Genomic DNA, 57,671 nt, shown 5'->3' on the forward strand with positions numbered 1-57,671 from the left:
ACATCCCTAATAGCTTAGCCTCTCTCTCCTCAGAGTGTATTGGTTGTATTCTCCCTACGTACCGCGCTTTATGCGCGGTATCTAGAATGGTTGAGATATTTTTTATTTTAAAAGCCCTGGATAACGTCCATAAAGCACTGTCGTAGGTTGAAAAAATTTAAGATCCAATCAAATATTTTAGAACCCAAAGCATATTAATTAATACAAAACAAAGAGTTAATCTGTATAATCCAATTCCCGGAACTGGGCGGAATATTAAATGAATCACTTCATTCTTAATCCATAATTTAATCTGTTGGCTTACTTTAAAAGATACAATGAACTCACCACATAAAATCGCAGAAAAATACCTTACGGTAATGAAAAAATCACTTACTGGTTCTTTAGACACTTCGCAACCAGATCACTGGCAATTTAATATTGCTTCTGCCAAGGCCTTTAGGTCATTTATGACGAATGGCCAAGTTAGAACCCTAATTGGTCCTAAACGATTAGATAATATAGAGCAATCAATAAAACATATAACGAGCAACCATGTAGTTGGTGATATTGTTGAGGCAGGATGCTGGCGAGGTGGTGCTTTATTGTATTTGAAAGCCTGTCTAAATGTCTATGATGATCAGAATGTGATCCCCAGGAAGGTTTGGGGTGCTGATTTATTTCCTGAATCAAGTTCCTTAGTGACTTCTTATGGTAAATTAATTCGTCTTAAAAGTTTATTAAAAATCCGAGCACTTTTGCCTAAAAAATCCCAACAACGCCTGGCGAATTATGTAATGGAAGCCTTTCCTAATGAACAATATGACAAAACTACTTTAAATAAGATTTTTGCGCTTGCCAATTCATTAACCTACATTAAAAAAGAATCCTTAATTTCAACCTCTCATCAGGATCTTCTTGAAGCATTCAAACGATATGATCTCCATGATGATTCAATAAAATTAATACCAGGCTGGTTTAAAGACACCTTACCGCAAATGCAAGAGCAAATTGAACAGATTGCCCTTTTGCGAATTGACGCTGATTTTTATCAATCAACGTTGGATGTACTTAACGCTTTATACCCAAAACTTTCGCAAAATGGTATTTGTATTATTGATGATTATGGTGGCTTTACTGAATGTCAAAGGGCGGTGGATGAGTATCGCAAACATCATCAAATTACTGAACCCCTGGAATCAGTTGACGGCACTTGCTATTACTGGGTCGTGCAGAATCGCATCCAACAATGAAGTTAATACTTGGCCTGGTCCAAGCTCAACAAAGTCCAAATATCCTAAAGCCAAACAATATTCAATGCTTTGATGCCAAAACACTGGGTTCACTAACTGTTGACTCAGTAGTTTAGGCATCTCGATTGAACAATCCACATGTGCCCGCGCTGTTGCATTTAATATGATGGGATATCGCGGTGGATTTAACTTAAATTCCTTGAGATAAGCATAAAATGTTTCAGCAGCCCCATGCATCAGGGGTGAATGAAATGCGCCGCTTACCTTTAAGGGAATAAAGCGACCTTCAACGAATAACTTGGAACTTGCATCAATTGATTCCTTTGTTCCTGAAATCACGGTTTGTAATGGGGAATTATAATTAGCAATCACCAAAGGCAACCGATTTTTTTCAATAATCTCTTCAATTTTAGCCGCACTGATTCCTACAATTGCCGCCATGCCCCCTTCTTTAGCTTCATTCATCAATTCTGCGCGCCGTTTAACGATTCTCAATCCCGTAGCAAAATCAAAAACTCCACCCACATACAACGCCGCATACTCGCCTAAACTATGCCCCAATACCATATCCACTTTTAAATTGGCTTTTCTCTCAAGCCAAGCCATAATCGAAATACAGTAAATGAGCGGTTGAGTGTAGCGCGTTTGATTCATTACCTCACTGAATACTGCTTGCTCAATGTCATAACCCAGGATCTGATTTGCCTCAGCAACCATCTCAGGAAATAATTTAAATAACTCTTTTCCCATTCCGTTGTATTGTGATCCTTGACCTGGAAATAATAATACACTCATAACTCACCTAAAATTTAATAAACCTTTTGTTTTTCGGCTACGAAACTGAATAAACTCATTGCGATCTTCTATATTCAGATAAATATTCATTTTTTTCACTTCCGCAAAACTTTGCCCCAAGTCATGATGATAACGATGCCCTGGATAGACTAGTACTTCGTTAGGAATTACTTTTTTCAGATAATTCAGCGAATCAAACATCATTCCTGCATCTCCACCTTTGCTGTGGCAAAAACCACACCCTTCATTAAACAAAGTATCCCCTGTAAATAAGGCATTATCGATTTGATAGCAAAGACCACCAAAAGTATGGCCTGGAGTTTGATGAATGATAATGCTGGGAATATGTTCCAGAGTAAGGAGGTTTTGAAAAGGATAGATCGCGTTGAGGTTGTGGCACTCGAATCCATAATACTCTATTTCAGCACTACCCATATAAACAGGGCATTCATAATATTTGGCAAAATAATTCGCCAAATGTGAGTGATCCAGATGGTGATGGGTTAACAAAATAGCGATGACCCTTAATTCATTGCGGGTTACAAAATCCTGAAACGTTCTTTTTTCCCATGAAGGATCGATAAAAATACAGGTTTTATTCTCCGTATCAACAACCACCGGACAATAATTTATAAACTTGAATCGCTGGGTTTTAATGACTTCGATGTACATCATGAACTCGTATAAATTTAAAATCCGGTTGATACGCCATTTGATAATGGTACTTATCAAAACAAATCATCTGATTTTTTTTGATTTCTAAAACAATAGGTTTTGCCATAACGAACTGAGATACTACCTCCACATCCGTCTGCAGGGTAAACGCTGGATTTTTATCAAAATAAAGTACCGGAGATACCAGCAGCTCACCGGTGATCTTATGTGCATCGAACAAAGTAAAATAATAGGTTAGGTGTGCTTCATCTCTGAGTTTCTGTAAAACCATACGATTTCGCACACACCAAGCTTCTAGTCCCTTTGCTCCCCCAAATAGTAGAAGCTCAGCCGCAGACAATTTGAAATGAACCTTTACAATAAAATTCTCCTGACAACGCTCAAGCAATGCATGACTCTCCCATAACAGGAGACGTGCATCCTGTTCTGCACAAAACGTGACATAAGAAGTTGCGGCATCGAAGTAATCAGCAAAGTGCCCCTGAGTTGCCTCCCCTGCTGGAAGATCGCTAACGATGATTTGCTTCTCCAAACACAATTCGGCTTCACATGTTCCGAGCTCAAAATGAGCCTTGTCCAAAATCTTAATCATCGCGAACCCCAATCGCCTTCTCCATATTTTGGCTACGCATTTGAATATTCCATACGCCACCCGTTACCATTTGATATTCATTGTTTAACAAGGGCTTAATTTTAAAATGTGCTTTTTCCAATTCATGCCAAGGTAACGCTGGGAAAAAATGATGTTCCACGTGATAACCAAAATTTAAAAATAAATAATGTTGTAGCCATCGTGGAAACCAGGTACTTCGCGTCGTTAGTGTATGTTCTTTTAGGGTAGGTCGATGCTGCGTGGGTTCTAAACCTAAATGCTGCGGCGTAGATAAAGTTTCCCAGAGGACTCCATAAATCAAAATCGCGGGCGCTAGATTTTTAAACGTTAAAAAGCTTGGGAAACACCATTTTAAAAGTACATAAGCAAAAAACAAAAAGAGTACAGAAAACACACATTGCCGGAACATCACTTGGGATAGTTTTTTTTGTTTTAGCAGTTTAAGAGGATAAGTCCAATAAACCAAATGTAAGAAAAATACATTTAAGGGAATAAAGGTTCTCCAACCCACATGGAAGATCCAAGGGAGCTTCTTACTTATTTTTGCCTGTTTCAATAATTCAAATACCGGATCTTTATCAATATGCCCGGTCCATTTATGGTGCTCTTCATGAATGATTTTCCATGGATAAAATGGCATACAACAAAAAATACTCATGTAATGACCAAGAACTACATTGAGCCAGGATTTACTCGATAGGGTATTATGACCGCACTCGTGAAGTAAAATAAAATTATGCAGAAATAAAATCGCCAAGCACAGTTCTCCCAGGCAATAGAACAGCATGCTGTTTTTTCCGAGCAAAATAACTGCAGCATAAAGCAACACGATATCAGCAATTAGAAAGCTGAGACTCTTGGTAAGTCGGCGCTTAAAATTCAGTGATTTTCTCACTTCAGTGTATTCTTCATTACTTAACATAAAAGTTCTTCCTTTTTCTTTGCAACAGAATGAATGAGTTGTGATATAGAAACATTTTCAAGTAATACCGTGGGTGAAATGTTAATTTTTAACTCGCATTTAATTTGCTCGGCCAAATGGATTGCTGCCAATGAATCAAAACCATAATGAACCAGTGATTGATTTAAATCCAAGGTTGTTGCTGCACAATGTACATGTCTTGCTAGTAGTGTCAATAACTCATCTGAATTTGCAGTTTGTACTGGCATCAACTCCCTTTCTTTTGGAGAGTCCGCCACTTTTTGTACCAAAGTATGATGACGAGGTCGTTTTTTTAATTGTGCCACAAAAATCGATTGATCGATTTCAGTAGGCGTCGCAGACACATCCACTGCAAAACCGATTTCTTGCAGTAGTTTTTGCCAAGTTTCGGTATTGAGTAATGCGCTGGCAGGAATACGATATTCATCTTTATTGGTATGCCATTGCTTAAATAAGCCAAAGGTAAATGCCAAAAATAAACTATTTGCAGTCGCCTCATTGATAATCAGTACGCCATCATCACGAAGCAATGGAATAATACTCAGTAGACATTGACGAATATCATCTGTTGTATGCAATACATTACTTGCAATAATGAGATCAAATTGTTTACTCATCACAGGCTTGTTAATATCTAAAATGCAGGTGTCCACCTCAGTATACTGAGCGAAGTTCTCTCTAGCCCGCGCGACAAATTGGGGATTAATATCACTAAAGGTGTAATGAATCTTATCGGCACATTGGGTGAGTATTGCTTCCGTTGTAGCCCCTGTACCTCCCCCCAATTCAAGAATATCAACTCGAGAGGGAGAGGCAGCACTCATGTCCTTAACTAATGACGCAATGGTTTGATTGTAATAATGCGCCAAAAGATTCTTTTGATAAATCGCACGTACTAAATCATCGCGCCCAAAAGGAAACATCACCTGCTGAATGGTTTTTTTCCCTGTCACTATCTCAGTAAAATGCGTTGCACACACCTGGAGTAATTGAACAAACGATTTGATTTGCGGGTACTTTCTCATTAATTGCAATTGATCATGCAATAGTTCAGCATGAGACTTAATTTGATATGGATTCTGTTGAACATGATTTCGTTCAAAATCTTTTAATATATTGATTAATGCTAAATAGTACTGTTCATAATCTTTCTGTACTCCTGGCATTAAATTATTTTGACTCCAAACGACCCCTTGAGTTAGCAAGTAATGTTTCATTAAGTGAAAACAAAAATACTCTAACTCAGATAAACCTTGATTAAAAAGAAGTAAATCTTCGCTTGCTTGAGTTAGAGAATCGGTACAAATTGGCATCATTGTTTTTACTGATTCTGAAACATTGAAAAAACTCAGATTAGACTGGGGCAAAAAAGCTGCCAATTGCAAGGAGTAATGACCTTGTTCTGCCGTAATCGGGGCAATACCCGAGGAGATCATCAGTTGATTTGCAGCCTCATCTTCTTGTTGCCAAAAACCCCAATGAACAAGTTTCGTTTTCTCGGAATGTAACGCCCTAATTAATGCATCCGCATAATAACAGGTTGCAGAGTAAGCGCCTCTGTTTTTATTTTGTGTATAAACCTGTACTGAAGAGGTAATCACAACGTGTTTCACCTCGCTGCGCTGACATGCTTTGATTAAATGATAAGTACCCAATACCTTAACACTCATCTGGGACAAATATTCTTCGTAACTTAATGAAGTTACTGGGGCTTCTGCATAACTAGCACCTAAATGATAAAGACAGTCGATCGTTCCATAACGTTGAATTACATCTGCAAGCAAAGATTCAACTTCATCCGCCACAGTACAATCGACCGTTCGCCAATGAAGTACGCCTTCCGTTCGTGATGGGGTAGACCGACTGGCAATAATAAGGGCGCGCGGATTACATTCAATAAACTTAGGAACTAAATACCGCCCTACTTGACCATCCCCCCCAATGAGCACGATAACTTGATTAGCAGGTTCTGAATGATTTAAAGAAGCTTTCACTGCTTTTAGCTGCCGATGCCATACTCCATCAGCAGCTAAAACCAAGGGATAAGCCTGACCTTGGTTTGACAAAGTAAGAGCCTGAGCACTAATCATATTGTCCGCAAGATCAATGCATTCAATCAACCAAAATGGATGTTCCTTTTTTAAGGATTGGGCTAATCCATGCAGACTTGCTGCATAGGGATTAATCGTCGATTGTTTTATTCCATAAGCATTATTGCTGAACACATAAAGTGCTAGTGATTTTTCGCGATAAGCCAGTTCTTCCAGTTTTTTAATTAAATCTAAAAAGCCTGCCATCCCCACGCGTTGGGAGTTGACCAGAGATGCAGCGTTTATTTGTTCATCACACATCCCGGCAAAATAATAAATCAATTCACAAGAATGTTCTTGCAGCCATTGCATACCTTGCGTCACTGAATCCGGCTCATCAACAAAGATAAAGCAAAACATCCCTTTATAAGATATTTGCTGTAGTGTTTCTTTTACTGATCGTTCTTGCCTTCGTCTTAAAAAAAGAGCTAAATGCTGATAACGATTTAACTCCAGAGATTCGACTGTTTTTTTCCGCCAAATTGGCTCATAAGCGTCAATCTCTTTATTTATCAGTTTTAATTTCTCTGGCTCGGTAAACCAACAATATTGTGCTGCAAAAGGATAAACAGGCAATACCAATGGAATGGCATTAATTCCTTCATAAACACGCTGCCAATCAATTAATTCGCCGTCCTGATAGGCAAGAAGTCTACTTAAATAATCTCTCAATTGATGAGGAGTATGCTGTAACTCAAGAAGAGGCTGTTCCCCAGAGTAATTATCATGTGACGAATTAGATGATTTAACACCCCGTTTTAATTGTTCACGCAAATCGTCAAGGTCTTCCACAATCAATAGCTTACGGCATGCAAAATCAGCTCGCCCTACGTTTAAGGAATAACTTAATTGGGTCATGCACAAGCTATTTGGTGCAGCGCTTAAATAATCCAGTAGTTGTTCCGAGATTTTTATAAGTGCCTTATTTGTCTTGGCGGACAATTTAATCGGCACATAAGGCAATTGGGGTAATTGGGGTGTGGAACGCTCATGACGCGTCAAAATACAATGACCATTACTGCCACCAAAACCAAAACTATTAATTGCAATCGTTACTAACCGAGCCGGTTCGGCTTGTTTTGCAATATGAAATGGACTTTCCGCATGTCGAAGGAAGGGATTCACTTCCTGAAAATTTGCCTGCGGTGGAATTACTTGATGCTTTAACATCAACAATCCTTTAATTACCCCCGCAAGTCCTGCAACAGGCTCGGTATGACCTATATTACTTTTTACCGAACCGATATAAAGCGGTTTTAAACGTTGTGCAAATAATTCATGTAAGACCGAGAATTCAATGGGATCCCCTAAACGCGTCGCGGTCGCATGTGCTTCAAAATAATCGATTTCATCAATCGACACCCCACTTTGATATACCTGTGATAATAATTGTTTTTGGGCCACCGGATTCGGAGCAGTTAATGATTGTGATTGCCCCCCATGATTGACTTGAATCGCTTTTATGGTCGCTTCAATACGTAACTTTTGAGCGGCAGCCAAAGTATCTCCAACCAACCACAGTCCCGCTAAACCTTCGCCTTTAACATAGCCATCCGCTTGAGCATCAAAAGGACGGCAACAATTCGTTGGCGAAAGAACATTTAACTGGGTCGTCAATTCAAGTGTTTTTATATCGCAAAGCAAACTCACACCCAGGACCAGTGCCGATTCACACTCACCTTGCTTAATGGCAGCAACGGCGCGATTCAACGCAGTAAAACTACTCGAACAGGCAGTATCAACGGTTTCACTGGGGCCATGGAAATCAAAAAAATGTGAAATTCGGTTTGCAGCAAAAGTCTTTGCACACCCGGTAATTTGGTAAAGGCTGTTTATCTGACTTCGATCCAATAGACGTGCATAATCATCGAATTGAATCGCAACAAATACCCCGATATTTTTTCCTTTCAATGTGGAGGGTGAAACTCCCGCCTGCTCGAATACATGCCAGGAAAGTTCTAATAGCTTGCGCTGCTGGGGATCCATATATTTTGCTTGTTCTAAACCCAGTTCAAAGAAAGCGAAATCAAAATCCGCATAATGGTCAATAAACCCCATCTTACGTGACTCATCGCCCTCATTCTCAAATCGCATCTTTAAAGGCATCTGCGTACAATCGTGACCTGCCAATAAAGCCTGCCAGTATTCTTCTGGCGTAGGGCATTGAGCAAAAGAACAATAATAACCACAAATAACTACACCAGCTGACGTCGAATCCAATCGCTTGGGCAAAGCATCAGGGGTACTCTTGTTATTTTCCTGCAAATATTCGTGTAGTTTCTTTACAGTATGAAATTCAAAAAATTGATTAGGAGTAATGTGTATATGATAATGCGTGGTGATTGCTTCGGCTAATTCACTAAGTGTCAATGAATTAAATCCCAATTGATAAAAGGTATTCTCTTCTTTAATTTGCTGAGAAGGAATTCCTATAATGGATTCGATTAATTCATATAAGGAATACTCTTTATTAAGCGTCATGCATTCAGGCAATTTCTTAAACGGAACATTAAAACATTCCTGAGTTAAATACTTATGAAATTGCTGGGGATTTCCCTGAAATGGAATGTACTCGCCGGCCGCCAAAGTAAGTAACTGGCGGCAAATACCCCTTAAGTCATCGGTCTTTAACGGATCTAACCCTTGAGTGCTTTTACTCCATGTTAACCAATTTAATTCATCAGCTGACGACGGTGTTTCCGTCATCACAAAGGGCAAATAGACACACACATGTTCTTGGCAATAATCAGTAAATGCAATCAAAGACGCATTATATACTGCATAGTCATCTTGAGTACTAAATCCAGCTAATGCAGACAAAGAAGAAATACTGATTAATTTTGGGGGATGGTTTTGTTGAATAAATTGACTTAAATGATGATGTAATTTTTTTCGTTGTACCGCTTCATTTTTACTTTTTCCAGGCATCACTCCTAAACAATTAATGATGAGATCATAAGAAAAAGAAGAAGGGAATGGACTAGAAAAATCATGTTGGATGTACTGAATTTCGCCTCGTAAAGCAGCAAGCATCTGTTGTCGTTTCGCATCAAGAGCACTACGTCCAATGACATCAAATCGATAAATTCCAGCAGCAATTAACGTATGGCAAAATTGATATCCAATAGTGCCCAAACCACCCAATACGACAACGCGTATTTCAGGATGAAGTCGTTGCGGTTGAGTCGGTGTGGTTACTAAATTTAAAGTAAGCGCTTGGCGCATCGGATTATAAGCCACCAGGCGATGATCAAGCTGATGGGCTTCGTTATTTACTATACGCACTACCTCAGAAGCAGGCAAACGAGATAAATCAGGAATCAAAATATTCTTTTGATAATGTTTTACTTGATTCGGCAAAGACATCATCAATGCATGCGACTCCATCCAATGACTCCGACTTTGATGGATCAATATAAATTGAACCTCAGGATTCATCGCAATACATTGAGTTAACAAGGCAATAAGTTGTTCTGATGCATTGCTTGTTTCCCCACAAACAATCACCGCTTTTTTTAATCGTGTTTTTGCTGTAGCTCGTTTGAAATACATTGGTTGAGCGCCATTATCCAGTTGATAGAGTTCTTCAAAAATGGAACCGGGCTCCAAGGTACAAGATACACTATCCATTCGATAACAATGATGCGTCATTATTTCTGAATGCGCCAACCAATAATTTTGTTTGTTGTATTGGGTTTTGGGCCGTGCACATAGATTGTGTGACCAGTTTTGTAAAATTAAATGTGCATTACTACCACCCGCGCCAAAACTACTCAGTCCAGCAAAATGAAGCGTTTGTTGTGGTAAGTACTGCGTCGCTATTTGAATTGGAACATCGTCAATATTTAATCCCGGATTTAATGGCAATGCATTGATGGAGGGTGCTAATGCCTGCGCTTGAAATTGCGCAATCAATTTCACAATCCCGGCCATTCCGGCAGCCGCTTCCAAATGTCCGAAATTACTTTTTATAGACCCCACATACAATGGTTTTTGCACGGAACGCGTGGCAAATACCTGCTTTAATGCAGCAAGTTCAATCGGATCACCTAAAGAAGTTCCTGTTCCATGTGCCTCGATGTAATCGATTTGCTCCGGTTTAAGCCCCGCTTTGGTTAACGCGTGTTGCATTACTTTTGCTTGTGCAACAGCATTAGGTACAGTAAATCCACTACCCATTCCCCCATGATTTAATGCTAAACCTTTAATCAGTGCATAGATTGAATCCCCGTCCGCAAGGGCTTTTTTTGCCTTCTTCAAAAGGAGGACTACAACGCCCTCGCCAGGAACATAGCCGTCCGCTTGTTCATGAAATGGAGCGCTTTTGCCCGTAGGCGATAAGAATTTATTTTGCGTCAATGACGCTAATTTATAAGGATGTGAACAGAGGTTCACGCCCCCCACCAACATCGCATCCACTTCATCATTCGCTAAATAACGACACGCTAATTCAATGGCAGTAAGCGAGGAGGAACACATGGAATCTAGAGAGAAACTAGGGCCTGTCAAATTCAATGCATAGGAAACACGATTCGCAATACTTGCCCCTGAAGATTGCGGGCATTTAACTTCCGTATCCTGTTGATACTGCTCCACCCCATAGTTTTGATAAAGATGAAACATGGAGGCCGCAACTACCCCCATATTTTTCTCGTGCAACTGAGCATAACCCGCATCTTCTAAACAATGCCAAGCATTCGCTAAAAACAATCGCTCTTGAGGATCAATTAACGCTGCATCCCGAGGTGATATATTAAAAAATAAAGGATCAAAACTGGTAATATCATCTAAATATCCGCCCCAAAGATAGGGGATATAATGCCAATTTCGCTGTACTGTTTTAATGGAGTTTTTGCCAGCAGCTAAATTACTCCAAAGCGCCTCCAGATTGCTTGCATCGGGTAATTGAAATGATATTCCGACAATCGCAATGTCATGCTCATTGATCTCTGGCTCGTCAAGCTGGGTGTGGAATTTATCAAGCGGAGATTCTTGTGACTTTAATAAGCGATGTTGGAGCAAGGTGGAATTGGCAATCACCACATGGGGTACATTGGCAGCAAATGCACGCTCCAACAATGCAAAAGCATGCGAGGTTTCCAAAGGCAAGGTTCCATATTCCTCTTGCAGTTTTTGCAATTGATACGGGTTGATTTCCATCCCGCCTTCTAACCAATAAGGCCAACTGATGCTAATAAATCGAGAAGGCTGTTTTCCTGCAAGGCGTAATTGTTCTTGTTCGCACGCATAAGCATTTAAAGCAGCATTGGCTGCAGCATAAATGCATTGTCCAAGGTTGCCAATCTCTGCTGATAAAGAAGAATAAATACAATAAAAATCAATGGGCTTATGTTGTAGTGCATGATGAATTATTGTCAAGCCCCCTAATTTGGCACGCAGCGTTTTTTCAATGTCCTCGGAGCTAATATTCATCAGCAACCGATCATGCTTTTCACCCGCTAAATAAAACAAACCATCAATAGGAAAATCATGGGTCGCGAAAAAATGTTGTACTGCATTCGGATCAGATACATCCAATGGGTAATAGCTTACATTCTCATCAGATACGATCTGTTTACTTCGCCCAATGACATGAATCTTCGCTTGATATTGCGTGCGCAGATAACTCGCGAGCAACCGGCCTAAGCCTCCATGACCACCCACAATTAAATAGCTTCCTCCCGTTTTAAAACATGTGCGAGGCAGCGCTTGATTCAATTGGGATTTGATGTAACTTGCGGCATAAACCGCGTCTTGATGGAGGAAAAGACACCCTTCTCTGCTTGGCAAACCTTTAGCATTCTCTTTGACACATTCATCACTTACAAAAATCGAGAATTGATGCTGAGGGTATTCTTTAGCAAGACATGAAAAGAAAGCAGAAAGAGAATGGATTAAAATTGATTGCTTCGGGGACAAACCAATAACAATAGGGGGTAATTTACTTTGGGCACCAGATAAAAGCTTAGCAAATGTTTCTACTAAATGATGCAAAACAGTGTGCAAATCAAGCCCGGTTTGATGATAACGACCATCATATATGATCCAATCCTCTTTAGGTTGTTCTTGATAAAATTCCAGTGCTTGCTCATAGTTTAAGTCATTAATTATCAATACCTGCTTATTGTCAAAACCCCCTTTTATTTTTGTTTTTGTAGGAACATAAATCGCATAATTAGCTTTTTTTAATTGTTTCTGTAACTGCTCCGTCTGCTCTACGCTGCCGACTTCCCGCGGCTTGACCGCGGGATCCAACGATGTTGTCTCCTTCATGGACATACTCATCTTTGATTGAGCTTTAGTTATGGAAGAAAAGTCACGCGAATTAATATATGCAGTTAATTTGTCCACGGTATTTTGTTCAAACAATAAAGTGGGATAAAGCTCTAAATCAAATTGCTGTTCTAATACATCGACCAAAGCAATTAGACTGCTGGAATCAAACCCTAAATCAAAAAAAGAAACGTGAGACTCTAAAAAATCAGGTGCATCCGGTAAATGATTCCTTATCAATGCTTCAATTTTTTTCTGCGTATCAGCATGAACGGTTGGCAACACGTTCACCGATTTTGTCACTTCTTGCAGCCCGAATTGCTGACGCTGAAATCGCTTATTTGTTAATCCTTCAAGAGCGACGACTAAATCACCTGCAGGTGTAAATAATTGAATGCGACACTTGATTAACGACTCATGATGCGTTGGCATTTTTTCAGCTTTGACCAACAATGTTGAAGTCGTTACCCGCCCAAAGACGCTCACCTTATCAATTCCCAAAGGTAAATAACTGATGTCGGGACCTGCATGCACCACTTCATCAAAATGCAATGAAGCTATAGCAAAAGCAGCACCATCCAACAAAGCAGGATGTAAATAAAAAGATGATAAATAAGATTGGGCTTTGCTACCTAAAGTCAACTCCATAGCAATTTGGGGTGCATTGATGCCGGTGCTACCACTAACCTGCATAAATTCACCATGCTCAATAAATGAGGCACGCGCCAAATTGTATATGGTGCTCATCGAATGGATTTGTTCGTTTTCTTTGGGCGTTTGAATCAATACGGGTAAATCCGGTCTTTGAAATCCTATCGCTGATTTGAAATGGACAATATTCTTATTCTGTTCTTGATGAGAGATTTCTATAGTATGACGTTGGGAATCATAAGCAACACATAAAATAATCGTTTCACCTGCTTGCACTTTAGCCGCATGTGGATAGGTTACTTGGGTAAGCTCGAAAGACTCAAACTGAAAACAGCGTGCAATAATATCTAAATAGGCAATGCCAGGTAGCACCCGGATCCCGTCGATTCGGTGATCCGCAACCAGATAATTATCCGCATTTAATTTAATTTTAAATTCGTTCAACATCAAAAAATTCATCCATTATTTCGGAATATGGTTCTTCCCGTTTTGAAACGGCACGTTTTATTGATTGTGGCTTGGGCATCCTACTCGAAAGGATGACATGAGCATTTGTTCCCCCAAAACCAAAAGCACTCACTCCAAAATAATGGGTGCGAGCCGCATCTAAAAATTTTGGTTCATCGAGCAAACACAAGGGAGAATGAGCAAAATCATAACGAGGATTTGGCGTTATTTTTTCAGGCTGAGGCAGCAAACAATGATGGTAACTGCATAAAGCCGCTTTAATAAATCCGGCCATGCCTGCAGCACTTAACGTGTGACCAATATGTGCTTTCACACCACCCACAACACATTTTTTATTGGACGAGTGTCCTAAAACATGAGTTAAGGCCTGTAACTCCATAGGATCACCCAATTCGGTGCCAGTAGCATGCATTTCAACATAGTCCAGCTGTTGGGCTGTCAAACCTGCATTGTCTAATGCTTTTTGAATCACTTTTTGCTGGGCTTTAGGATTTGGGGTCGTATACCCCATCGTATTTCCATCATTATTGACCGCTATACCCTCAATCACACAATAGATCTTATTTCCATCCGCGATCGCTTGTTCCAAGGGTTTTAAAACCACAAAACCACCGCCTTCACTGAGAACGATGCCATTAGCACGCACATCAAAAGGACGACATCTAAAATCCGGTGATAATGCTTTAGCCGCATCCATCAAAGCAAAAGGCCGAGTATTTACTAATCCATCAATACCACCGACTAAAGCCAGTTCAATATCCCCTGCCCTCAGCGCAGAAACAGCATGATGCAGAGCAACCAAAGAAGAAGAGCACGCCGTATCAACAACTTCTGCAGTGCCACTTAAATCAAAAAAATGATTGATATGGGCTGCAATAAAATTTTGTCCCTGACCAATAATGGTAAACTGGTTAATCTCTTGCTGCGCACTAAAATCTGCACGCGCGCCTACGAAGACACCTGCATTCATCCCTTTAATGGTTTCCTTAGTAAAACCAGCATCAACAATTGCATCCTGACTTAACGCCAATGCACGCGTAACCAAGGGATTAATCTGCTGTTGATGCGTGCTAGAAAACCCAAAATCAAGCGCCGTTGCAAATGCATCTTCCTGAATAAATCCGCCATGAAAATCAGCATATTCTGTTCGATCAACCCGCTCTTTAGGAATGGGGGTAATTGATATTTTAGCGTGCAGTAAATTATCCCAAAATTGCTGCACATTATGGGCACCAGGGAACTGGCATCCGATACCAATTACTGCAATTTTTTTTGTATCCTTTGGTTGCTCTGCGACGATAACAACAGGTTTGTTCGATGTTTCGGGTGCAGATCCATTAACCTGCTGCACATAAGATGCTAAACGAGCAAGTGTATTGTGTTCAAAAATCACTTCGGCAGCAAGCATCAAGCCCATCACCGCTTCGATCTTTTTTAATATAGCCATTAATAGAACCGAATCGACCCCATATTCGGCAAAACTCCGATCCAACTTAATCTCATTTTCAGTGACACCAACTACCTCCATAAGGATCTGCTTTAACGCGTCCAATACATTGCTTTGAGTCGATAAGCCCTGCTCTGGTAAAGGGGTATTTAGAGAAAGTTCATTTTTACTCGGCATAATGACTGAAGAGGTCGTTGTTTGAGCTAATAAGGTTGTAAGTAACGCAAGTGCTTCATTGGTTTTATAACTTCCAAGTTGGCTTCGTTGATAACTACTACTTCGCTCCGCATTTTTACTAAACTCACTCCATGCAGGCCAGACAATACTCAATACTTTTCCAGGATGGGCTTGGGCAAATGCGTTTAAATAATGATTGCTCAACGCATAATCAACGACCCCCATCGCAAGTTCTGGGAGAACACTTGAGACCGAAGAAAAAAGAACGAATCGTTCAAACCCATAAGAATTTACTATGGGCCATAACGCCTCAAGCCCTGCTTTTTTAGGATGAAACATTTGAGTGAACTCATTTTTGGTAAGCTCAGTAAGTAACTTGGTTTGTTTTGGAGTGACGCCTGCACAATGGAAAATCCAACCAAAACGATCGTTCTCATTCATAACCACTTTCAAAAAAGCAGCCAATAACTCCTCTTGAGCTAAATCACCAATATAGTAATAAACCGCACAACCTTGTTTTTTTAATTGATGAATCAATTGAACGGTTTTTCCTGCCTTACAAGATGAGTGCAGATAATGCTCCCATAACGTTTCTTGGGGTAATGGGGTTATGCCCGTTAAAATTAATTTACGGACGCCACCTGCAACGAGCCATTTTGCAACTTCCGCACCGATACCACTGGTACCGCCCGTAATTAAGTAGACCTTTTCCGATTCGATTGAAACTGCAGTTGATTTTTTATAGTTACGCTCTTGGAGTATCTGGATGAATCGTTGTCCTTGCGCATAACGAATCTTGTCATAATTAAGAGTTAATTGACTTAACTCGTGTTGAATAAGCTCATATGTAAGAGACTGTTGCTCCATCACTAATGTCGCTGTTTTTAAGCCTATGGTTTGCCCATTCATGCACCTCAGAAAATAAGCGATCACATCCAAATTAGGTGATTGCATTTCACTAATCTGAAGAATCGTTCCTTTTTTGGCAACAAGAACAACCTGTTGTAAAAAGCTCAAATGGTCAATTAGCTCTAACTCATTATCACAGCAATCAAGCAAAGTAAAATCATCATCCAATAACCCAATAATTTGTTTTAGCGTTACCTCACGCCCCTCTTGAGCGAAGTGCCATCCGTTTTGTGAGGTATAAATGAGGTGGATAACATTTTGAGGCAAAAGTTTTCTTATCTCTGCCTCATTACGTTGAGTGCTTAACACCATCCATTTACGGGATGCAGGAGATTTATTATCAGTAGATAGTTCTTGTTGCTGCCACACATACTCATAAAATCGGTCTGAAGTCATGCTGTTCTCAACTTCATGAGCATAGCGTCGGTTTTGAAATACCGTTCGTGGCAATGGGTTAACTTTAGGCTTAACGGCATGTTCATAACTTTGTAAAATGACATGCGCATTACTGCCACCGGCACCAAAGCTCGACACACCGGCATAATAACACTGGTTTTTTGGATGAACCGACCAGCTCGTCTGGCTTTGACATAAAATGAATGATTCGGGCAGTTGAATATTAGGATTCAGAGTGCTCGCGTGCAGACTTGCATATAACTTTTTTTGTTGCATTTGGGCAATTACTTTGACGACCCCTGCAAGCCCCGCTGCAGCTTCCATATGCCCATAATTTGATTTTAAGGAACCAATAAAGCATGGTGTATCGCGTTCGGTAAATACTTTGTTTAAACCTTTTATTTCAATCGGATCCCCTAATTGCGTTCCAGTCCCATGGCACTCCACATAACTGATGTCTTCGGGTTCTAATCCTGCATTTACGATTGCTTTTTTAATTACTTCTGCTTGGGCATTTACATTAGGAACGGTATAACCTGAACTGGTACCATTATGAGCGATGCTACTGCCCTTAATCACGGCATGGATACGGTCCCCGTCACGGATTGCTGCGTGTAGCGGTTTGATTAAAATACTCACTACCCCTTCACTGGGAACATAGCCATCGGCGTGTTCTCCAAAACTGGCACAATGCCCTTGAAGCGACAACATATTTCGATGTAAGAGTTCTTGATATTTATAATCATGACTAATGAGATTGACTCCCCCTACCAAAGCCATGGATGCATCATTGGCCGTAATGGCTTGTATTGCCAAATGTAATGCAGTTAATGAAGAGGAACACATACTATCAAGCGTTAAACTTGGGCCCGTAAAATTAAGCACACTGGAAATTCGATTTGCAATACTCGCAGCAGTTGAATTCGCTAAAACCTTTTTTTGTTCTTTTAAACTTTTTTCAAAACCCGTTAATTGATAAAAATTATTCATGGCCCCAATGAACACCCCAACTGATTGAGGTTGGGTACCCACACGAATTCCCGCATCTTCGAAGCAATGCCAGGCGTTCTGCAGCATCATTCGTTCCTGCGGACACATTATCAATGCATCGTTAGGTGCAATATTAAAAAATAACGCATCAAAATCATTGGCATTTTCGAGCAAGGCTCCAAAACCATAACTCCGGTTATCAATTGCCTGGATGCAATTTTTCTCGTTCTCCAAAACCTCGATGAATGAGGAGAAATCCGAAGCTTGAGGGAAATTTAAGGCCATCCCAATAATTGCCATATCCGTCGCCGAAGAAATTGGGTACGACGGACGTTCTGGAGGTGGTTCTTGGACTTTTTGGAGGATATGGTTGCTGAAATGCGCTATTAGTTCATCAAACGTTGTATGTTCAAATAAAAGCGTTTTTGGTTGACTACCAAAATGTACTTCCAGATCAAAAATAATGTCCATAGCCAATAAAGAATCTAAGCCCAATTTACTGAATTGGCCCACATTCTTTAGTTCATCAGCAGCCATATTTAAGCGATGGGAAAAAATAGAATAGACTAACTCTTGAGTCGATTCTTTTTTTGGATTAACCCCTGCTCTATTTAGGCCACGAGAGCCCACAACATTTTTGACAACCTGTGCCGTGAGTTCATCAATGACCACACAGAGTGCTCCATGTTCGTCAAAAATTTGAATATGAAAACTAAGCGAACCTACTTTTTGCGTACACACTAACGCATGGCTTGTTATTTTTTTGAGAAGCACCACTTTTTTTGCGCGCACCGGTAACGAAAGCGGTTGTTGTTGATACAAAGTAAAATAGCCAACGGTTTGTAATGCAGCGTCCAAGAGATATGGATTAAACAGAAACTCACTAAAATTCCCATCAAATTGAATATGCGCAAAAACTCGGTCCTCAGCGGCAAAAAGCTGCTTGATGTTTTTTAAATCAGGCCCATATTGGATCCCTGCGTGTTCAAAACAGTGATAAAATTCGGTGCAGTCAATTGCATTGGAAATACGTTTAAATTCATGCAAATCAAAAGGAACTAATTCCTTTTCAGGCTCTGCACATTCGGCTCTAAAAAACGAATCTCCATTATGAAGCAGTTCAATGGCGCTGTGCGTTTTATTTATATTAATCTTCAGTAATGGATTATGTGCAGGTAACGCTTTGAGCCACTGCACATTCACACAATGAAACGGCAAGTCTTTAAGGAAATATTGAGATAAAGCAAGACTCACTACCCCTGGCAAAATGGCCTGATGATTTACCTGATGCTGACTGAAATAAGTCTGCTCCGCTGATAATGTGTATTCTAGGGCGTTCTGCCAATAACAATGAATTTTTTTAAACGGATATACAGGAAAATGAGCCCGATTCCGATTTGTAAATTGTTGGATGACCACATGAGCATTGGTACCAGAAAATCCAAATGAACTGACTGCGACAAGGGATTTATTTTTAGGCCATGGGCTTAATTCTTTGACCGGATAAAAGGAGGTACTGGCAAAATCAATCTGTGGATTTTCACGTTCACAATGAAGCGTTGCTGGAATCTGTTGAAAATAACTGCATAAAACACTTTTGATAAAACCAGAAACTCCTGCGGCATGAACTGTATGACCAATATTGGATTTGATGCTTCCTAAGCCACAAGATTTTGCAGCGTTCGTTTCTTGTGTTGCAAATAATCGCTGCAACGCATGGACTTCAATAGGATCTCCCAGCTCTGTACCTGTCCCATGCGTTTCAATGTAGGCGAGATCTTTAGTGGATAAACCATAGGAAGTATATACCTGTTGCATCAGCGCGGTCTGTGCTAAACCATTAGGTGCGGTAATGCCATTTGATTGTCCATCTTGATTCACCCCACTGGCTTTGATCACAGCATAAATGGGATCCTGATCTTTAAGTGCTTGCGTTAAAGGCTTTAAATAAACACAGCCCACTGCTTCGCCCGGGATAAACCCATTGGCTTTATCACTAAATGTTTGACATGCATGATCCGGAGACAGCATTTTGGCATGATGTGCTTGCTGGAGAAAATGATCACTGCTCATAATGAATACTCCGCCTGCAAGAGCACTCGAGCATTCACCATTTTTAATCGCCTGGCAGGCTTGATGGATGGCTACTAAAGAGGAAGAGCATGCTGTATCTATAGTAATCGCAGGCCCCGTTAGATTAAAGGTATAAGCAACGCGTCCCGCAATGACTGATGGAGCATTTCCCCAAAAACTTTGGGCTATGGGTTTTTGTTGACTGTGGGTCAAATAATTATTTTGGCTTGCCCCCACAAAAACCCCGCAGAATTTATCAGGAAGTTCCATGGGTGAATAACCTGCATCCATTAAAGCGACAGCAGCCGTTTGTAAAAATAAACGCTGTTGCGGATCCATCGCCTGTGCTTCAATTTTTGGTATATGAAAATAGTCTGGGTCAAAAGCAAAAACATCAGCCAACCACCCGGCATGATTAGGCTCACGCACATCGTGTTCTCCTCGTTTTTCCAAGGAGGTAATTGCATTAAATCCCTCACATAAAGAAGTCCATAACTCTTGCACCGTTTCAGCTTGCGGAAATTGACCGGCCATACCGATTACAGCAATATCTAAAGGCTCTCTAAACGTTTTGGTATTTGGGGTGGGGCGCGTCAGCTCAACACCTTCCATAATAATTTGCCAATTCCCCTGCGCATCAAAGATCGTAGCATCTTGGTCTTTAGCATATAAAAAAGCACTGGATTGATTGGGATCATGAAATAAAACGCGCTTTATCTTTTTAGGTAATCCAGGACGAGGATTTTGCGCAAAAGAAGGATCGTTGAGGTAAATCAAAGAATGCAACATACTACCTAAAACCGCAGGATAACTGGCCTTTGGACTTAAGGCTGCAGAAAAGGAATCATCACAATGATATTGTTCAATAATCCTATAACAATCACCCAAGTAGTGTAATGAATCGTTCTGATAAAAATTATTCTTTATTAACTTATCAGGATGATTCCATATTTTGCTCAGGTCACTGGGCAACTCGAATTGATAAGTAGTTTGTAATACTAATTCTTTACTACCATCATCATGTAATTGCTCAATGAAGCAATCATGATTTATCGGATCGATTTCTAGAAATAAATTAATCGCTTGTTCTTTTTCAGCAATTAATAATTTCTTTAATTCAACCTCAGTTAATTGCACGATTGGTGCAGTAGCTAAAGGCCTCAAAGCGGAGTAAATCATCATGAGTAAATTATCGAGCGGGAACACATAGTGACCATCAATCTGATGTGCTAACCAGTACAAATTACTTTGAGGACTATACGTATATTTGCGCCGTTGCTTAATCATTAATTAACTCTCCTGCAAATAAATCTACAGGTTGACGTTCAGTAACAATGGGCTCTTCCTCCTTTAACTGAGAATGAACAAATGTTACCAATCGCTGCAAACTAGGATAATCAAAAATGACTGCCGTGCGTAATGATAAATTAAATGCCTTATTGATATTGGTTACCAAACTAACCCCGGTAATTGAATCAAGTCCCATTTCAGCCAAAGGACGGTCCAATTCAAGAACCTGTTCTTTAGGTAAATGCAGTGCCGCACGAATAAATTCTGCAATTTGCTGCCTAATCCTCTCCTCTCCCCCGTGGGGAGAATGTGCCAAAAGGGCGGATGAGAGGCTCTCCTGAACCTCTTTACCAAGATGCTTCATGCGGCAACAAAATACCTTTTGCGCTTTTTCTTGCTCCCGCAAATGCGGTTCTAAAATCCCGAAACCTGCTGCAGTTAATTTTCGCAGCCAAAGCTCCTGACTTAACAAAGGAGAAGCATTTAATCGCTCAGCGCCGCTCGCCTGCCACCAACCATCGAATAAGCCAAAAATAAAGTTCAAATACGCTTGTTCTTGCACTGCCTCATTAAGTAAAAATATCCCTTGCGACTTAAGAATACGTTGCAATTCTTTAAGTGTATGCTCTAAATCATCTGCCAAATGGATGACGTTCGAAGCAAGCACTACATCAAAAGAGTCATCAGCCAATTCTGCTAAATGATTGATATCCAGATAGTCGCAGTGCAAATTAAAACGCGCTTGCTCTTGTAGTTTTTTACCTTGATTTAGGAAAAATGAAGAAACATCCGTGTAGTAATAATCAAGCTGCGCATAGCCATTAAGCACATCCATCAACGTTTCTGTTGTTGCACCTACCCCCGCACCTAACTCCAGAATCTTTACGGGTTGCGAGCTGTTCTTAAGATACTCGACAACATGTCGTGCGATGTATTGATTACACGTTTTTGACTCAGGACTTTGGGCATAAAGAGCAAACAATAATTTCAGACCATCTTCTGAAAAAACGATTTCTGCGGGCGCCTTATTTCCCTCAAGAATCAGCTGGTAGTTCATATAACAAAGATAAGCCAAACGATAATACGCTTCATAAGCAGAGTGTTGTTGGCAACAACGTTCTAGCATTTGAGGCAATGATTCGGTCGTGGCTGAAACTTCAGGTAATCCGTTTAAATAGGTAACCAGTCTGCTGTACTTAAGCACAACATTGTTGCGCAAAATGTGCTTTTTCCGCAAATCAGATACCAAACAATAAACGAATTGGTTCACACCTTCTAATCCTGCTTTAATGGGCAGAACTGATAGAGTCTGTGGACTTTGGGGCACACTTTTATTTTGAATTGCAAACTGGACATACGGGCTATTTAAACCAAGTTGCATCGCCTCAAACGCTTGTTGTGTCGTCAAAGGAATAAAACCTAAATCACGTGCTCGTTCGAGGTAAAAGGAATTCGTGACTGCCCCAACCTCTTGCCAAATGCTCCAATTGATAATTTTAATTGGTAATGCGGTTTCTTGTTCCAAGCGCAGGCAATAGGCATCAAGAGCATTACTCGCTGCAGCATAATTAGCTTGCCCTGCAAGACAGGCGCTGCTTTGCATGGAAGAAAAAATCACTGCTGCGTTAATTTGGGTTTGTTGATGCAACTGATAAATAAAATAAGCACTAAATAATTTGGCATGAATGACCTGACTAAACTGTTGCCAAGTCATGGAATCAACAGTACTGTCATGCAATTGCATGACCAAATTAAATACCGCATGAATGGTGGGATGTTTCACCTGCAGGTACTTAATGAGTAAAGCGCATTCTGCTTCACGAGTCACATCCGTTTGAATAAATTCAATTCCCTCACCATAAGCATGTAAAAATTGCCGACCTTCTTCACTTAAAGAACTACGTCCTACAAGAATAACTTTAGCGTGATACGAGTCAATCAAAAACTGCGCCAAACGACGGCCAATACCGCCCATACCCCCAAGAATCAAATATGTCCCTTGGGTTATGAGAAAATCGTTCTCTTCACAATCAGGAGCTAGCTCCAAAGAAGATACCCAGTACTGTCCTTTTCGATAGTTAATTGTTTGATGAGGTCCGGAATAAACCATTCCCAGCATCGATCGCTCCACAGGTGTATCAATTATCAAATGATTCAAGTGCCAATGGGGCATTTCTTTAGCTAAGGAGCCTAATAAACCGCTGACCATTGCCACCTGCGGATGATGGGCTTTAGCAGTATAAGAATACCAGTCAATAGTAATTTTTTTTGTAAACAAGTTGGAACTTAAGGTCGTTTTCAATAGAGCAAATAAAGGTTGAAGTAGACTGAGAAGATCCTGGTTGAAAAAATTAAGCTCTAAATTAAAATCAGGGTACTGAGGATAAATAATAAAGTGATCTATCTCAGGATGTGCCCCTAAAAATAACTGGAACTCATCGGGATTAAAGTTATTCAAGTTATAACTTAAAACCTTATTATTTTGTTTGAGGTGGGAGCTAATCGGTTTTAATGTTTCGGTACAACATTCAGAATGAATGATAACAATATTTTGGTTATGTAAGGGTTGATGGGTTATTTCCGTAGGCATTTCTTTGTTCACATACACCAATTGGTTTTCTTGAGTTTTAAACCAGATTTTTTTACGGAGAAACGGATAAGTCGGTGTACCATGTACTGGCATCATTTCATTCGGGTTTGCATCAGAGCTAAATACAGCCTCCCCCCTCAGATAAGCATGTGCTATGGAGTGATAATCATCGCTAATTTGAGGCGCTGCCGATGAATCGAGCCAATTCTGCATCTGCTGAATTAATTGTTGTTGATTATGCCATTGGAAAAGTACTCGATAGCGATGATGAGTCCGTCTTTTTTGCAAGGTAAAACAGAAACTTTGCGGTTCAAAATGAGGGTTTTCTTGCAACCAGGTAATGTAATTTTTCACCAATACTTGTAGGCTTGTTTCATTAGCTGCAGAAAGAGGAAGTAACGGTACAAAAGATCCTGCAGGAGCGTGTTGAATTAGAGGACCTTGTTCTAAAACAACATGTGCATTAACCCCGCCAAAACCAAAAGAACTTACAGCCGCACAATGAGGAATTAATGCACCATTTATTTGTTTTTGTTGCCATGTATGAGTTTCTCGACTGATCGACAATCCCGATTGCTGCAAGGTAAGATACGGATTAATTTCCGATAAATTCGCTTGTCCTGGAATCATTTGATGTTGAAACATCAGCAAAATTTTTATTAGTCCAGCCAATCCTGAAGCAGGTTCTAGATGGCCAATATTGCCTTTGACTGAACCGACTTCGATCGCTACATTTTTATCGGCAACAAAATTTTTCAAACCTTCCAACTCAATAGGATCACCTAAAGGCGTTCCTGTACCATGAGCTTCAATATAACTAATGCGTTCTATATCAATAGAATTATAAATATGTTCATACAGTTTTTGTTGCGCTGTTGAGCTTGGTGATGTGAGTGTATTGGCTTTACCTGTATGATTGACTCCACTGCCAAGAATTTTGGCATAAATCGTATTGTTTTGTGCCTGTGCGCGCGTTTGTTTCTGAAGAATAATTACAATAATGCCTTCACCCCTAATGTATCCATCGGCATGTTTATCAAATGGCTTGCAGATTTTCGTCGCCGACAGCATTCCTGACTGAGTGAATGCATTAAAAAATTCATCATCAAGTAACAAATTAACACCACATACAATTGCTTGCTCAATCTCTCCTTGCTTGATGGCTTTTACAGCGCGATCTAAAGCATACAAACTACTGGAACAGGCAGTATCCACTGCTTCACTGGGGCCACTTAAATCAAAATAATGAGATATGCGATTCGCCAGTAAACTATGTACAGTTGCCACTGGAATGTAAGGATTATTCACTTGGTGTCGTGTTAATAACTTCGCATAATCAAACGTTGACGCTCCCACATAAACACCCGTCGCGGATCCTTTCAAGTGTAATGGATTGATGCCTCCCATTTCTAAAGCATGCCATACCTCTTGCAATAATAATCGTTGCTGAGGATCCATCACCATGGATTCAATCGGCGAAAGATTAAAAAAAGCAGCATCGAATGCATCAACATTTTCAATAAATGTTCCGGCATGTTGTTGCATATAGTGCAAGCGATTCACAGGAGTTTGGCTAAAAACATGGTGTTGATTCATTAACAATTGCCAAAAATCATTTAAACTCTTACATCCTGGCAATAGCGCGCTGTATCCAATAATGACCGGTACATCCTCGTGAACCGCAGGATGCTGGATTAAAGGTTTTACCTCTTCAGATTGGACCATCGTCACGACAGAAGGTTTGGTTTGTGGCTCATAATTGCTAATAAACTCAGCAACGGTTTTATAACCAAAAAAAGTAGCAGGTGTAATTGCCAAAGCATAGGCATCGTTCAAATGATTGGCCAACTCAGTAAATAAAATTGAGTTGAAACCTAGATCTCCAAAAGAGGCTGTTAGCTCAAAATGCCCCTCAAGCTCCAATACTTTTTTAATTGTGTTCACCACAAAAAGTTTAAATTCCATACTCACTTCAGACCTTTCTTGTTTCGTCGATGTCGAATGATTTAATTGCTGTAGAATGATTTCCTGCTCTCCTTGATGCGCAATAACTTGCGGCCAGGATAAAGCGGATAATGTTTCAAAAATGTGACATCCAGTCGCATTGCTAATTGATTGCATGCCCCACTCTTTTTGCATGCGTGCTAATACTGAATCACTAACCTGCATGCCTCCGTGTTCCCAAAAAGGCAAATTAATACTGTAAGTAAATCCAGAACACGTTCCTTTGATTCGCAATGATTCGCGTAAAACGGCAAAACCATCTAAAAATCCATTAGCAGCTGCATAAATGGACTGCCCAATATTCGCGAGTATCGATGAGTAGGAAGACAACAAAAGAAAATAATCCAGACCATAGGCCCTTGTCGCTTTATCTAAATTCAAGGTACCTATTACTTTTGCGGTCAATGCTGTTTCAATTGCTGCCGGAGATTGATTGATAACTAGACTATCTTGCTGCACACCCGCGGCTTGAATACAGCCATTCAATACGCCCCCATGCTCTAAAGCAAAGTGAGTGATGCAGGTGTGTAATGTTTCATAATCACTGAGATCAACTTGTTTGTAATTGATGTTGTGTTGTTGTAACCAGTGATTGTGTTCGATGGATGGATTACGTCGTCCCAGAAGTAAAATGCGGGCTTGATATTGATGCGCCAAGTATTGGGCAATAATTTGGGGGATCGCACCAAGTCCCCCCGCAATAACGTATACCCCATTTTGTTTAAATAACAAACGCGCTTGGCTCTGCTCTGGAGTGACCGCATGATAATATTGAGTGTGAAAAACACCTTCCCGGTTTATTTTAACCCACGTAGGCAATTGGCTCTGGGCGACCCGTGGCAAGAGTTGCGGACTCAATTCCCAAGGCAACAGGACCACACTGTAACGTAACTCAGGAAACTCACATTGTGCTGTACGTAAATAGGCATGGATTGCCTGGGCGTACACAGCAGTTTCTCCAGCATCATCAAAACACAAAATCAACTGTAATTTTTTTCTTGTTTGCACAGCATGCTGTAAATTCTGTAACAAGCTCATGAATTGCTGTGTATTTTGTAATTGATTTACCTGCATTATCGAACATACTGAATCAGTGCTTGGACTATCGGTGACCTGCAACCATTCAAGTGTTCTTCCAGCTTCCTTATCACAATCAATGCGCTGCCAGAATGGCTTAAAATAATGGATTGGTTTTTGGCTCGCTGATTTAGTTTCAGGCTCTAGGGCTGAGAGATTTCTGGATTCCGCGGTCAAGCCGCGGAACGTTGGCAATTCGTTATGTGTAACTGAGCGCTTTTCTGATGACTCTATGTTTTGCGGAATAATTTGCTGTTTGTGAATAGGAAGCATGCAAAAACCAATAATATGGCTTACCAAACGACACTGTTCATCAAAAATAGAAATGTCATAGCGTGGAGAGTATGCACGTAAGGATTTGTCTTCCACCACAACATAAATTTTAGTGGTCCAGTGATGAACTAAATTCAGCACCTCAATCTTTTGAGGAATATATACTTGATCTTCAGGCAATTCCCCTTGCAAAACCGAAACACATTGCAAAACACTATCAAATAAGCGGGGATCCAAAGTAGGATCTTCACGAGATTCTGCGAGTGTTAATGCAGCAATCGCTTTATTTTTATCCTGATTAACACGAATGGTGCGTACACATTGAAATACTTCACCATGATACCAATTGTTACGGCGAAATTGGGCATACATTGCCGCCGTTGATACATCGTGAGTGCACTCAACAGCAAGCGCAGCATATTCCTTGAATGCAGTCACCTCATCTAAAGAATGATAAGTACTGCTTGAATGCAATAGTACACCTGTTAATTCACAAAGAGTGTGGGTATCTTCCGCTTTAAAACGAATCATGAGTGACATTGCATCCGCTTCATGGTCTGCAAAGATGGGATTAAGCCACTTTATTTCACGAATGCTAATCTGTGACGTATTTTCTATATTGCGTACATAGGCTTGATAACAAAAATAAATATGCGCCACGCCGGGCAATATTGGACGTTGATGCAATCGATGCTGTTCAAAGTAATAGGCGCTCGTTTGCAGCGTTAAGGGATATTCTTGAATTGCTACAGAACAATTGCGAGGAGCGCTCCAATGGGCTTGTTTTTTAAAAGTATGGTGTTGCGTGCACGCTTCAGGAATAATAGGATAATCTTGTACAATAATGTGTGCATTAGAGCCACCTGCACCAAAAGAACTGAGTGCACTATAACGTGCCCCCCTACTCTGTACCCACGGAGTATTTTTTTCTGGGATAATCAACTGGGTCTTTTCAAAATGACAATGCTCATTCAACGGCCAAGCATTAACTCCAGCAAAGATTTCCTCATGTTGATACTGCAATAATATTCGTACTAAACCCGCCAAACCAGCACATGCTTCACTATGACCAATGTTACTTTTCACCGACCCCAGAAACGCTTTATTTTGATAAACGTCACTCAATGCTTTAATTTCTATAGGATCACCTAAAACGGTGCCTGTACCATGTGCCTCAATATAATTGATTTGCCAAGAATTAATTCCTGCTTTTTGCAACGCGGTAAGGATAACCTGTTTTTGGGCTTCAGGATTTGGCACGGTATACCCATGCATTTTACCACCTGAATTGAGTGCGCTGCCTTTGATGACTCCATAAATTTTATTACCTTCGGCAACCGCCACCCCTAGTTTTTTAATACATAACGCGACGACTCCTTCTGCATACACAAATCCATCTGCATTTTGCGAAAAGGTGGCGTTGATGTTTTGGGCTGAAAGCATGTGCAAATCAGAAAGTTCTACCATTTGTCGTGGATGCACAATTAAATTGACTCCACCCACTACGGCCATCGTCGATTCATTCGTTAACACACTTTGACTCGCTAAATGAAGTGCGGATAATGAAGATGAACATGCTGTATCCACCGCCATACTTGGACCATGCAAATTAAAACTGTATGAAATTCGGTTTGCTGCAGACCAGTAAGCGCACGCAGAATTGGCATGTTTTTGGGTCGTCCAATCTTCATTTAACCAAGAGTAATAGGCACCACTTATGCCGACAAATACTGAGATTTTATTGTCGGAGGCAATCGGAAAAGCCTTCGCATCCTCAAGTGCAAAATAGGCATTTTGCAACAGCAAACGTTCTTGAGGATCGATAAACGCCGCCTCTCGTGGAGAGAGTTTAAAAAAAGCTTCATCAAAGCAAGCGATATCATTTAAAAAACTGCCTCTCTCCGCATAAGATTTACCTTGCCTTCCTCTTTGTGCATCAAAAAATGAGTCATGCGCCCATCGTGATTTAGGTATAGGTGCAAATGCTGTTTTTCCTTGTTGCAGCATAGAAATAAAATCATCAGAACCTGTATGCGGAAGCTGATAGCTTAGCCCCACAATAGCAATATCGGTGTCCTGATTATAATGGTTTAAATCAAAATGGACTTCATCAGGAATTTCGGTGCATTCATTAGTAGTGAATCGTTTTACCAGTGCATCTACCGTGTCTACTGCAAACAATTCAGCAATACCGAGTTCAGGATATTTAGGTTTTAATTTTTGATATAAATCACTCAAACTTAATGAGTCAAAACCAAGATCCGACAATCGATCTTCTAATTGAATTGTTGCCCTATCCAAATAAAGTGTTTGCGCTAATTGCTCAAGGATCCATTGTTGGCTTGTTTTTGAATGAACTTGGATGCATTGTTTTGGCACGCCACCTCCGACAGATACTTTAGCCAGAGGCATCTTCAAAATGGGCTGTTTTTTCTGATGTTGATGATTTACTTTGGCATCAATAACAATTTGTTCTGCAGTAGAGAAATTTAAACAAGAACATTGATACTCAATATCGGTTAAATTCATCTCCTGCAATACCGATATCCATTGTTCCGCACTCAGTAATGGTGAATTCATTTGACGTAGATGTTGGTCTTTCGCATTCCACCATCCATCAAATAAACCAAAAATAGCAGTGGTATAATTCGTCTTTTCCACTAACTCATTCAATAATAAATGGCCATTATCAGCCAAGCATTCACTCAAACTCTTCAGTGAATTTAAAATATCACTCGTGGCGTGAATCGCATTGGTTGCAATCACCACATCAAAAGCGTGATAAAATTCATGCTGAGAATCCATGTGTTCCATATCAAATATTCGGAACTCCATGGAGTGTTCATACTCCGAAAAATGACGCCTTGCTTTATTAACCAGTGCAGAAGAAATATCGGTGAAATAGTAAGTGAATGATTGATCGTGTAGCGCTGCTAAAATAGCTCGTGTTGATGAACCACTACCCGCACCTACCTCAAGAATTTTTAGTGTTTTTTGGGATGATCGGCAGTAATTTCTTAGTTTCCTTGCCACCATCTGATTAGCATGATCAGCAACCGCATGATGTTCGTAAAAGCCTTGTACTAATTCCGTATTTCCCTGCGGAAAAATAACTTGGTGTGGCAATAGAGTACTAGATAATAATTCAGGATATTGATCACACACTGCGGCAAATAATTTAAGCCGGGAGGAATAATTTCCTTCTTTTAATTCATCTTCATAACTGCTTTTTATCGCCTCAAGTTGTTTGTTCTCTTGAGCTATAAAAATAAAATCATCTTCCATGCGAACAAACTGTAGCTTCTGCCAGATATTAAATAATTCACGTACCAATAATTGAAAGTGTTTTTGGAACGGTGCAAAAAACATGGCCGCGCTAAGACCATGCATGGGGAATGATTGGTTGATGCGCAACAAAAGACTTAATGCTACAAACTCTTCTAAGATTTTATTTTTATTGACCGTAACAGTGCTTATAAAATCGTTCGGTTTCGTACGGCCAGTAATTAATGCAAATGGAGTTTGCGTATCAATTTGCTGCTCAAAAAGCTCCATCAACTCAGCAAACGATAAAGGAGCCAAATCATTACTCGCCATATACTTGGAATAATCAGCTGATGTTGCTAACCCAATACCTTCGATTACGCCCAATGCGGTAACAAAGCAGGAAAGGCTTTCTTGTTGTGCTATTAAATAATTTTTTAATGCCGCTTCAAAACTGTAGATTGTAGCCCCTAAATTGGGAACATAAGCTTGGATGGAAGTAAAAACATACAGATTTTTGGCGAACTGAGACAACTCTTGCGCGACCAACCAACTGTTGCGTTGAATCACATCCTTCAAAGTATCGGATAATGAATGTTCACTTTGCTTAACCCACCATTCATCGTGACGCGCCACCGCCAAATGGAAAATACCGGAAATTTTCTCGGAAGCGGCGATCTCTTTTAAGCAGGTTAAAAGAGCCTCATTTTCGTCAGGATCACAGCAATGATAAATCATTTTACTTTGCTGTAATTGTACCTGTACGTGTTCATCTAATTGATGATAGGGTTTGCGCCCTACTATATGAACTTGTGCTGCATATTTTTCGTGGAGATAAGCACCAAGCTTTAAACCTACCCCACCGGCCCCGCCAACTAAAACATAGATTCCATTATATGCAAAAGCTTGATTTGCCACCTTAGAACATTGCAAAGCGACATGTTGGTACTGATAAAATCTGCCTTTAAAATCAGTTACCTTAATATGCAGAGGGTTGATTTCCAAGTTTACTGCGTTGACAAAATGCGTGATGAGCTGGACTTCTTGCGAGGAATAGTTTTCATCTAATTTTAAGTAAATAGTCCGTTGCTTTTTTAGCTGATTACTGCATTTAACTGAGAGTTGGCGAATTATTTCTAATACCCACTGAAGCGGATCTTTTTCTGGATAATCGATCGTAACCCAGAGATCATGTGCCAAAATATCCTGTAGCGAACACTCGGCCCAATGCGTAGTTTTAAGATTCGCGAACTCATGGTGATTCATGCATTTCAACGTGGTTTGCAACGTATAAAATTGCTTTTTATTCTCTCGCGAATCGTTCTTTGTTTTTTTAAAATAAGATTTCCGTTCAAAAGGCATTGTTCCTAAATAACGCTCAAAATCAATAACCATACCCATAAGCCATAATTGCAGTATGAATTCATCACTTAAGGTCACCACATCTTTGTCACTCACTATATCCAGATCGATGCAAATGCTCTGTCCTGTTTTAAGATGAAAAATACATTGATTGGGACTCTTGTTTTGCGAATCCTGAGTAAACCTTAACAGCGGTTTATAATAAGCACTTAATAAAGTAAAAGCCTTGGCTTCGGCCACTGAAGTTATTCGTTCGCTTAATCTGCTTTTAAAAATCTCGATAGATGCCGAATCAAGCTGTAACAGTAATTTGAGCTCCTCAGGTAAGAGCAGTTGATATTCAAGCAACGCAATAAGTTCAACAACAGAAGGAGAAAAACGGCGAAGCAATTCTTTTTTAACCGTACTTAATTGCCATTTGTTAATAACACATACCCTTGCCCATAAAAGGATAACAATCAATTGATATTGGAGAAACTTTTTATCCTCATGCATCGACATATTTTGAATTTGCTGTAGGTCTTGTTGTTCAAACAAAACGATTAACTCTGCAGGAAGTAGCTTTTGTAAAAATCCTTTAAATGTATATTGATGTTGGTAAAGCGCCATACTTTCAACAACAAGTTGCTTCACTTGGGGCGGTTCGATTACTAAACCATGAATAAGTTTCAGCACATAATCATCTAAATTAGTTAGGGCAGGATAGGATTCGCCATTTAATATTAAATGAGTTTGCGTTTTTTGATTGGCTTTGATTGCCAGAGAAACCCCACGGCTATAAGCTTCGATACAACGTATGTCGGATAAAAAATCATGAATGAGATGGATCCAGTATTCTGGCAACGGTTCCGAACAAGCAGACTGCAGATAAGGTCTTAATTGCACTGAACTTGTTGGTACACAGGTCCCAGGAAGAACGGTAAAGTCATTCTTCATGGACACCCAATCAATGTGCTGCTCATGCTCATTGAGCCATCCTGCTTGACGAAAAGGAACACTATGGTCCTGGGTATAAATCGAGTTTAAGGCTAAATGATACTTTTGCTCTTGCAGAACATAATCTTCAAAACGTGCCACCAAGGATTCCAAATCCTCTTTAGTTCTTGCGCTCAACAACACCGGTAATTTACACGGTTCATTTGTATGAATCGGGACACGTTCAGGGACTCTTTGCAAAATGGCATGTGCATTCGTACCCCCAAATCCAAAAGAACTTACTGCAATTTGCGAATGATTATAAGCAACAGATTCCGTATTGATTTTTAAAGTTTCAGGCAATAAAACATTCGCAGTCTCTGAAAGTACATGAGGAGGAATTTGCCGATTCTTTAAAATCAGCAAACACTTAGCAACACCGAGTAGCCCGGCACCAGCTTCCATATGACCTACATTGGCTTTAATGGAACCAATATGGCAACCCGGATAATTATGACTTAACGCTTCAAGCTCAATAGGATCCCCAAGATTAGTTCCCGTTCCATGAGCTTCAATGTAGGCCACATCCAGATAGGCACATTGTTTTTGGGCCAAACGGATTAGTTTAGATTGGGCAGTAGCACTCGGAGCGGTCATCGTGCTGGTAGTTCCATTGTGATTGCAACTAATCCCCGTAACTGCCGCTAAAACCGGAAGATTTAAGGCGTCCGCCTTTGCTTTTGAGGTAACCAGCAAAGTGACCATTCCTTCCAAAGGCAAATACCCATCGGCTTGCATAGAAAAGGTATGGCACCAACCACTTCGCGACAGCATACCTGCTTTTTTGAAGCTCTGATGCCGCAAAGCACTATCAATATAATTAACGCCAACTACCAAAGCAAAATCATTTTGACCTCGTCGAATACTGTCACACGCGTCTTTTAAGGCAACCAAGGAACTCGCACAAGCCGCATTAATACTTTTACTTTCTCCCGTAAAGTTAAAGCAGTACGAAACTCGATTCGCAACACTCGCTTCACAATTATTTAAAAACAAACGACTGTCGCTGTCGCATGCATTCATTGCATACGAATGCAGATGATCCACGGACATTACTCCGGCATAAACGCCGGTTATTGCTTGCTGTAGCTCATGGCGTGTTATGCCGGTATTTTCCAGACAAGTATGTACGCCATGCAACGCTAATTTTTGTTGGGGATCGATATGAGCAATATCTTTGACACTCAGACCAAATAATTCTGGTTCAAAAAAACTCCAATCAGTAAACAAATTGGCATGACTCGTCTCACCCTCACTACGCCACATTCGTGAAGGATCTACTGAATACCTTGCTTTTTGGCCCGCAATTAAAAATTGCCACAAGGCTTCCTCAGTTTCTATCTGTGGAAGCCTTAAACTTAAACCGATGAGTACGGGTGCAGTATCCTCAAGATGTGAATTCTTTTGAGGTATTGGGAATAATTCCTGTTCCATTTGGTTCATCTAACCTTTCTGATGAATGTGCAAAAAAGGAGGGAATATAATCCGTTTTAAACCCCTGCTGGTATGTCTTTAAATGAGTGATGAATTGTTTGTCCTTAAGCAAATTCATAGCAGCTTTTACAAACATTTGGGCAATGTAATAGCGCCCTTCATTCGTATTTTTATCAATTTTTAATTGAAAAGGATTAAATTGATTAAAGGGTGGTAATGCTTTTAATATGCCTGGATCCAGCTGCAAATCAGTACTTGTATTCAGTCCAAGTGAACAAATAGCATATCGCAAATAGACATAGGCTTTCGTTATTTGATAACAAGCGTCATCCAGAGGGGTAACCCGTCCTTTAGCATAGGCAATACGCAAAAAAGTTTCTTCCATCGTATTCAAACGCAAGAAATTCGCAACGGTTGCCAAGTCAAAAAGTGGACTTCCTATGCGTGCAAACTCCCAATCAATTAATGAAAATTGATTTCCTTCTGTTTGGAATAATATATTCCAAGGATTCATGTCATAGTGACACAGACTGGTTTTTGGATTTAGATTAAGTAAGTGGTCTAAGTCATTAAACAGAGATAAAACCAAAGAGAAATCATCGAATCTCGAATCTGTTTCTACAAGCTTTTGAACCGTTGCTTTTAATTGCAGAAATTTATCGCTTTCCTGGCTTAATGTCTTAACGGGTACTTTGATTGCATGCAATGCACTGATTACTGAACTCAGTGAAGCTAACCTATCCAATGATTTATCCAATGGCCACTTCGGATCATTGGAAACAAATTCAAAGACAGCTACTTTTTGTGCCAAATTAAAATAAACCATTTTGGGACCAATACCTGAATTTGAAGCAGCTTGTGCTGCGTATAACTCTACCCATCCCTGAACACTGCCTTCTTCTAATATTTTTATTACATAGTTTTGGTTATACGCTTCCAATAGGAAGTTCTGGCAAAAAGGCGATAAACCACCGCCCAGTGGTTTTAAAGAACCTGTTTTCCAAGGCAGAACAGACTGTAATGTGGGCTTTAGACGCGTTGCAATTCCTTTAGAATTACTCATTTCTTCCACTGTATTCTCAGCGATCAATCCTTTAGGTTTTACTACCTGGTCATCTATAAATAATCGCCAACTTCTGCATACTAGGCGTAACGTCTGTAGTTCCTCTTTGCGCAGATATTGTAAAATTCCTCCCATAATAAAATAAGGAATTTTTAGCTCCCCAAGACTAAAATCTTTTGCCGGTTTAGTTACATTCCCTAATAGCTTGGTATTGAGTTGCTGCTTAAATTGATAATCATTTACCGTTTGCATCGCTTGCTTTATCAGCATCACGCTAATATAAAACTTACCTTCGTCACTGCTTTTATCAATCGCCCCATCACTCGGTTGATACTCGTTAAACGCTGGAATTGAGGCAATATCAATGTGATTAACTTTCATGGGGTCACTAATATTTGCCGCGAAACTCATTGCAAATCGCAATAAAGCAATTTGTTGCATGTACATATAATGCAAATGTTCTTCTGGGGAGGGTTTACGTCCTAAATAATGAGTTAAAAGAGAATCAGCTGCAGCCGGCTTTAAACGTAAAGTGGCAACCACAATTGCCAAGTCCAAGAATGGATCAAGCAATCCTGCGCATTCCCAATCAATAAAATAGAAATCGTCAGGGGTCGCTAACAGATTATTAGGATTCATATCGTTGTGACAATAATGAGTTTGTTTCACTAAACCAGTTAAATAATCAAGTTGCATCAGCGCAAATTGTTGCAAGAAGAAAACAGGCGAGGCTTTAATGTAACTGTCTAAAGTGATTCGACGCTCAGTGATTAGGGTTGATTTTTCAATTTCCGCGCGTCTTGGTAACCGGGGTCCGGAATGAATCACTGCAAATTTTTTTGCAATAAGCTTTAATTGTTCATCATCCAGCCGCCCAGTAATCGAAGGATTATTTTCTACATAGCGCATGATGACTACACCCGCAGAAAAATCAAAATATTCTACTTCGGGCGCTATTTTTTTCTGGGCGAAAAAAATAGATGCGAATACTTCACGAGCTCGTCCTTCCTTATGTCTTATATGCCGCAACACATACCGTTCGTCACCAACCTGCACGAGATAACTATTTGCCCAAGGAGAAAATCCGCCGCTTAATCGTTTTATGGTAATAGGAGATTTTGGAGTTACGGGTAAAATGGCTTGAATATGAGGAAGTAATTCCGAAACATCCTTTGAATCCGCTTCAATGCATAATTCAGAACCTTCATGAGCTAACACCTGTCTCCAGCCTCGATTGACTTTACTTAATCTCTTCTTATCGACTGTGGGTAAGCGACTAACTATGTTTTGAATTGCACTTAAGGGTAAAGAACTATTAAAAAATTTCATGAAATTAAATAAAAGACTGAGAGCAATGCCGGAATATTAATTAAATAAGTGACATAAATCAAACAAATAACCAACTCGAATATATTTTTGTTTTTCTGGCAATAACTTTGAATTGTTGGGTCAAAATGCCCCAACTGCTACCATTTTAGAACGTGTTCAATTTTGTAGCTCTTATTGCTTATAAGGCGACAAAAAAGGCGTAACAAATCTTACCTCACTTTCTTCTCCAGTAATTAATTTCCCGCTCTCAATACATTCAATCGTAGATATGGAGCTCGGGATTTTATGATCAAAAAATGTAGCAGTCTTTCCTCGAAAGCAGGTTCCTTTAACTGAAAAAATAGGCAATGTTTCTTGAGTATGTACCAGAGCGCCATGTTTTTGGAATATTAAACGCGACTCATCGGTAGTAAAAGGGATGACTAAATGAAATTTTAGATTCATCAATTGATTATTTTGAACCATAATTTTGTTGTTATAATCCATTAAAAAATGAAAAAAGAAATTTCCTGAGTAACTTGCATCATCTATTATGACCAGATGCTGTAAGTCTGCCCCCGGGACGAAATGGACAAGATCGGTCATTTTGACAATCTCTTTGGGCGCAATAGCAAGATATTTTTCTGCTAATTTAGTAACCCAAAGATTACTTTTATCTGTTCTGCCATCGATGACCAACACGTAATTTCTATCAAACTCGGGAAGAGATAAAAGGAATTCATTGAATTTTCTTATGGTATTTTTTAATCCAAACAAAAAGTGATGATAAGAAATATGCTGTATCGAATCGATAACCTTTCTTGCGACTTCTCTGTCCTGTTCGCTATGTTGCTCTATCCAAGCTTCTGTCTGTTCAATCTGAAGAGGATTAAAAACTGGTTCTTGAACAGGCTTTAGCAAAAGTGGATGCTCAAAGGGAGGCATCGTTGGGGGTATCTGTTTTTTTTGTTGGTTTAAACGCCATTGCCGTTGAATGAGTGTCGCCGCATGATATCGCCTATCCTGTGTCTGTATTAAACGGTTCAGAAATCTCACCTCATGAACGGCCATTTGATCAATGGGGGCCTCGCCGAGATTATTTTTTTTGAAGAAATCCCCGCCTCCTAAATAGAACCGAGTCACTATTATGGGATGAACCACATGCCGTCTTACATATTCATGCAAGAATGTATTACCTTGTTGATCGATGTGCTGATTAACATCTGCTCCTAACTTGAGCAGCAAACTCAATTCTCTGAATGGAGGATGGGTTTGACCTTCGTTTATTAAAAACATTTTTTGCAGGGGAGTTACTTCCTTAGCAAAATGAATTTTGCATTGTTTATTAATTCGTTCTGGAATAGTTGATTCTTGAATCAACATATGGAGAGACTTATCATTTTCGTCGGTAACGTAGTTAAGAACATTTTCAAAATCAAGACCAATTAATAAAAATGTTAATTCTTCGACATTCCCTTCTTCTATTGCTTTTAGTATCTTTTTATGAATAGAAATTTCACTTAACTTCTTCACTCTAACGTTCTTTTATTTTCATAACATCTGGACTATTAAAGCAAAAATTATAGGCAATATAAAGCACAAATAATAATTCTAGCATTACTATTTCATCAGATTGTTGGGTCAAAATAAGGCAGCCTACTTGCGGATACTTTTATGCCAACAAATTACCTTTTTATGTCGATTTCCGCTCAAATAGAACATTATATGACACCGCCCGCGCTACCTAAATCACTAAAGAGATATTTGAACGTGAAGAGTCCCAAATAAAAGCAAACCCGTAAGGAGCAAAGCGGATTATGAGATTATTCCCATCAATTTAAAGATATTGATAAACAATTATTACTATGCTAGCCCCTTTAAAAAGGATAGAATGTGGCCTGTTTAAGTTTTGTGTACATGGACAATGACTTCTATACTTAAATCCGAAAATATTGCTCTATCTCGTCAAGGATTGAGTCAAAATATTAGCGTAAGGCTCACTCTTTCGATTATTTTTGTTTCTTTAGTTTTACGTGTCTTATGCATTGGTTCGCACAATGTATTCGTTGAAGAAGCTTATTATTGGAATTATTCGCAACATCTAGATTTTGGTTATCTAGACCATCCCCCTATGGTCGCTTTGTTAATAAAACTCGCTACCCTGATTTTTGGTACTAATGAATTTAGTATTCGTATTCCCGCATTGTTGTGTTGGGGAGGGGCTGCATTCTTCAGTTTCAAATTAACAGAATTAATTCATCGAGGTTCTGGCCTGAATGCAGTTCTCATATTATCACTCATGCCCTTTTATTTTATACAATCCACTCTAACTACCCCAGATCAACCTGTTTTGCTTTGTTGGTCCGCTGCACTCTATTATTTCTATCGCATTTTTCTGTTCGACGAATCTAAATCCTGGTACAAAGCAGGCGTGTGGCTTGGTCTTGGAATGTTATCCAAATATACCATCGTATTACTTGGCCCTTCGGTACTTCTTTATCTAATCACAGTGCCTTCAGCACGATATTGGTTTACCCGGAAAGAGCCCTATCTTTGCGTATTAATAGCCGCTCTTATTTTTACTCCAGTAATTTATTGGAACTTTATGCACGATTGGGCTTCATTTGCATTTCAAAGCGTGCGTCGATTTAAGTCAGTTAATCGTTTTTCCTTCCATCATTTTATCGGCTTAATCTTCTTATTTTTACTGCCTGCGGGAGTCATGGGGCTTTATCTTTTATTAGATAAAAAATCGACGAATATAGTGAGCATTGAAGTCAAAGCCAAACGGTTTCTACAGATATTTACCTTGTTCCCTTTGATCTTTTTTGGCATCTATAGTCTTAATCATCTCATTAAATTAGATTGGATAGGTCCAGGCCTTATAGCGATTGTTCCTTGGCTTGCAATCCTCACATCTAAAAATAATACGTCTTACAAATTATGGCATATAGGCGCAGTTTTCTTATTATTTTGTTATATTTGCGTCATGGTAATGATCACTCTTAGTCCCTCCCAAAAAGCATCGCAACTATTCTTCCAAAAAATGATTTCGTGGGAAAATCTTACCGAGCAATTCCATGATATAGCAAAAAATGTGAGCCATGTACGAAATACGGATCCCATCCTAGTTCCCCTAGATGTGTATAACATAGGAAGTGAACTTGCATTTTATCAAGCAAAGTTATTCGAACATGGAACAATTCAAGACGTTTACCCCATTGTTGGGAGACATATTTTTAATATGGACAGTTTAATGTATCGATATTGGTCAAACTCGATATCACTTGCTGGAAAGACGCTCATCTTAATTTCTACAAATCTTAATGATTTTGATATACCGACGATTAATGCTAAAGCAGTGGTTTTAGAGCCTCCTCAGAAACTATGGTCTTATAGTCAGGGAAGCAAGAAACCTGTATCTCCTTACTATTATGAACTCGTACAAATGAGATAGTTGTTGTTCCTAATGGCCTTTCAAGTCATGTCATCCTGGTGTAACGAAGGATATCCTTCTCTACGCTCTGGATGACGTAGTCGTGAATAAGACAGATTACATGTTTGCTTTAATCGGACTGTGGTAACTCATCAAATCGTTGTAAATCGGCCCCTTTATCCTCCCAAGACGCACGACTTCCATAGAAGATATGAGCTGTTGGCTCTAAGCACACACCATCATCTAAAGAGCCTGCCGGTAAAACCACGTACCCTCTCTCATCTTGTCGAGGAAGGGGACTCCCGCACGTTTTACAAAACATGCGTTCCTTTCTCGTGTTGTTTAACTTGAAATAACTGAGATTATTCTCTCCCCTCTCCCAGGATAATTGAGCCTTTTCAAAAAACACATTCGCACCATGTATTGTCCCAGTTTCTTTCCGACATCGACTGCAATGACATAAGTACATGACCTTTGGTTTTTGCCCTGTAATACTATATCGGCATGCACCGCATAAGCATTCACCTGTATATCGATTCATTAAAACACTCCTGATATTTTGTAGAGTAATTTAAAGCATTATTAGCAACTATTGCGCCTATCTTCTCGCCCATTTTTGCATCTATTATGGATTTAATTAAGTACAATTCATTCACATAATTTCAATTTAAAAAAAAAAGCACTATGCTGGCTTTTTACTTAATAATTCATTAATCAACATGATGCTATAATGACCAACAAGTACAAACTTTGCGGAAAAAATTATGTTGTCCAAAATTATCTATGTCAAGCAAGCCCACCGACAAGTAAGCTCCAGTTTTAAACATGCTTTTAAGCTGAAAAAAGCAGCGGCAATTATCATTGGTACTGGAGTTGGTACGGGAGTAATACTTTACAACTTGGACTCTAAAGATCAACAACGATTCAAAGATGCTGAAAAACTCTATCGAGCAGACAAAGATCACTTAACGAAAAATGTTGAAACCCAATTTGCCTCAGCGCAAGAATTATTAACTTATGCCGAACAATTACCAATCGGAACAATTCCTCATCCAGGAAAAGAGGCTTATACGCCGAGTCGATCTCAAGAATTAGTCGTTCAAGGATTTACAGGTGGTCTTCTGACTTTGTTCCAACACCCAAAACAACACCAAAAATTGGTAGAAGCCTGCGGGATCGCATTAGAACATCATTTAGAATGCGTCACCGAGAAAGGTCGCAAATATTTCTCGGATTTGGAACTTACCGAAGTCGCTTTAAACTTGCCTAAAGAACAGCTCGAGGAAAGAGCCAAGATGCAAGGAAAAACGTTGAATGAGTATACCTCGATGCTACTTGAGAGGCACCAACATGCTCAAGAGGGTGTTGAAGCCTGTAAGGCGTTCTATATTGATATGCAGCACCGCATAAGCATACATAAACATCTCGCCAAACTCTATCCCGACGCGAGAGCCGCTCTTGAAAAACTAGTAAGCATCGATCCCCAAGAACTATCCAAAATCACTCATCTATCACAAAAAGAATGTCGAAAAATAATTGACGCAGGAATTGGTTCTGCAATGTATGGTCTAGGATTAATCTCGGGTCAAACTGTAGCTGGCTTAAATGGGCAAATTATAAAAGATGAACATTTAGATTCGATTGTAGATATTGCTGAGAAATTGGGCACTCATTGTATGCGTCTTATCTCACTCGCTGAGTCCCTAAAGAAAGAGGGTTTGACTAGCGATGAACGTGCCAAAATAATACACAAAATTAAAAAGGAATACCGAAATAATATTGATGCTATGCGAAACGATGAATTAGCATTAGTAAAACACTCTTATTATGACAGCGAATATTCACAGGCTTTAGCTCATACCTTGGCCTTTGTTCAAGGGCCAGGGCATCTTTTTAGCAATATGGATAGAGCGCGTGTATTTGGTGGTGCAGTTCCTCTCTTCCCTGAAGATGTTCTTTCGTTACATCACCAATCACCTCATTGTATTCATAAAAATCACGGAGATGGACTATCTATCGTTGCGACACAGGGAATAAGAGAACTTCCTGGTATGTTACAGCGTATAAAAATTACTACTTGGCAAGGAGATCAACCCTGGTTAGTCCAGCCTAATGGAAGTTTTGATGGGAAAAAAGCGTTTATTAATGCTATGGATCGATGTTATACACCTTGCATCACCACCCCACGACCGAATGGTAGCTCAAATGATGAATAAGGGGCCTTTGTGTCAAAATCATTTAGAGCAATAGTACACATTTGATTTGAAATGAGTAACTAAAATGAATGAAGACAAAATTAAGGAGCAAAACGTATCTAAGCCAACGGAAATGATGATTTTAAAGCCACGTCAAGAGGTATGTGATCGGGTTATAGAGTACACCATAAAAATGTATGGACGTAATCTCCGATCACCAATAGAAGAATTGGCTGCAGTTCCCAATCGTTGGCTCAGCATCGCCTACCCCATCAGCAAAGCGGATACCAACTCACCTGAGGCGCGCGCTCGGATAATGGGTGGGCTGGCAATTGTTTGTTATTTAAATGATTTAAACGCCGAGCTGGATACGGAAGTTTGTTTTGATTTCAAACAAATGCTTAAATCGATTGACGATTACTTTGAAGTAACCCAGTGTGTGCCTTATATCGAAGAATTCCCTAATATACTTCAGCATCAGCCATTATTCTACGAACCTGGTATTAATCGTGACGTAGCTGTGTCACTGGTATATCCTCAAGAAGAACTGATTCAACGCATTGCAGCGTTGACAGGGCTAACCATGGAAGAAAATGTATTAAAACACATTGCTCAACCGGTACTGATGGATGGAAAAAAAGACCGCGTTACCATCGCTCAGAAATGCATGCATGATTATCAAAAACCAATAATCTATGAAATGATTGGTACTATGATTGCATTAACCCTGATGAATTCAGAGCAAAAATTCGAATTCCAATCCGCAGACACGTATGCAAAATGGGCCGAACAACTCATTGATATGGCCGCAGGAAGCCCTTCTGTAGATGTTGTGGTTAATGCGTCTAACAGGGTATTTTGGTTACCCGACCCCGCTGAATTTCGATAAAACTGCCACAATCTATCTAAACTTCAAACCCTCTGAGTGTGGTTCTTCTGTCCCATGTTCAAGCGCTTTACTAAGATCACGCTGACATCGCTCAAATGTCTCGAAGTGATGCCGGTTAAGCTTCGTTTTCGTCTCAGGAATAGTATGATTTTCAAGGAACCAAAAACAACGCGACTTACGGTATTCATCAGATGAATTATTTCGCATTTCTATGATTTTATCTTGTTCACACCTTGGAACAGCAAGTTTTTCTAAATTTTCTTTCAGTTTTTGACGTTGCTCTGATGCTATTTCTTGTTCAAAAGTATTCTTTTTTGCAGGGCCGATTTTACCAAACATATCCATTTACCTCATAAATATAATAGAGCTAGTCACAAATTTTCTATTTCAGTGGAAATTTTTTTCAATTTGGAACTTTTTTGAATAATACACTTTATTGTTCACTTTGCAAAGATTGAACGATTCATTTGGCCTGCTTCTTTTCTACAGGATAGAAAAATGGAGTACTTTTTGGCCGATACTCCATTTACTAAACATCACCTAATTATTCGTTATACTTATCTATTTTTAATATGGGGGCTCGATTTTAGGTACTAATTCAAATTGTTGATCAAATGCCTCTTGAAACTCTGTTGATAAATGACGAGCGTCACTTAAAACTTCTTTAGGTAACTGTTTAAAAAAGTTTATCTGATTGTCAAAAGCACCTTTATGTACCTGCGTATCCTCAAATAAATTTATTTTAAACGTTTTAGTAGGTATTTGAGCTACTCGTTGTAGGTCACGCTGAGGAGTATCTTGCTTCAAAATAACAGAATCAGCTAATTCGGTTTCAGTTAATGCGATTGCGTAAGGCCCGACAAAAAACGAGTCGCCATGGATTACATTACTCCCAATTTTCATCGTGTATCCAAATGGTATCTCAAAAGCAGCAAAATCAAATGCCCCATCAGGCCGTTCTACTCCAAGTATCAATGCACCACTGCACTCAGGGGACAACGGTGTAAAAACATGAGGAAATGGATGTGTTTCTACAAATAATCCACCACCACCTTTTCTTTTCATTACATAGTCTGGTATGTAATCTGCATCCCATTGATATTCAACCAAGTACAGGTTTTCTAATGACGGCTCATCCACAGCATCCAAAACAAATGATGTATCTAAAGGAATTAACTCGGCACCGTATTTAGCTAAAAACGCTGTGGGTACAGCACGAGCATTCATTTTGGGTATATTCACTACTTGAACATCGGATGGAATAACTAATACTCCTAAACTACCAAAAACACTCGCATCCGTACCACTTACTGCGCATTCCTGATTTTTATTTTTCCATGTTGCCTTAATAGTTAATTCTTGAGGAGAAGCTATTTGAATCACACATCCTACATTAGGTATATCATATTCATCAATTCCAGTTGCTTCCATCATGTTTATTTCTGTGCCTGCTTTGAGAATGGCATGGGCTTTTACTGCTTTCATTAATGGTTTGCTGCCAGGTGTATCAGGATTGCGTCGATCCACCATAGTAGCTTGCAAGCTATGTAAATGCTTGCTCGTAACCTCAGTAGATAATTTGCTTTTCATACACATAGTACAAGTACAAATATCAGCATGCGTTACAGGAGTAGTTACATCAGATGCAAAAGGTTTCTCAAAGAGTTCTTTCATAATTTTTAATTCTCATGTTGCGGCTTAAAAGACTAAGATCGTAAGATATAAAATTAAACAATTTGCAACATTATATCTCATTGCGATTAACGAATTATTAAATAAAAGACAATGAGAACAAAATATAGGCATAACATGGGTATTAAAAATGAAGGAATCGCATGATTAATCGCAAAACTATCAATTAAGGTGCACAACACGAGGGATCAATGTTCCTTTTTATTCATTAGACAGAGAAAAAACGGATTATATATGCGCTTGATGAGCAATATTAACTATATAAACTCAAAATTTGTTAATTCTGAAGAAAACATTTGCATTTGAGTCAATATTTAGATTAATCTGGAGGAGACTCATAAGGAAAAGGAGATCATCATGGGTAGAAAAGCTACAAATGCTCGTCTAGCAAATGGAAATAGTAAAGCAAAAAAAACTTACTCAAATCAGGAGGCGCCACTTTTCTTTAATCAAAAACCAATACCCACCTCATCAGAAATACAAGAAACACAAAATACACAGGAAATACAGCAACCCGTTCAAGAAATAAGTCTACAAACCACCACCGATTTTTTGTTGGCTGGTATTTTACAAGAATTAAAAACCCAAAACATGATTGAGCTAATGAAATTAAAAGCGCAACAAGAACAAGAGCAAGAGGAGTTGCAAACAGCTGAAAAATTGAAAGAGCATGATAACGATCGGTTCAATGAAATCCGAACGTCGATGTATAGTTGATTTAATAGTTACATTCTTCCTAATCAATTAATGCAGTGCAAAGGAGCATCTCTCTGGATCCCGCGGATAACCCCGCGAACAAGTCGTGGGGCGGGATCTATAAAGGAAACAAACTGTCCCAGGACCTAGACTCTGATTGCTCAAGGCATTAAGAAAAATTCAAACAACGTAGATAGGACGAATTAACAAATTCATCTTTTCTGCCTACGTAGGAAACACGCCGACACATAGGCAATAGGGATAAATTATCCCCTCCTTGTATAAAACATGGTAACTTGGAGGTCTTACAAATAGGAGCTTAAGATGTATGCAAAATTAACTAATCCTACCTCAAAAATCCAAACCTTCTTTAAATTAGGCGCTGTGAACCAACAAATGCCATGTAGAAAAGCGGATGAGCTGGAGAAGATGCAGGGCTTACTCAATAGTCAAAGAATTAAACTCATATTTGGTAACTATGGAGTAGAACTTATGTTTCAAGAAGATAGTGTTCGTATATCCAATCTCAATTCTAATGGTGTCATGCGAACCTGTGCCATTGTTCATTTTTCTTTACCCGTTCCACCCTGGTTGCAAGATACTCATAAGAAAATTTACAAAGGGAGCACTATTGGTCAAACGATTAAAGACGATGGATTTGAATTAACCAAAGAGGATACTTATTTTGGAGTTATCGAACTACCTAAGATTGCACAAGAGAAAATGAAAACAGATGAAGAGTCAGCCGCTGTCAATATATATCAATTAGCCGTTAAAAATCCTAAAACCTCTGAATCAAGTATTTATTGTTCGATTACTGAGATTCATAGTCCTTTATACTTAACTCTTGGTGATTTACAGCAATTATCTCTTGAAGGAACAAAACAATATACTGTGATAACAGAGCCAGTACAAAAACATCTCAACAATCTAAACAGCCTGGACGAATTGCTTGTCAAATCCAAAAATATAATTCAGTAACGTCATCGTACTCAGAAAGTGTTGGTTGCATTCAATGCAACCTATCGATTTTTGATCTTATTGCGTTAAGCTAAATGACTTATCTCTTGAAGCAATATGCAATATTGAATCATTATCCTCATTTTTAACAAAACTGAGTTCATAGTCTGCAACAAATTTCGCAACAGCCGCTTTAAATAACACTTCTGTAACCGCAAAAGCTGGACAATTGCGTTGACCTACCGAAAAAGGAACGAATGGAAATTGACCGAGGGTATGATTATTTTTGTTATCTGATTCAATGCCTTCTTTAAGGTGCTGTTTAGGCTGCAAAAAACGTTTAGGATCAAACTCATCAGGATGAGTCCAATATTGCTCCCCTTTTGCTAAAGCATGTAAATCAAAGATAATCATGGTATTAGGAGGGATGTTCATTGATTCCGATGAATACCCGTTTTGAGTATATCGCGGCACTGCAATAGGAGCATCAAACCGCACTGACTCCTTATAAAAAGCATCCAATATGGGTAGCGATTTCAGAGCTTTAATGTCTAATTCTCCGAATGTCAAATGAGCGCCATCAATTTCATCACGAAGCATCTCAAGTAGGCTGGGATCGGACGCCATCTGCTCGAGGCACAATACAATTGCATCCGTTAAATTATCTGCCGCTTTAAGGATCATCGGGAGCGATTGAACTACGGGATTTTCAAAATATCGTCTAATCTCATGAACAGGCAAAGATTTTAAAGCATCTGAATATTCAGTCGCTGATAGCTCTGGGTTTTCATCTTTAAACAAACTCACTATAGAAGCAGCGATTAAATTAGCATTCCCAGGATCCTCTGAATGGAGTTCTGAGACAACTTTGTCGAACTCTTGCTCTAAAATTCCCTTTGAAAAAGCGCGATAAGCATCCCGTTTTTTTCTTAAGCTCGGCATAAAATTAAGCAACTCAGGAAAAGGGAATGCGCCCCAACGTTTTACATCGTTTCTATAAGACTCCATCATGTTATAAGTATCTTCTGGTAATTGCTGGATACCCAACATATTTTCGACCATAACGGCACGCACAATACCGCACACCGAATGACGGATTTTAATATCCGCATCAGGAATTATGCTTTTTTCTATTTCTGTGCTAAGAGGATTGGCAAGTCGAGATGGGGTAAGAAATCGAGATAGATTTTTTCTTGATGCCAGTGCATCATGTCCAATATCTGAAATAATAAAAAAATCATTACCGGAAAAAAACTTAAACGAAGCATGTCCTTTTCGACTTGACTGTTCTTTATCAAATTGATTAATTAATTCAACAAGCTGCGATTGAGACTTTGGCGTAATCACTGCATAGTGTCCTCCCAAATATCCCAAACTGGCAACACTGTATCCTCCTTTGCTGCTTCGTGCTTCAGAGGTCAACGTATGGATCATCTTTTTCGGATCACGAATAAAATCTCTGGTGCGACCAATTCCAAATTGCTCTGCTTGATGCAAAATATTCGCTACAGCTTCATAAGCTTGGTTGGAGTAATATCGAATACTTAAGCCTATTGAATTTTCAAATAACTCACCAAACATACATAACCCCAAGCAAAATATAAGTCAAATTGAACCATCTTAATTCATTTGGAAAGTATTGCCAACATTATTTGTCTATTGTTAATGCAGTATTTGCATCACTTCTTTCGAAACTCAATTCTCATATTAATTTTTAGTCTCAAAAGAAATCGATACATCAGTTATATGAAATAGACATATTAGAAGGGTTTTCAGATTTTGTTTCTTGCAGTTCCTTTTTATAATTATGAGTCATCGTTTTAGTTGAAAGAACGGATGGTGAGAACATGGTGAGTTCTTTATGGAGCATTATTTTTTTATCATGTATGTTTTTTCGATCGACAATGACCGTTTTTGCATCGAGTACTCGTTTTGCCTCTTCCTTACCTTCTGGCAAGATAACGGGGAATTTACTCACGGTATCTAAATAAGCTTTAAGTGCTGTGGGTGGCTGTCCATGTTTTATGTATTCATCAGCAATTAGAGAATAAGCCCAGAAATCTTTGAGATCAAAACTAAGCAGATCCTTATTCGCCTCGAGCATTTTATTCACTTGCCCAAAATCGCCATGTCGTGCATAGGCAAACATGCGCTCTGCAACAGATAAGCGTTGCGATATTTTGAATAAATCTTTGGAATCAATCATCACATCATTAATAACAGGCTCTAAACCAAGCCTCATCGCACAGACATTAACTGCTCGAATGTTCGCCGGCGAAAAATAGGCATGGGTAAAATTAACAAAAGAATTCAAATCTACTGCTTTTTCAGTATTTAGTGCATGAAACAATTCATTGGTATATTTTCCAGTATCGTGCTTGATGACACTTCCTATTTTAAATTGCCACTCATTCTTTTCATCTTTAAAGAAGAGAATATTTTCAAACCCCATAGCATCCATAATAATATTCGTCTTTTGATAGAAATCACGATAATGATTTAGAAACTCAATCATTAGGTCCCGGAGTTTAGGATCGCTCTCTAACCGTTGTATTATGGCGCCGATTCGCTCATCAACCTTCGCATAATCATTAAAATCAAAACTTGCTGCAGAAGAGCCACTATGGATAAGTATTTTATTAACCTTTTCGCACAACACTTTATTGTGTTCCATTAAGTAGGGATCAAGTTCCGCAGGTTCTATTTTAAAATCAAATTTCACTTTAGACTTGAAGCATTTTTCATATGGAACCATTGATAGAGCAGCATTTTTCGGTTCTTTCCCAGGGAGTAAAACCTGATGGGTAACATGGTGTTCCCGAATACACCGCTGTTTATTATCTCGGTCAAAACAATCGTATAAAACAGCATATTTTTTCTCTAACTCTTCAAGCTCCTTAGGGTTGGGATTCTGCTTCATTACCTTAATAACAAAAGGGGCATCCGGAAAACGATAAAGTACATGAGTCCCACCTTCGGCAAAGCGTTCGGCTTTAGTTAAATCAATCGCGCCCGATGCAGTCTTTGGCGCGGAATCTAGCCAACTCTGCTTTAATGGGGTCAGCTTAGGATGTACTTGCGGCAAAAGCACAGCAAATCCAGTGGCCCAAGGCTCTGCTGCATGCCCTCCGTTGTGGAGTTTGCATGGAACCTTTAATTCTTGAGCAAGCGACAGGGTTGCTTGGGTTAGTGGTTCATCACCTAAACCACAGTCGCCTGTTTCCATAGTTCCTGCCTGGAGATGAACATTGACCGCTCCCTGAGGTACTTTCTGCTTAGACAATTCATCATACCCACTCTTGAGCATATGCAATAAATATTGTTGCTCATTTTTATTAGCCAAAGGGGCACGCCAGGTTCGATCCTCTTCATAACGCACAGGCTCATCAACTTCTTCACCTTTTAATCGCAGTAATGAGGGCCCCCACCAAACAGCTGGAGATTGAGCAATCACGTGTCCATAGATATCCGGATGCATTTTCGCTGTATACAAGGCTTGTAGCCCACCCATACTTTGCCCACATAAACCTATTTTTTGAGGATCACTCGTGACGGGAATATCTGCTCGCCTTAATGCGCCTGGAATTTTAGCGAGCATCGCATCGGTATGCAGATCACAACCATATTCTTTAAGCCTTGGCATAGAGGCCCACTGCCCTTTTCCCATAATAGGTGGTGTCGGTGATACGAATACGGCAATAACTGGTTCTATTTTACCTTCAGCAATTAAATTATCTAAAACTTCTTTTGTGCCCATGCGATTTCCAAAGGCATCCTGGTGCAAATGCATATCCCCATCGAGCATCACCTGAATATTGTATTCACTAGGTCCGGAAGCCTTATAACCAGCTGGAAAATAGACTTCAACCATTTGGTCCCCGGACTTTAATTGATAGGGTTCCTCAATCGGCTCGCTTAAAACACCTGTTGCGCTCAGTATGCGTTTTTGAAGATTTCCTTTATTTTCTTGGGATAATTCACGATTTTCATACACCGAGGTAACAATTTTTCCATCGGATAAAGCAATTTTGTTGATAATATTAGGCTTTTGATTCAACTCCCCAGGCTTTACATCTGGATGCATAAAAAAATCGCTGCTTTCATTTGGAGCAACCGAACGTTTTGCCCTCCATTCTCCCTCTTTTTCTTTAGTCATAGAAAGCATATGACCTTTTCCTGATGCATCACGATAACCTAATAACATTTCTTTGGGGACTGGCGTTTCAGGATTTGGCTTATAGATGATGGTCGCAGTCAATTCTGATGAAGTAGCATCAATCTTCACTTCAACGATACCCGCACTTTCTCCAGTTACCACAAATTTAATTGATTCGGACATCTTAGTTTTATTTTAATCTTGGTAGTTCATATTATATTTGAGCTTGATACACACTTTGTTATTTTCTGTGCTGAATTTACACATTATTTGCAGTTTATTCTCCGCGGGTGATCAACCTTATATACCTCAATTAAAACAAAACGAGATTGTAGTTTTTTGTGACAAACCGGACAAACGTCCGGCTATCCTTGAGAATATAACATGGAATCTTGGTGCTTTGATTCATCCCATATTTCCTCTTCTGGCAGGCTTGTTTCAATAAATTCGATGATCGCCCCATGGTCTTCGATCATTGCTACTTTAAAATTTTTTAATGGAAAATAGGGCTCTAAAAGAACATGTTTCCCCTTTATTGCTTCATCAATACATCTCACTTTATAGGCTATATGCGGTTGGGTTTGAATCAGCTTATGCAAAGGACAATTAGGACCAAATCGATGATATTGAATGCGTCCTGGTAACTCTCCTCCTGAGGTATACATATCCATAATGGCACTATAACGCTCACCTGCACGCGGCTCCGTGATGGGTATTCCAACATGATGATATTGATAGTTCATAATAAACCTCAGTACTTTTATTTATTTATATTGTACTCATCAATTACGTGGATATTAATCAACATTATTTTTTGCATTATGAACTATTAGTTTATAATTAATGAATAATTAAACAACCAATATTTGATTATGCTGAATTTCTCTCAATTAAGATGCTTTATAAAAGTAGCAGAGTATCTAAGTTACAATCGCGCTGCAGCCGAACTATGTATTACAGCAACCGCAGTGAGTAAGCAAATTAAAAACTTGGAGGATCAACTTGGTGAAAAACTCTTTATTCGAGATACGCGTAAAGTACAACTGACCGTTTTTGGTTTCGTTCTTCTGGAAAAATGTCAGAAGCTACTTGCAGAGACACAACTTATTGAACAATTTATTGAATCAAGACAAACGCTCCCTCAAGGCCAAATTACCATTTTGGTTTCGAATATTCTTGCCAGGGAATTAATTCTAGACCGGCTTGCTGATTTTATGGCCCAATATCCCTTGATTGAGTGCGAATTTTTATTCTCTGAACAAGATAATGATTTGGCGCGTAAAGATATTGATGTGATGGTTGGCTTTCCGGAAATTCCACCGTTTACAGACCAATTAAAATACAGGAAGATGAACCCCATCAACAATATTCTTTGTGCTGCACCTCGTTTAATTGAACAATATGGGATGCCAGTTCATGCATCCGACTTGATGGCCTTTCCGTTTATTTCCCACAGCTTGAGAAAACCGGCTACAGAACTTCCGCTAGAAAATGGAACTTATCTACCCTGCCCAAAACCCATACTCTTTATGGATGACTTTAATGCGCTAAACCAGGCGTGTAAAAATGGATTAGGACTTTTTTTAACTGGCGACAGACTCGTTGAGCAAGCCCTTAAAGATAAAACACTTATCCATATTTTTCCTGAAATAAAATTTAAACAATATGAGATTTTTACTTTTTATCAGCCTTATGGATCTGAACTACCCAAGATTAGAGCCTTTCTTGATTTTTATATGCCAAATCCAGCATAAAATACCCTTGGAACGTAAAACCACCCTATTTAAATTACATTTCTTAATAATTTTTCTAGACAGTAGGAAACATTTTGTATTCTAATGACTCACCGATTTAGGATAGGAAAAAGGAATATGGCTTTTACAAGGATCTTCTTTTTAATTTTATTATTTAGTATTTATGGAATACAGGAAACTCAAGCAGAGGAAACGGATCAATTTACTCTACCACCTGGTGAATTACAAGACATCGGCCCAGCGGCCAGTTATAGACTTTATGAAGTTCTTGAAAAATCCATCGCACAAACTAATGCAGAAATTCAAATGCTTCTCCCAAGAGCACAGAAGAGTCGGCACTCGGCATTACAATTGGCGACGCGTCGTAAAGCAAGCTACATCGCTGATTTAATATATAAAAATACCGGTCCGGGTTTTCCACGTTGGTTGCGTCGCTTACCTAAAGACTCCAATCCCATGCTCTATAAAGAAGTCTGGCCTTGGAAAACCGTTTATTGGCTCGTTTTTTCGCAATCTCCCTTATTTGTCATTGGACTTGCACCAACGATTAATATGTATGGTTATTATTTTGGTACAGACAAACTTGGTCATTTTTTCATGATGGGCCATACCTATTATAAAATTTATAACTATTTCCTGGATCATGGAAAAACACCCGATCAAGCCCATGCCGCTATTGTTACATACGGTCAAATTCTAGAGCAGACCTATTTAGGTACATTAATTAATGGGGTGTATTCCAATGCGGATTTAGCTGCAAATTATGCAGGATGGAAGTTTTATATGAATCTTGCAAATAGCGTAAAAATTGGAGAACAAACACTTCCCCCAATCCTAGTTTTGCATGGAGATACATGGGAATTCTCCAAACACGTCAATAAGTATAACTTATTGAAACCTTATATTTCAGATAACCTAAATGAAGCCTATAACCCATGTCGTTACGCTTTTATGCGCGATCAAATTCGTAGGCAAGTAAAAAAACGTTGTACTGATTGGGTTAAACGCAACGAGCTCACAAAAGAAATAGTCCTCGCGAAGCTTGAAGAAACCAGCCGCTGGCATGGAGAAGGTTATGGACACTGGCTTCCTGCTAGTAATGCAGTCACTCTCGATGTCTGCTTCGGTGGTAAGTAAATCCTCTCGCCTCTATCAGCACGCATGGCTAATATTAGTGCCTGCGTGCTATAAATTAGCAATAACGCCTCACCTCATAATTTACTCATTTTTAATGGTCTAAAATTCACAGATCCTCTCGTCAAGCTTGTCTATAATTTATACATATAAGGAGCGTACATTGACAAGGAGATGTTAAAATGAAAATTTTGCTTGGTGGAAATACCCTAAGTTTGAGTCAGTTAATGGCTCAGTACGATGTGCAGAATCAGGGTGGAATCTCAATAAATAGCGGTACTGAGTTTGAGCGTACATTAAATCAAAAAATCTGGAGTTTAGGCAATGAGTTAAGAGATATGTTACCCGAAAAACCCATTTTGCCAAATGAGCCTTCGCGTACTACAAAAGAGTGGATCCCTTTTGAAGGGCTATCTTCTATATGGATTGATGATAATCGTCCTGAATCGGAACAATATCGTGATATAGAGAAATCGAACGATGAATATCAGAATGAGTTGAGTGAGTATCAACAAAAACTGAGTTTGTATCAGCAGTTATCCAAAGATTATGAACAAAAAATGAACCTTATTCAAAATGATCAGCTATTTCTTAATAAACGTCTAGAATATCAAGCCTTACAAACCGTCCAAGATGTATATAATTCTTCTACTAAAATCCCTGAGTGGCATGAGGTAAAAACAAAATTAGAACAAGCGATTAATACCTCGGAAACAACCAGAGGCGGCAAGGATAGATTACTTGAAAAAATACAAGAGATTGACAGTAGCAATCAAAGTCCAGAAAGAAAAGTAGAACAAATGATCGATCTCATGTTGCAAGAATACCGCCATATTCTGCGCGGTGGTCTCACGGGTATGTTCTCCAAAGAAACTGGAAGTGGTTTGGCTGAGAAGCTACAAACTTTTTCTCGAGAAACATTAGGTATTGAATTACCTCGTTCTCTCGAAAAAGGGGCGCCCTTGAGCATAGAATCACTTCATCGATCAGGTCGTGTGCGAGATGATTTGTATCAAGGAATGACCAATAAATCACCTGGCGATAAATATGAGGTCCAACAAGGATTTAATATAGGTCTTGGTTATGGCAATGACAATGATCTCTAAACGTAAATTGCACTAAGCTAAGAATATTTTTCTATATTCCCTCTCTGCCTACGTCCCGCGACGTGTTCGCGAGACGTAGGCTCAAGGAGAGTAAGCTTAACTGCCATTGAGTATGCTTGCTAATGTTAACAACAATATTTCAGCACTCCCTAAAAATCAATTGATCACATTTCAATCAATATGATTTACAATTAATCACAAAACAAATATAATAGACATTACTGTTTGTTTGGTGGCCCATTATATGCAAGAGCGTTCTGAGATAAAATATCCTTTTCTTCGGCGAGTTAAAGAAAGCGATTATGAGCGAGTTTGGGAAATATGGATGCAAGATCATATTATCCAATGGATGTCTTTTACAAAAAAAGATAAAGAGTCCTTTAAAGCAACTTTTAATCGGCTCAATCAACAAAGCGATATTTATGTCATGGTCGATTCGATCAATGAAAAAGAAACGATTGTAGGTGTGCGCCGTATTAAATATCTTTCTGGTCCCTATGAACATGTAGCCGAATTTTGCTCCATGGGAGTTGATGCTCAATACCTGAATAAAGGATACGGTAAAGTTTTTTGGAAAGGATTCGAAGAAATTGTAAAACAAAATCCCAAGATTAAATGCATCCGTTTTACGCAAAGCGGAGGAAACAATAAAGCATTTCATCTCTCTGATTCAATAGGTTATCACGCCGAAGCAGTATTTCCAGATTGGTTGCAGCGCACTGGACCAACGCCAAAGGATCATTATTACCTTATCGAACGTTTTAGTTACAAAATTATAGACCCAGTATTGCTTAACAAAGCGGAATCCACTTCGTCTAGACAATATGAACCAGAACTCCCTCCTCTTTTAAAGAACATGTCAGGTCAATGGGAAGTACGTCTTGTAAACGATAAGATCCAAGTCAAACTAGGAAATGAGTTAATTCTTGATTTTGATTATTATCCAGATGAAAGTGTCATTCAACATATTGCATTTCTTGAGAATCTAAAACTTCATCATCAGGATAAAGAGCTTTGCAGCCTCGCCTTAAGACAGGCTTTAAATGTTATCTTGGCAGGACAAAGAGTAAAAAAACTTGAGTTATTTACTCATGAAGACAATGCCATTGAGCTCTGTGCCAAACTAGGATTTTGGGTTCGTGGTGAAAAACCTGTTGCTTATTATAAAGACGGAACATACTTCAATGAGTTAGGGGTAGAATATAGCTTTTTCGATATTGAAGATGCTCAATCTTTATTTAATAGTTTTAAACGCGATGCAGGAATTAGTTCAAAATTAAATGAACTGCAGCAAATCATAAACACTCTTGAAACACATCATGTATGTGATGCATTGGGTAAAAATTATTTAGCTAATATTGTGTATCAAATTGTACGCGATGAACTTTTAGAACAAAAATTATTTGTCTCCTTAAATGATAAACCCTGGGAGAAAGTGCTGGCTCAATGCCCGGAAGTATTTGCGCAAGCAGCCAAAGAATTACAGTTGGCTTTATCTGTTTTACAAAAATCAAAGACAGAAGAAGTTAAAAGCAGCCAACTGGGAATATTTAGCGGGACTAAGTCTGCTTCTAATCAAGAATTTGTAGCTCTCGATACGCAAAAATCAATAGAATACAAATAGAAAGAACGATCTTCAGGTCACTACGTTCGGTTGTTTATTCTTGCTACGGAGCCAGATATTTTCATGAGGTAACCTCCCTCCTTTATTTAATGCTTGCTATTCCTTATCGTCACAATTTCTTATATAAATACTGCAAAAAGGTATTCGGTTCAGTACCCAAAATACCGAGTATGCGTATGGAGAATTTGTCATTATGCCCAAAATAGCCATCATTGGTGCTGGTGCGTCTGGTCTTACTTCCGCTGAAGCTGCACTTGAAGAAGGGATAGTTCCTACCCTCTTTGAAATGTCATTTCGAATTGGTGGTGTATGGGGACCAGATATTCGTAAGCCTGAAGATAAAGGTTCTGCTTGGCCAGGAATGAAAGTAAATATTTCACGTCATACGGGCGCTTTTTCTAATTTCAGTTGGCCACGAGACGCTGCTGATTTCCCAACAACTCAAGAGGTATATGATTATTTATCCAGCTATGCAACACATTTTGACCTTTTTCCTTACATTCGCTTTGGATGTCGCGTTACTGAAGTATTAGAGCAAGATGGAAAATGGCTGATTCGTTGGCAAGAAAACCAAACCACACTTAAAGAAGAATCGTTTGATTCAATTATTATTGCATCAAGTAAATTTACAAGTCCTTCTGTTCCTAATTTTAAGGGATTGGAACAATTAAATGACAAAATGCTTCATAGTTCAAAATATAAATCTGCCAAAGAGTTTGCAAAAAAACGTGTTTTAATCGTAGGAGGCTCATTAAGTGGCACATCCATTGCAGAAGAAATTGCAAAAGTAACCGATGTCATACACTTATTAAGGAAAGAACGTTGGGTAATCAAAAGATATCGCTCCTCAGATCCTAAAAATAATGGTCCTTTTTTACCCCGAGATTTATTAAAAACCTATAACAGTGCCCAAACTCCCTTGTCCAAAGAAGAACTATATCAATTTATGCTGCAACACTGTTCGGAACAACAAGAGGTTCCTGAATGGCATATGTCCCCTTCTTCACCTGTTGGTTTTGTGGTAGCCGATGATTATTTCAAAGAAGTCCGTAGCGGAAGACTAAAACCTATTCGTGGCGAAATAGACTATTTTTTAAACTCCAGTGTTGTTTTAAAAGATGGCCGCACTATTGAATTTGATGTTGTTATCTTTTGTACTGGTTATGAAAGAGACTTATCATTTCTTCCTGAAAGCTTACGCTTAAATCCAACTTCGCCTCTTTATGAAGATACTTTTCCACTCGATACGAAAAATCTCGCATATATAGGGATGTATCCCGGTGCACGTGGAGCAGTATTTCCTCTTGTTGAGTTGCAAGCAAGATATGCTTGTGGTGTGTTTAGTGGTCGCTTGAAGTTACCGTCAATTGACTTAATGAAGGAAGAAATCGCAAATACCCCTAAAGACCGCGAGGAAATAAAATTTTCAACCGCATTGGCTCAAAAACTTGGTGTAATGCCTAATTTAAATTCATATAACTGGGTCTTACGCCATATGCTATTAAACGGTGCCTACACCCCAGCAAGATTTCGACTCGAGGGGCTACAGAGTAATCCCAAAACAGCCGTAAAATCAATCAAAGAAACTGAAATCTATAGAAGCACGCTACTTCGAGCACATGATAAAGTTCCTACACTTGCTTCCCTCTGTTTGTTC

Annotated in this window: 26 protein-coding genes (1 of these 26 running past the window's edge); 11 read left to right on the plus strand and 15 right to left on the minus strand. The window is 39.3% G+C overall.

Going from position 1 to position 57,671, the window contains the following annotated elements; translation table 11 throughout:
* Positions 1–317 precede the first annotated feature (317 nt).
* On the plus strand, positions 318–1,232 hold the full coding sequence (locus ACWTEW_RS15655; RefSeq protein WP_454782591.1) for a TylF/MycF/NovP-related O-methyltransferase: 915 nt from the start codon (positions 318–320) through the stop codon (positions 1,230–1,232).
* Here ACWTEW_RS15655 and fabD read toward each other — a convergent pair.
* The 9 genes from fabD to ACWTEW_RS15700 form a co-directional block, all read right to left on the minus strand.
* Entirely contained in the window at positions 1,179–2,027 is an 849-nt protein-coding gene (gene fabD / locus ACWTEW_RS15660; protein ID WP_454782592.1) for an ACP S-malonyltransferase, read from the minus strand. The genes ACWTEW_RS15655 and fabD overlap by 54 nt on opposite strands.
* A 3-nt stretch (positions 2,028–2,030) precedes the next feature.
* Complete coding sequence (locus ACWTEW_RS15665) at positions 2,031–2,702, minus strand: MBL fold metallo-hydrolase (RefSeq protein WP_454782593.1); 672 nt, start codon at positions 2,700–2,702, stop codon at positions 2,031–2,033.
* Complete coding sequence (locus tag ACWTEW_RS15670; protein ID WP_454782594.1) at positions 2,680–3,294, minus strand: hypothetical protein; 615 nt, start codon at positions 3,292–3,294, stop codon at positions 2,680–2,682. The genes ACWTEW_RS15665 and ACWTEW_RS15670 overlap by 23 nt, the downstream gene beginning before the upstream one ends.
* On the minus strand, positions 3,287–4,237 hold the full coding sequence (locus tag ACWTEW_RS15675; RefSeq protein WP_454782595.1) for a fatty acid desaturase family protein: 951 nt from the start codon (positions 4,235–4,237) through the stop codon (positions 3,287–3,289). Before ACWTEW_RS15675 ends, ACWTEW_RS15670 begins: the two co-directional genes overlap by 8 nt.
* Complete coding sequence (locus ACWTEW_RS15680; protein WP_454782596.1) at positions 4,231–13,719, minus strand: SDR family NAD(P)-dependent oxidoreductase; 9,489 nt, start codon at positions 13,717–13,719, stop codon at positions 4,231–4,233. The genes ACWTEW_RS15675 and ACWTEW_RS15680 overlap by 7 nt, the downstream gene beginning before the upstream one ends.
* Positions 13,703–21,019: a beta-ketoacyl synthase N-terminal-like domain-containing protein gene (locus ACWTEW_RS15685; RefSeq protein WP_454782597.1), complete on the minus strand. Its 7,317-nt coding sequence runs from the start codon at positions 21,017–21,019 to the stop codon at positions 13,703–13,705. The genes ACWTEW_RS15680 and ACWTEW_RS15685 overlap by 17 nt, the downstream gene beginning before the upstream one ends.
* Positions 21,012–34,010: an SDR family NAD(P)-dependent oxidoreductase gene (locus ACWTEW_RS15690; protein WP_454782598.1), complete on the minus strand. Its 12,999-nt coding sequence runs from the start codon at positions 34,008–34,010 to the stop codon at positions 21,012–21,014. The genes ACWTEW_RS15685 and ACWTEW_RS15690 overlap by 8 nt, the downstream gene beginning before the upstream one ends.
* The gene (locus ACWTEW_RS15695; RefSeq protein WP_454782599.1) at positions 33,955–36,393 is read right to left on the minus strand and encodes a phosphotransferase; all 2,439 of its coding nucleotides are present in this window, start codon (positions 36,391–36,393) and stop codon (positions 33,955–33,957) included. Before ACWTEW_RS15695 ends, ACWTEW_RS15690 begins: the two co-directional genes overlap by 56 nt.
* 171 nt (positions 36,394–36,564) lie before the next feature.
* Positions 36,565–37,905, minus strand: a complete 1,341-nt coding sequence (locus ACWTEW_RS15700; RefSeq protein WP_454782600.1) for a phosphoribosyltransferase-like protein — start codon at positions 37,903–37,905, stop codon at positions 36,565–36,567.
* Positions 37,906–38,296: 391 nt separating this feature from the next.
* On the opposite strand from ACWTEW_RS15700, the gene ACWTEW_RS15705 reads away from it, so the two are divergent.
* The gene (locus ACWTEW_RS15705) at positions 38,297–39,829 is read left to right on the plus strand and encodes a glycosyltransferase family 39 protein (protein ID WP_454782601.1); all 1,533 of its coding nucleotides are present in this window, start codon (positions 38,297–38,299) and stop codon (positions 39,827–39,829) included.
* Positions 39,830–39,938: 109 nt separating this feature from the next.
* Here the strand turns inward: ACWTEW_RS15705 and ACWTEW_RS15710 are convergent, their stop codons facing one another.
* Entirely contained in the window at positions 39,939–40,349 is a 411-nt protein-coding gene (locus tag ACWTEW_RS15710) for a GFA family protein (RefSeq protein ID WP_454782602.1), read from the minus strand.
* Between the two features lie 223 nt (positions 40,350–40,572).
* On the opposite strand from ACWTEW_RS15710, the gene ACWTEW_RS15715 reads away from it, so the two are divergent.
* Entirely contained in the window at positions 40,573–42,024 is a 1,452-nt protein-coding gene (locus ACWTEW_RS15715) for a hypothetical protein (protein ID WP_454782603.1), read from the plus strand.
* Positions 42,025–42,088: 64 nt separating this feature from the next.
* The gene (locus ACWTEW_RS15720) at positions 42,089–42,892 is read left to right on the plus strand and encodes a hypothetical protein (protein WP_454782604.1); all 804 of its coding nucleotides are present in this window, start codon (positions 42,089–42,091) and stop codon (positions 42,890–42,892) included.
* Between the two features lie 12 nt (positions 42,893–42,904).
* On the opposite strand, the gene ACWTEW_RS15725 is transcribed toward ACWTEW_RS15720, so the two are convergent.
* Both ACWTEW_RS15725 and ACWTEW_RS15730 read right to left on the minus strand, forming a co-directional pair.
* Positions 42,905–43,231: a hypothetical protein gene (locus ACWTEW_RS15725; RefSeq protein WP_454782605.1), complete on the minus strand. Its 327-nt coding sequence runs from the start codon at positions 43,229–43,231 to the stop codon at positions 42,905–42,907.
* Positions 43,232–43,459: 228 nt separating this feature from the next.
* Positions 43,460–44,566: a hypothetical protein gene (locus ACWTEW_RS15730; protein WP_454782606.1), complete on the minus strand. Its 1,107-nt coding sequence runs from the start codon at positions 44,564–44,566 to the stop codon at positions 43,460–43,462.
* 375 nt (positions 44,567–44,941) lie between these two features.
* Here ACWTEW_RS15730 and ACWTEW_RS15735 point away from each other — a divergent pair, with 375 nt between their 5' ends.
* Both ACWTEW_RS15735 and ACWTEW_RS15740 read left to right on the plus strand, forming a co-directional pair.
* A complete protein-coding gene (locus ACWTEW_RS15735) occupies positions 44,942–45,301 on the plus strand; it encodes a hypothetical protein (protein WP_454782607.1) in 360 nt (119 codons plus the stop codon).
* 303 nt (positions 45,302–45,604) lie between these two features.
* Complete coding sequence (locus tag ACWTEW_RS15740) at positions 45,605–46,261, plus strand: hypothetical protein (protein WP_454782608.1); 657 nt, start codon at positions 45,605–45,607, stop codon at positions 46,259–46,261.
* Between the two features lie 57 nt (positions 46,262–46,318).
* On the opposite strand, the gene ACWTEW_RS15745 is transcribed toward ACWTEW_RS15740, so the two are convergent.
* The 3 genes from ACWTEW_RS15745 to ACWTEW_RS15755 all read right to left on the minus strand — a co-directional run bounded on the left by ACWTEW_RS15745 (position 46,319) and on the right by ACWTEW_RS15755 (position 51,139).
* Positions 46,319–47,821: a cytochrome P450 gene (locus ACWTEW_RS15745; RefSeq protein WP_454782609.1), complete on the minus strand. Its 1,503-nt coding sequence runs from the start codon at positions 47,819–47,821 to the stop codon at positions 46,319–46,321.
* Positions 47,822–47,978: 157 nt separating this feature from the next.
* Complete coding sequence (locus tag ACWTEW_RS15750) at positions 47,979–50,579, minus strand: alpha/beta hydrolase (protein ID WP_454782610.1); 2,601 nt, start codon at positions 50,577–50,579, stop codon at positions 47,979–47,981.
* A 182-nt stretch (positions 50,580–50,761) separates the two neighbouring features.
* Positions 50,762–51,139 carry a helicase gene (locus ACWTEW_RS15755; protein ID WP_454782611.1) on the minus strand — a complete coding sequence of 126 codons (378 nt, stop codon included), beginning with the start codon at positions 51,137–51,139 and terminating at the stop codon, positions 50,762–50,764.
* Positions 51,140–51,268: 129 nt separating this feature from the next.
* Here ACWTEW_RS15755 and ACWTEW_RS15760 point away from each other — a divergent pair, with 129 nt between their 5' ends.
* From ACWTEW_RS15760 to ACWTEW_RS15780, 5 genes are all read left to right on the plus strand, one after another.
* Positions 51,269–52,150, plus strand: a complete 882-nt coding sequence (locus ACWTEW_RS15760) for a LysR family transcriptional regulator (RefSeq protein ID WP_454782612.1) — start codon at positions 51,269–51,271, stop codon at positions 52,148–52,150.
* Between the two features lie 117 nt (positions 52,151–52,267).
* Entirely contained in the window at positions 52,268–53,287 is a 1,020-nt protein-coding gene (locus tag ACWTEW_RS15765) for a hypothetical protein (RefSeq protein WP_454782613.1), read from the plus strand.
* 179 nt (positions 53,288–53,466) lie between these two features.
* Positions 53,467–54,390, plus strand: a complete 924-nt coding sequence (locus ACWTEW_RS15770) for a hypothetical protein (protein WP_454782614.1) — start codon at positions 53,467–53,469, stop codon at positions 54,388–54,390.
* 244 nt (positions 54,391–54,634) lie between these two features.
* Complete coding sequence (locus tag ACWTEW_RS15775; protein WP_454782615.1) at positions 54,635–56,014, plus strand: GNAT family N-acetyltransferase; 1,380 nt, start codon at positions 54,635–54,637, stop codon at positions 56,012–56,014.
* 193 nt (positions 56,015–56,207) lie between these two features.
* Positions 56,208–57,671, plus strand: the 5' portion of a protein-coding gene (locus tag ACWTEW_RS15780) for a flavin-containing monooxygenase (RefSeq protein ID WP_454782616.1). Its footprint extends 75 nt past the window's final position; 1,464 of the gene's 1,539 nt are visible here — the first part of the coding sequence; it begins with the start codon at positions 56,208–56,210; its stop codon lies beyond the right edge, outside the window.

This window comes from Legionella stuttgartensis (assembly GCF_977063405.2).

Bases quoted from the DNA above. Each gene is read 5' to 3' on its own strand.
- ACWTEW_RS15655 (WP_454782591.1), top strand. From the start codon at position 318: ATGAACTCACCACATAAAATCGCAGAAAAATACCTTACGGTAATGAAA.
- fabD (WP_454782592.1), bottom strand. From the start codon at position 2,027: ATGAGTGTATTATTATTTCCAGGTCAAGGATCACAATACAACGGAATG.
- ACWTEW_RS15665 (WP_454782593.1), bottom strand. From the start codon at position 2,702: ATGATGTACATCGAAGTCATTAAAACCCAGCGATTCAAGTTTATAAAT.
- ACWTEW_RS15670 (WP_454782594.1), bottom strand. From the start codon at position 3,294: ATGATTAAGATTTTGGACAAGGCTCATTTTGAGCTCGGAACATGTGAA.
- ACWTEW_RS15675 (WP_454782595.1), bottom strand. From the start codon at position 4,237: ATGTTAAGTAATGAAGAATACACTGAAGTGAGAAAATCACTGAATTTT.
- ACWTEW_RS15680 (WP_454782596.1), bottom strand. From the start codon at position 13,719: ATGTTGAACGAATTTAAAATTAAATTAAATGCGGATAATTATCTGGTT.
- ACWTEW_RS15685 (WP_454782597.1), bottom strand. From the start codon at position 21,019: ATGATTAAGCAACGGCGCAAATATACGTATAGTCCTCAAAGTAATTTG.
- ACWTEW_RS15690 (WP_454782598.1), bottom strand. From the start codon at position 34,010: ATGAACCAAATGGAACAGGAATTATTCCCAATACCTCAAAAGAATTCA.
- ACWTEW_RS15695 (WP_454782599.1), bottom strand. From the start codon at position 36,393: ATGAAATTTTTTAATAGTTCTTTACCCTTAAGTGCAATTCAAAACATA.
- ACWTEW_RS15705 (WP_454782601.1), top strand. From the start codon at position 38,297: ATGACTTCTATACTTAAATCCGAAAATATTGCTCTATCTCGTCAAGGA.
- ACWTEW_RS15710 (WP_454782602.1), bottom strand. From the start codon at position 40,349: ATGAATCGATATACAGGTGAATGCTTATGCGGTGCATGCCGATATAGT.
- ACWTEW_RS15715 (WP_454782603.1), top strand. From the start codon at position 40,573: ATGTTGTCCAAAATTATCTATGTCAAGCAAGCCCACCGACAAGTAAGC.
- ACWTEW_RS15720 (WP_454782604.1), top strand. From the start codon at position 42,089: ATGAATGAAGACAAAATTAAGGAGCAAAACGTATCTAAGCCAACGGAA.
- ACWTEW_RS15725 (WP_454782605.1), bottom strand. From the start codon at position 43,231: ATGTTTGGTAAAATCGGCCCTGCAAAAAAGAATACTTTTGAACAAGAA.
- ACWTEW_RS15730 (WP_454782606.1), bottom strand. From the start codon at position 44,566: ATGAAAGAACTCTTTGAGAAACCTTTTGCATCTGATGTAACTACTCCT.
- ACWTEW_RS15735 (WP_454782607.1), top strand. From the start codon at position 44,942: ATGGGTAGAAAAGCTACAAATGCTCGTCTAGCAAATGGAAATAGTAAA.
- ACWTEW_RS15740 (WP_454782608.1), top strand. From the start codon at position 45,605: ATGTATGCAAAATTAACTAATCCTACCTCAAAAATCCAAACCTTCTTT.
- ACWTEW_RS15745 (WP_454782609.1), bottom strand. From the start codon at position 47,821: ATGTTTGGTGAGTTATTTGAAAATTCAATAGGCTTAAGTATTCGATAT.
- ACWTEW_RS15750 (WP_454782610.1), bottom strand. From the start codon at position 50,579: ATGTCCGAATCAATTAAATTTGTGGTAACTGGAGAAAGTGCGGGTATC.
- ACWTEW_RS15755 (WP_454782611.1), bottom strand. From the start codon at position 51,139: ATGAACTATCAATATCATCATGTTGGAATACCCATCACGGAGCCGCGT.
- ACWTEW_RS15760 (WP_454782612.1), top strand. From the start codon at position 51,269: ATGCTGAATTTCTCTCAATTAAGATGCTTTATAAAAGTAGCAGAGTAT.
- ACWTEW_RS15765 (WP_454782613.1), top strand. From the start codon at position 52,268: ATGGCTTTTACAAGGATCTTCTTTTTAATTTTATTATTTAGTATTTAT.
- ACWTEW_RS15770 (WP_454782614.1), top strand. From the start codon at position 53,467: ATGAAAATTTTGCTTGGTGGAAATACCCTAAGTTTGAGTCAGTTAATG.
- ACWTEW_RS15775 (WP_454782615.1), top strand. From the start codon at position 54,635: ATGCAAGAGCGTTCTGAGATAAAATATCCTTTTCTTCGGCGAGTTAAA.